Origin of the sequence: Streptomyces sp. TRM49041 (assembly GCF_008271805.1) — a bacterium.
Taxonomy (GTDB): Bacteria; Actinomycetota; Actinomycetes; order Streptomycetales; family Streptomycetaceae; genus Streptomyces.
Window position 1 is genome coordinate 1 of record NZ_VSRY01000106.1, and the last position, 54,414, is coordinate 54,414.

A 54,414-nucleotide genomic window follows, 5' to 3' on the forward strand; every position below is an offset into this window, starting at 1 on the left:
CGGGCTCACCGGCCGGGCCCCGACCGGCCGCGGCCGCGGCTCCCGGCCGGCCCGCCTGCGCCAGGCCCGGCTGGACGACCACCACCACGGTCGGCTGCGGCTCGCCCGGCAACGGCAGCGCCGCCAGCGTGAGCCGCACGGGCTCCTTCGGCCGCTGCTGGAGCCGTACGGTCAGGCTGCGGCCGCCCTCGCCGCGCGCGGTCGCCGCGGTCTGCGTACGGAACCGGGCACGGTCGGCGGGCGTCAGCAGCGCGGCCAGCGGCCGGCCCGTCGCGTACCCGGCGCGCACGCCGGTGACCACCGTCGCGGCGAGGTTCATACGCCGTACGACGGTGTCCCGGTCGATCAGCGCGACGGGCAGCGGAAGCCGCTGGAACAGCGCCTTCAGCAACTGCCGCTCCCGCCGCTCCGCGGGCGCACCGTCCGGGGCCCGCGCCGCGAGCCGCTCGTAGCGCGGCCACAGCGTCTCCGCCGCGTGCTGCAGTTCGAACAGGGCGGCGTCCAGCACACCCTGCTGCTCCTCCGGCGGCAGGGCCCGCGCGCTGCGCAGCTCGGCGACCCGGCGCACGAAGTCCGCGAGGTCCTCCCCGAACGCGTCGGTCTCACTCACCCGACGGCCCCCGCTCCCGCCCGAGCCCCGCACTCCCGCCCGAGCCCCCGCTCGCCCCGCGCGCACTCCGTCGTGCGCCCCTCGGTCATATGCCCCGTCGTCTGCATAGGAGCACCGTAACCGCCCAGTACGCCCCCCGCGCCCGGCCGTTTCACGGGACGGACAGCGGGCAGCCGCACATCGAAAGGAGATGCCCCCCTGATGCTGACCGAGCACGATCACGAGGGACCCGACTCCGCGTCGTCCGTGCGCCGACTCCAGCAACTCGCCGAGCAGTGCGTACGCTCCGTCCCTGCCTGCTGCGGTGCCGTCGCGACCCTCGGCGACGAGGACGACGACACCGACGAACGCCGCACCACCGCCACCCACCCGGACCTGGCGGCACTCGTCACCGTCCAGCTCGACTCCGGTGACGGACCCATCCGCACCGCCCTCGACAGCGGCGAACCCGTCGACGCCCAGGACCTCCTGCACGACGACCGCTGGCCCGCCTACCGCGCCGCCGCACTCGGCACCGGCGTACGGGCCAGCGTGACCCTGCCCTTCCACCGGGCCGGCATCGACATGACCCTCAACCTGTACGGATTCCGCCCCGGCTCCCTCGGCAACGCCGCGCACGGCGCGGCCGCCGTACTGGGCGAGGAGGCCACCGCCGGGCTCGTACGCGACCGCCGCTACCGCGCCGCCCTCACCGAGGTGGGCCAGCTGGAGACCGCGCTGCGCTCCCGGCCCGTCATCGACCAGGCCGGCGGCATCGTCATGCACGTCCTCGGCTGCGGAGTCGAGGAGGCGTACGCCGTGCTGCGGCGCGTCTCCCAGCTCACCAACCGCAAGCTGGCCGACGTCGCGGAAGCCGTCGTACGGACCCGGGGCCGCGGCCTGGAGAAGGAACTGGCCCGGCTGGCGCCGAGCCCCGGGACGGCCGCACGCCCGCCGAACGGCGAACCGTCCTGAATCTTCGTATAAAGGGTTCCAGGTACGTAGAGCCACGTACAGCACCCGGCAGCACGGGAGGTCGACGCGATGCGCAGCTCCGCCGCCCACGGGCACGGCCAGGTGCGCTACGCGCCGCCCGCCCCCGACACCGGCCTCCCCGTCGTCGCCGAACTCGCCGGCCTCCTCGCCGCCGCGGCCGCCCGGCCCGACGCCGAACCGCCCGGCGGCGGCCCCGTCCTCCGCGAGGCCGCCTGCGGCTACTTGTCGCGGCGCGGCCTGCGCTGCCACCCCGAGGACCTCGTCGCGGCGCCCGGCACGGGCCCGCTGCTGGCGGCGCTGCTCGCCGCGCACGGCGGCGACGTGCTGATGCCGCGACCCTGCCCGCTCGCCTGGACCCCGCAGGCCCGGCTCCTGGGGCGGCCCGCCTACCACGTGCCCACGCCCGCCGAGTGCGGCGGCGTCCCCGACCCGTACGCCCTCCTGGAGACCGTACGGCGGGTCCGCGCCGAGGGCGGCCACCCCGCCGTCCTGCTGCTCTCCGTCGCCGACGACCCGACCGGCACGGTCGCCCCGCCCGAACTCGTCCGCGAGGCGTGCGAGGCCGCCGTCGGCGAGGGCCTGCACATCGTCAGCGACGAGACATGGCGGGACACCGTGCACCGGCCGCACGACACGGTGTTCGTCAGCCCCGGCGAGATGGCCCCCGACGACGTCACCGTCCTGTGCGACCTCGCCGGATCAGTCACCCCGGCGGCCTGGCCCGCCGCCGTGGCCCGCTTCCCGGCCGCCGCGCCCGCCGCCGCGGCCCACCGCGCGCGCACCCTCGACGTACTCACCGCGCTGGGCGCCCAACTGCCCGGGCCGCTCGCCGTGGCCGTCGCCCACGCACTCGACGAGCCCGAGCCGGTCACCTCGCGGGCCGCCGCCGCGAACACCCTCCACGCGCGCGTGGCCGCCGCGGCCCACCGCGCGGTCCTCTCCGCCGGCGCCTTCGCCCTCCCGCCCGAGGCGGGCCGCCACCTGTACGCCGACCTCGACCCGCTCCGCGGCCACCTCGCCGAGCGGGGCGTCGCCGACTCCATCGAACTGGAGGAGTACCTGACCGGACGCCTCGGCACCCCGGTCCCCGGCGGCCACCGCTTCGGCGACGAACTCGGCGCCCTGCGCGTCCGCCTGGCCACCGCCCCGCTGCTGGGCGCCACACCCGCCGAGCGACTGGAGGCCCTGACGGCGGCGGACCCGCTGGACCTGCCCCATGTGAAGGAGGCGCTGGAGGCCCTGTCGACGACCTTCGGCGAACTGACGCCCGGTGAAGGAGCCCGAAGATGACGGACCGGACGCACACCGACCTCACCACGGCACCGCACCCCACCCACCCCCCGGCCCGGCCGGCGCCGCGCCCCCTCGGCGAAGTACGCACCTGGCCCCGCTCGTTCGCCGACCGGCTCACCGCACCGCTGCCCGGCGTCCGCGCCCTCGCCCGGCTGGCCCGCGAAGGCGCGGCGGCCGTACGCCCGGGAAGCGACGGCCTGCGCGACATCCCGAGCCTCCCGTTCGCCCCGGGCCCGCTGCCACCCGCGGGCCCGGGCACCGTCGCCGTCACCTGGGCGGGCCACGCAAGCTGGATCCTCCGCGTCGGCGGACTCACCGTCCTGACCGACCCGGTGTGGTCCCGCCGCATCATGGGCACCCCCGCGCGCATCACGCCCGTCGGCGTCCGCTGGGAGGACCTGCCGCCGGTCGACGCGGTCGTCATCAGCCACAACCACTACGACCACCTCGACGCGCCCACCCTCCGCAGGCTGCCGCGCACCACCCCGCTGTTCGTCCCCGCGGGCCTGGGCCGCTGGTTCCGGCGGCGCCGCTTCTCCCAGGTCACGGAGCTCGACTGGTGGGAGGCCGCCGAACTCCGAGGGGTCCGCTTCGACTTCGTACCGGCCCACCACTGGTCGAAACGCACCCTCACCGACACATGCAGGTCGCTGTGGGGCGGCTGGGTGGTGTCCGACCGCCACGGCAACCGCGTGTACTTCGCCGGCGACACCGGCTACGGCCCCTGCTTCCGCCAGATCGCCCACCACCACCCCGGCATCGACCTGGCACTCCTCCCCATCGGCGCCTACGCCCCCCGCTGGTGGCTCGGCGACGTCCACACCGACCCGGAGGAAGCGGTCCGCGCCTTCCAGGACCTGGGCGCCGGAACGATGGCCCCCATGCACTGGGCCACCTTCGTCCTCTCCTCGGAACCGGTCCTGGAACCCCTGACCCGCCTCCTGGAGGCATGGCGGACCGCCGGCCTCCCCGAGGACCGCCTGTGGAACCTGGCGGTGGGCGAATCCCGGCTGCTCGGGTCCCCGTGCTCACGCACCGGGACGGCCGACGGCGACCCGGGCTGACCCTCCCTAGCCGCCCCGGGCAGGCCGCAGCCGCCGCCACACCGACGGCGCCCCGCTGATCAGCACCGTCAGTCCGATCGCCGCCACCACGCCCTGCCAGGGCCTCGGGAAGAGCGATCCGCCCACCACGCCGATCAGCTGGTACGTCGCCGCCCACGCCAGGACCGCGGGCACATCGGCCCACAGGAAGCGCCGCAGCGGCATCCGTGCCAGCAGGCACGCCAGCATGACGGGGATACGGCCCGCGGGGATCAGCCGGGAGAGGACGAGGACCGGAACCCGGTGTTCCCGCAGCCTCGTCTGGGCACGCTCCAGGCGGTCCGGCGCCGCCCGCGCGCGCAGCGCGGCCAGCCAGCGGGAGCCGTTGCGCGACCTGACGCCGCGCCCGCCCAGCCAGTACAACGCCACATCACCCACGAGCGCGGCGGACGCCGCGACCACGAAGACGAACAGCAGCGCGAACGGCGCCGTCTGGTGGAAGGCCACCACCGCCGCCGAGCTGACGATGGCCCCGGTCGGTACGACCGGCACCAGCGCGCCCAGCGCGACCAGCAGGAACAGCGACGAGTAGCCGACCGCCCGCTGTGTCTCCTCCGGAGGCAGCTGGCCGACGAGCTCGGCGATCACCAGGACTCCCCCGGCCGCACACACTCCCCGTGGTCCAGCAGATGCACCGCCACCCCCGGCGCCGCCCGCGCCGCGAGCCGTACGAACTCTCCGCCCGGAGCGTGGAACTCGTGCGGCCGCACCGCGTCGAGGCCGATCGGCCAGTACGTCCCGTAGTGCACCGGCACCGCCGCGCGGGGACCGAGCGCGGCGAGAGCCTGGGCGGCGCGGCCCGCGTCGAGGTGGCCGTGGCCCAGGTACGGGCCCCAGCCGCCGACCGGCAGGAGCGCCACCTCGACCTGGCCGACCGCCGCCGCCATGCCGTCGAACAGCCCGGTGTCCCCGGCGAAGTACGTACGCACCGAGCCCTGGATCACATACCCGAGCGCGGGGGAGCGCCGCGGCCCGACCGGCAGCCGCCGCCCGTCGTGCGCGGCCGGCACGGCCCGTACGACCACGGGCCCGGCCTTCACCTCGTCCCCGGCCCCGACCTCCATGACGCGCAGCTCCGTCAGCCGCCGCAGGGCGGGCACGGACCGGGTCGCGCCGCGCGGCACGACCAGCCGCGTCCCGGGCGCGAGCCGGGCCAGCGAGGGCACGTGCAGGTGGTCCGAGTGGAGATGGGAGATCAGTACGAGATCGGCGAGCGCGGCCTCGGGAGGGGGCAGCGCGCCGCGCCGCCGCCGCAGATGCGCGAGCCGTCGTACGAACAGCGGGTCGGTCAGGACCCGTACGCCGGAGTCCTCGACCGTGCAGGTGGCGTGGCCCCACCAGGTGACCTCCATGCCTATGAGCGTAGAGCCGCCGCTCCTCCGCCGGGCGCCTTCCGGAGTAGGGTCTGGCCATGGACGACGTACGCGTGGCGGCGATCGCCAGCCTGACGCCGCTCGAGGAACTCGACAGCGACCCCTTCCTGGTGGACACACGCAGCCAGCACGCGATGTGCGAGCGGTGGGCGGCCGACAAGGGCTATGCCGTCATCCGGCAACTGCTCCTCTACGGGCTGAGCCCCGACCACGGGATGCTGTGGGCGGATGTGGAGGAGGGCGCCGTCGACGTGTTCGTCGCGCCGAACGACCGCGTCCTGGAGCGGGCCGTCACCTCGGCGCGGGACTTCTCGGCGGAGTGCGAGCGCCGGGGCGTACGCCTGGAGACGGCGGGCATGGACGAGCCCGCCTACGACGCGGTGATGAAGGCCCGGGTGCACCGGCGGCTGTCCATGCCCACCGCCGGGTACGACGGCTGCTGAACCGTCCTCCGCCACGGCACGTTGTGCCACGCTGGACTCCCGGATGAAACGGGCGAAAGGCGAGAGGAGCGGACGGCGTGGGCGTGGCACGTTGGCGCGCGGTGGGCGGGGCCGTACTGCGGGTCGTCGTGGTGTGGGCCGTGTCGACGCTCACGATGCTCGCCCTCGCCGGGGCGCTCCCCGACTTCCAGCTGCAGTCCGACGACGGCGACACCATCACCCGTACCGCCGTCACCGCCGCCTGGGGCGCGGGCGCGTTCGGTCTGCTGAGCGCGCTGGTGTGGCCGCTCGTCGTACGGGCCCTGCTGCTCGTGCCGGCGCTCGTGCTGGGCATGCTGGTGTTCTTCCTGAACGGTTCGCTGCTGCTGGTCGCGCTCTGGCTGATCCCCGACGGGCGCGGCGAGGCCGACCCGCAGAACGCGGTCGTCGTCGCCGCCGTCATGTCCGCCGTGGCCTCGGCGACGTCCACCGCCCTCGCCGTCCGGGACGACAACGCCTACCGGCGGCGGCTGTACCGGCTCGCCGGGCGGCGCCGCACCGGCGTCGGCCTCGGCCCCGGCAGCCCGCCCGGCACGCTGTTCCTCCAACTCGACGGCGTCGGCCACCAGGTGCTGCGGGACGCGCTCGACGCCGGGGTGATGCCGACCGTCGCCGCCTGGGCGGGCACCACACACCGGCTCACCCGGTGGCGCACCGACTGGTCCAGCCAGACCGGCGCCAGCCAGCTCGCCATCCTGCACGGCACCAACCACGACGTGCCCGCGTTCCGCTGGTACGAGAAGGAGAGCGGCCGGCTCATGGTGAGCAACCGGCCCGCGAGCGCCGTCGAGCTCCAGCGCCGCGCCGCCGTCCGCACCGGCCACCCGGGGCTCCTCGCCGCCGACGGCGCCAGCCGCGGCAACCTGTTCGGCGGCGGCGCCGACCAGCTCGCCCTGGTGCTGTCCGTCACCGCGCGCCGAGGTCCCGGCACCCGCTCGCGCGCCGGGTACTTCGCGTACTTCCGCGACCCCGCCAACGCCTCCCGCACCGCGATCTCCTTCGTCGCGGAGATGGTCCGCGAGATCGGCGAGTCGGTCCGGGCCCGGCTCCGCGGCGACAGCCCGCGCGTGCCCCGCGGCGGCATGTACCCGGTCCTGCGGGCCTTCGCGACGGTGGTGGAGCGGGACGTGGTCGTCGCCGCCGTGATGGGCGACGTGCTCGCCGGCCGGACCGCCGTGTACGCCGACCTCGTGGCGTACGACGAGGTCGCCCACCACTCGGGCCCGCAGAGCCGGGACACGGCGAAGGTCCTGGAGCGCCTCGACCGGTGCGTCGAACTGATCGCGAAGGCCGCCGAGCACGCGCCGCGCCCGTACCGGATCGTGCTCCTCTCCGACCACGGCCAGAGCTTCGGCGAGACCTTCGAGAGCGCGTACGGGCTGACACTGCGCGACCTGGTACGGGCCGGCTGCGGTCTGCCGGTCTCCCGCCGCGCCCGGCACACCGCCGGCGGCGCCGAGGCCCGCAACGTACTGCGCAGCGCCCTGCACCGGCCGGTCGAGGGGGAGCGGCGCGGCGAGCGCCCGTCGCGCGGCGCGGGCCCTGTGGTGCTGGCCTCCGGCAATCTGGGGCTGGTCTCCTTCCCCGACGTGCCGTACCGGATGTCCCGCGAGGAGATCGACCACCGGTACCCCGGACTGCTGAGCACCCTCGCCGGGCATCCCGGGGTCGGGTTCGTCCTGGTGCGCAGCGAGCGGCACGGGTCGGTGGTCCTCGGCGCCGGCGGGTTCGAGTCGCCGGTCGACGACCTCACCGACACGTCGGGGCCGCTCGCCGTCTTCGGCCCCGGCACCGCCGACGCGATCCGGCGCACCGACTCCTTCCCGCACGTCGCGGACATCATGGTCAACTCGATGTACGACCCGGAGACCGGCCGGGTGCACGCCTTCGAGGACCAGATCGGCTCCCACGGCGGACTCGGCGGCGGCCAGTCGGACGCCTTCCTGCTCTGGCCGCACGACCTCACGCCGCCGGTCGCGGACGGCGAGGCGCTGATCGGCGCGGAGGCCGTGCACCGGGTGCTGCGGCGCTGGCTGGAGGAGAGCCAGGGGCCTCAGGTGCCGATCGGACCCGTGCGGGAGTCTCCGCCGGCCGGGCGAACGGACGAGGGCTCTCCGGTGACGGACGGTCTCGCACCGGACCAGCACGGGTGATTCGGCGGGGCGGGACGGCTGCCCGCAGGGTGCGCGGCGCACGCCGGACCCGGGCCGGGGCCCCCTCCGGGCGGCGCGGTACGGTGACGGCGCCCGCCCGCGCACCGCCACGCCGCACACGTGTGACGGAACCAGAAGGAGGCCCCGTGCCCACGGCAGACGAACTGCTCGGCGCCGACACCGTCGCCGGTCTCGCCCGCTGCCTCACACGCGCGAACGGGACCCCCGCCGAGGAGACCCGTCGCCGCGCCGGCCGACTGGACGGGCTCGGCTTCAGCGAGCGGGTCACCGCGGTACGGGACGCCGTCCTGGCCGATCTCCCCACGGCGTACCCGGACTTCGCCCGGGTCCTGCGCGCCGCCCTGGACGACCCGGAGTTCACGGGCTGGATGACCTTCCCGGTCACCGAGGCGGTGGCCGTGCGCGGCCTCGACGCCTTCGAACCCGCCCTCGCCCTCCTCGCCGAGCTGACGCCCCGCCTCACCGCCGAGACCGCGATACGCCCGTTCCTCCGCGCCGACCTGGAGCGGGCCCTGCGGACCGTCACCGAGTGGACCGGCCACCCCGACCCGCACGTGCGGCGCCTCGCCTCCGAGGGGACCCGGCCCCGGCTGCCGTGGGCGTCCAGGATCCCCGCGCTGATCGCCGACCCGACGCCCGCGCTGCCGCTGCTGGACGCGCTGCACGGCGACGCATCCGAGTACGTACGCCGGTCCGTCGCCAACCACCTCAACGACATCAGCCGCGACCACCCCGCCATCGCCGTCGACGCGGCGGCGCGCTGGCTCGGCGGCGAATCCGGTACGGCCACCCGCGTCGTACGGCACGGTCTGCGCACCCTCGTCAAGGCGGGGAACGCCGACGCGCTGACCCTCCTCGGCCACTCACCGGACGTCCCCGTCGACGTGACGGGACCCCAGGTGCGCACCCCGGTCATCAAGGTCGGCGACCATCTGGTCTTCGACTACGCGGTCACCAACACCGGCGACCGCACCGTCGAGGTCGTCATCGACTACGTCATCCACCATATGAAGGCCAACGGCACCCGCACCCCCAAGGTCTTCAAGCTCACGACGCGTGCCCTGGCACCGGGCGAGCAGTGGTCGGCGACCCGCAGACACTCGTTCCGGCCCATCACCACACGCCGCTACCACCCGGGCGTCCACGCCGTGCAGCTCCAGGTCAACGGCCGCCCCCGCGGCGAGGCGTCCTTCACCCTCGGCGACGGCGACGCGGACCCCGCGTAGACGCTCAGCCTCCGGACGGGAACCCGGACGCGGGCCCGGCCGGGGAGCCCGGGCCCGACAGGCCCGTCGCCGACTCCGCCAGGGCGTTCAGCACCGGGCGGATCAGCGGGTGGTCCTCGGCGCCCCTGCGGACCGCCGCGAAGACCCGGCGGAACGCGGCCGGGCCCGCCACCGGCCGTACCACCACGTCCTTGAGTTCGATGCCGCGCAGCGCCGAGCGCGGCACCAGGGCCACCCCGGCGCCCGCGCCCGCGAGTGCGACCACCGCGCGGAAGTCGTCCGAGACGTGCACGAGCCGCGGCTCGAAGCCCGCAAGTTCGCAGGCGAGCAGCACCATGTCGTGGCACGGGTTGCCGGGCGACTGGCCGATCCAGTCACTGTCCGCGAGTGCCGCCAGCGCGACTTCGGGCTCCTGCGCCAGCGGATGCCCGGCGTGCAGCACCGCGTCGAACGGCTCGGCGTACAGCGGTACGCGCGCCAGCCGCCGGTCGCCCTCGCGCGGCGCGCCCCGGTACTCCACCGCCAGCGCCACGTCCGCCTCGCCGTCCAGGACGAGCGGCAGCGACTCGTCGCCCTCCGCGTCCCGCACGCGCAGCCGGATGCCCGGGTGCCGCTCGGCCAGCCGTCCGATCGCCGGGGCCAGGACCTCCGCGATGCCCGTCGCGTACGCGGCGACGGACACCTCGCCCGCCGTACCGCCCGCGTACGCCGCCAGCTCGGCCTCGGCACGCTCCAGCTGGGCCAGCACCTCGTTGGCGTGGTCCAGCAGGATCTCCCCGGCGGGTGTGAGCTGTACGCCCTTGCCGCTGCGGGTCAGCAGTGTGTGGCCGGTCTCCTGTTCGAGCGCGGCGAGCTGCTGGGAGACGGCGGACGGCGTGAGGTACAGCGCCGCGGCTGCGGCGGTCACCGTACGGTGGTCCGCCGCGGCCCGCAGTATGCGCAGCCGGCGAGGGTCGATCACCCTGCCATTGTCACTCAGCCGCCACGCGTCCCACGCAGCTCGGCCGTCGGCCGTCGGCTGTCAGCCGTCCGGCTCACGCCCCCATCGCGGCGCGCGCGTCCACGAACGCCGCCACCGCCCGCGACACGTCCGCCGTCGAGTGCGCCGCCGACAGCTGGACCCGGATACGGGCCTGGCCCATCGGCACGACCGGGTAGGAGAACCCGATCACGTACACACCGCGCTCCAGCAGCAGCTCCGCCATGCGCCCCGCCTTCGCCGCGTCACCGATCATCACGGGCGCGATCGCGTGGTCGCCGGGCAGGATCTCGAAGCCCTCCTCCGCCATCCGCGTACGGAACAGCTTCGTGTTCGCGTCGAGCCGCTCCCGCAGGTCGCCCGCGGACTCCAGCAGGTCGAGGACCTTCAGCGACGCGGCGGCGATCACCGGGGCCAGCGAGTTCGAGAAGAGGTACGGGCGCGACCGCTGGCGCAGCAGCTCGACGATCTCGGCGCGGGCCGCGACGTAACCGCCGGACGCGCCGCCCAGCGCCTTGCCGAGGGTGCCGGTGATGATGTCCACCCGGTCCATGACCCCGTGCAGCTCGGGCGTGCCCCGGCCGCCCGCGCCGACGAAGCCGACGGCGTGCGAGTCGTCGACCATGACCATCGCGTCGTACCGGTCGGCCAGGTCGCAGATGTCCTTCAGCGGCGCGACGTAGCCGTCCATCGAGAACACGCCGTCCGTGACGATGAGCCGGCGCCGGGCGTCCCGGGTCTCCTGGAGCTGCTTCTCCAGGTCCGCCAGGTCACGGTTGGCGTAGCGGTGGCGGCGGGCCTTGGACAGCCGGATGCCGTCGATGATCGACGCGTGGTTGAGGGCGTCGGAGATCACCGCGTCCTCGGGGCCGAGCAGGGTCTCGAAGACACCGCCGTTGGCGTCGAAGCAGGAGGAGTACAGGATCGTGTCCTCCTGGCCCAGGAACGCCGACAGCCGCCGCTCCAGCTCCTTGTGGACGTCCTGCGTGCCGCAGATGAACCGTACGGAGGCCATGCCGTAGCCCCACCGGTCCAGCGCGTCCTTGGCGGCGGCGACGACCTCGGGGTGGTCGGCCAGGCCCAGGTAGTTGTTGGCGCAGAAGTTCAGTACGTCACCGGGCGCACCGCCCGCGGTGACGGCGACGGACGCGGACTGCGGGGTGCCGATGACCCGCTCGGGCTTGTACAGCCCGGCATCGCGGATCTCGTCGATGGTGGCGCGGAGTTCGTCACGAACGGACGCGAACATGAAGGCGTGCTCCTAGAGAGGGAAGGTCAGACGGTCCAGTCGAGGATGATCTTGCCGCTGCGGGCCGTGGCCGCCTCGTCGAACGCGGCGTCGAAGTCCTTGTACGCGTACTTGCCGGTGATCACCGGGCTCAGGTCCAGGCCGCCCTCCAGCAGCACCGTCATCGCGTACCACGTCTCGAACATCTCGCGGCCGTAGATGCCCTTGATCGTGATCATCGAGGTGACGATCTTCGCCCAGTCGACCGGGAACTCGTCGGCCGGCAGGCCCAGCATCGCGATGCGGCCGCCGTGCGTCATGTTCGCGACCATGTCCCGCATCGCCTCGGGGCGGCCGGACATCTCCAGGCCGACGTCGAAGCCCTCGCGCAGCCCCAGCTGCCGCTGAGCGTCGGCGATGCCGCTCTCCGCGACGTTCACGGCGAGCGTCGCGCCCGCCTTGCGGGCCAGCTCCAGCCGCGGCTCGCTCACATCGGTGATCACCACGCTGCGCGCGCCGGCGTGCCGGGCGACGGCCGCCGCCATGATGCCGATCGGACCGGCGCCCGTGATCAGCACGTCCTCGCCGACGAGCGGGAACGACAGCGCCGTGTGCACGGCGTTCCCGAACGGGTCGAAGATCGCGGCGACATCGAGGTCGACCTTCGCGCGGTGCACCCACACATTGGACGCGGGCAGCGCCACATACTCGGCGAACGCCCCGTTCCGCCCGACACCAAGGCCGATCGTGGCCCGGCAGAGATGGCGACGGCCCGCCAGGCAGTTGCGGCACTTGCCGCACACCAGGTGTCCCTCGCCGCTCACCAGGTCGCCGACCGTGATGTCCTCCACGTCGGAGCCGACGGCCGCGACCTCGCCGACGAACTCGTGGCCGAGGATCAGCGGCGTCGAGACCGCCTGCCGGGCCCAGCCGTCCCAGGACCGGATGTGCAGATCGGTGCCGCAGATACCGGTTCGCAGCACCCTGATCAGCACATCGCCGGGACCGGTCTCGGGCTCGGGGACGTCCATCAGCCACAGACCGGGCTCGGCCTTCTGCTTGACAAGGGCCTTCATCGCGGCGACTCCAGGCGGGAAGAGTGGTGAATGCCACCAATGTGCCGAGCGCGGCACGGCCGCGTCCATCGAGGTTTTCTTAAGCGGTCCAACAGCCCAGCTTCACGCGCCCCGCCGACCGGGTGAACCTCCGCCGCACCGGCCATTACCCCGGCGGTAATCGACCGCCCCCGACCCTCCCGGGCAAGGTGTCCGCACCGGGGCCCGGGCGGCTCGCACTCCGCCCGGTTCCCGCCCCCGGTCCATGTTCCGTACGACCTCGACGGAGGCTGATCCGCCATGTCCCACACCCTGCTCGCCGGCCTGTCCCGCACCACCGAGCCGCGGACCATGCTGCGCCGCTTCCTCGTGCTCGACGCGGCCGTCACCGGAGCCGGCGGCCTGGCGTACGCGTCCGCCCCCGGTCCGCTCGGGCGACTGCTCGGTGTGGACGCCACGCTCCTGCGGGGACTGGGCGTCTTCCTCCTCGCGTACGCGGCGGTGGTGGGCTACCTCGGCTCGCGGCCCCGGCCGCCCGCCGACCCCGTGAAGCTGGTGGTCGACGCCAACGTGCTGTGGGCCCTCCTCAGCCTCGTCGCACTGGTCGCGTGGCTGGAGCCGAGCAAGGCCGGCAGGCTCTGGATCCCCGCGCAGGCCGCCACCGTCGCGTGCCTCGCCGCCCTTCAGTGGTCCGCCCTGCGCGCCACCGCCGGCCAGGCGGCCTGAAAGCCGTGGCGGCCGCGCCCCCGTCCGTCACCACGCCTGGCCGAGCGACCGCAGACAGGCGGCGGTCTCCGGGTCCGCCGGCAGCAGCGTCTCCACGGCCAGCTCCGCGACCGTCACGTCCAGCGGGGTGTTGAACGTCGAGATCGACGACACGAAGGACAGCACCCGACCGTCGTGCTCGATACGCAGAGGCAGCGCGAAGTACGGGTACGGGGCGCCCGCCGCGTCCGGGCCGTCCGGGCCGTCCGGGCTCTCCCCGCCCTCCCGGCCACCGAGCTCCCGCTCCGGGCCGGGCGCGAGCGGGTACGCGGCGACCTCCTCGTACACCGCCCGCAGCGGCTCGGACCGCGACAGCGCCATCTGCCGCTCCATCTGGGCCAGCAGGTGCCCGCGCCACTCCCGCAGGTTGCGGATTCTCGGCGCGAGCCCTTCCGGGTGGAGGGTGATCCGCATCGCGTTCAGCGGTGGGGCCAGCAACCGCTCCGGCAGGCCCGCCAGCAGCATCGCGACCCCGCGGTTCGCGGCCAGCACCGTGTAGGAGCCGTCCACGACGAACGCCGGATACGGCTCGTAGCCGGCGAGCAGCCGATCCACGCCCTCGCGCAGCGGCCCGAGTTCCGGGCCGTCCAGCGACGACTCGGCGTACCGGGGCGCGTAACCGGCCGCCAGCAGCAGCGCGTTGCGCTCCCGCACGGGCACGTCCAGGTGCTCGGCGAGGCGCAGGATCATCTCCTCGCTCGGACGGGACCTGCCCGTCTCGATGAACGAGACGTGCCGGGCCGACGAGCCCGCCCGCAGCGCCAGCTCCAGCTGGCTCAGCCGCCGGCGCTGCCGCCAGCCCCGCAGCAGCGCTCCCACGCCCGTGCCCGTCGCGACAGTCGTCATACCGCAGACGGTAGCCGAGACGGCCGTGTTGACCACCGGCGTACGGTCCCGGGACCGTAAGGTCGGGATCGTCGCCACCGCACGCCGGAACGCCGGCCCACCGGCACCGAACGGGAAGGGAGCACGGGACATGCCCACCGAACCGCTGTCGCAGAAGGAGATCGAGGACCGGCTGCGCGAACTGCCCGGCTGGTCGCTCGCGGGCGACCGGATCGCCCGTACGTACCGCCTGTCCACGCACTTCGCGGCCACCGCGATGGTCGTGCACATCGCCCGGATCCAGGACGAACTGAACCACCACTCCGATCTCACCCTCGGCTACAACACGGTCGCCCTGTCGGTGAACACCCACGACGCGGGCGGCGCGGTCACGGACCGGGACTTCGAACTCGCGTCACGGGTGGACGCCGTCGCCGCGATCCACGGGGCCGTCTGACCCTCGTCCGGTCGGTCACGCCCCGGGCGTGAACGCGGCCTTCACGACCTCGGCGAAGTCCCGCGGCTCACGCCCCAGCACCCGCCGTACCCCGTCCGTCACGGACGCGTTGTGGCCGTCCAGCAGTGTCGCGAACAGCCCCGCCACCCAGGCGGCGTCCGCCTCCGGCAGCCCGTATGCGCCCAGCGCCGCGGCGTACTCCGCCTCGGACACCGGCACGTACCGCACCTCGCGGCCCGCCGCCGCGCCGGTCTCCGCCGCGACATCGGCGAACGTCAGCAGCCGAGGCCCCGTCAGCTCGTGGACGAGTCCGGCGTGTCCGTCCTCCGCGAGAGCGGCCACCACGACGTCGGCGACATCGTCGGTGTCGATGAACGGCTCGCCGGTGGAGCCGGCCGGGAAGGCGATCTCGCCCGCCGTGACGCCGTCGGCCAGCAGGCCCTCGGTGAAGTTCTGCGCGAAGAACGAGGCCCGTACGACGGTCACTTCCACGCCACTTCCACCTCCGCTCCCGTTCCCAGCCGCCTCGCGCAACGCCTGCTCGGCGCGCACCGCCTCGGGTTCACCGCGCCCGGACAGCAGCACCAGCCGCCGCACCCCCGCCTCCGCCGCGAGCCGCCCGAACTCGCCGAGCGCGTCCACCGCGCCGGGCGCCGCCAGGTCCGGGTAGTACGCCACATATGCCGCGTCCGCGCCGCGAAGGGCCGGGGCCCAGGTCGCGGACCGCTCCCAGTCGAAGGGCGTGCCGCCCGTGCGGGACCCCGCCCGTACGCCGAGGCCGCGCTCGGTCAGCCGCTCCGCCACGCGGCGCCCGGTCTTGCCCGTCGCCGCCGTCACCAGCACCGTCATCCGCTCATCCGTGTTCTCGTTCATGACGACCAGCTTCGGGGCCGGAGCCTGGACGATCCATGCTCCAGAGGCTCGATGCCCTACGTGTGCGTCTACGCTCACCGCATGGACGCACTCGCCGGACTGCTCGACGGACCCAGGGCCCGGGGGGCCTTCCTGCTGCGCATGGTGATGGCGCCCCCGTGGTCGGTGAGGGTCGAGGACCGGGCGCCGCTGTGCGTGATGTGCGTCAGCCGCGGCGAGGCGTGGATCATCCCGGACGGCGACGGCTCCCGCAGCGGCGACGGCAACGGCAACGGCAGTGGCAGTGGCAGTGGCAGTGACGGAGGCGCCGAGGCCCCCGTGCGGCTGCTGCCCGGCGACCTCGCCATCGCGCGCGGCCCCGCCCCGTACACCGTCGCCGGCGCCGCCGACACCCCGCCGCAGGCGCTCATCGGCCCCGGCGGCGCCTGCCACACGCTGTACGGCGAACCGCTGGAGGAGACGATGCGGCTCGGCGTACGGACCTGGGGCAACGCCCCGGACGGCCGGGACACTCTGCTCGTCGGCACGTACCGCGTGGAGAGCGAGGTGAGCCGCAGGCTGCTCGACGCGCTGCCGCCCCTGCTGCACCTGCCCGCCGACGCCTGGGCCTGCCCTCTTGCCCCGGTCCTGGAGGAGGAGATCAGCCGCGACGAGCCCGGCCAGAGCGTCGTCCTCGACCGGGTCCTGGACCTGCTGCTGATCGCGGCGGTACGGGCCTGGTTCGCCCGCCCGGAGGCCGCCGCGCCCGCCTGGTACCGGGCCATGGGCGACCCGGTGGTCGGCACGGCCCTGCGGCTGCTCCAGAACGAGCCCGCACATCCCTGGACGGTCGCCTCGCTCGCGGCACGCGCCGGGGTGTCGCGGGCCGCGCTGGCGCGGCGGTTCACGGACCTGGTGGGGGAGCCCCCGATGGCGTATCTGACGGGCTGGCGGCTCACGCTCGCCGCGGACCTGCTGCGCGAGACGGACACGACGGTGGAGAGCGTCGCGCGGCGGGTCGGCTACGGCGGGGCCTTCGCGTTCAGTGCCGCCTTCAAGCGCGTACGGGGTGTCAGCCCCCAGGAGTACCGGGCGGGCAGAACGGCGAGCTTGCCGGAGCGGCAAGTTTCCTTGCGGTAGATGCGGGTGCGTCGCACGCTGTCCCCATGACCCACCATCACGACACCACCCATATGGACTGGAACGAGATGCTCCCGCTGCTGGAGGCCGGCGCGGAGCTGCGGACTCCGCTGTACCGGCAGGCCACGGCCTGGCTCACCGATCTGCTGCCGCTGGGCGGCGTGCGCCGCGTCCTCGACGTCGGCAGCGGCCCCGGCGTGCTGTCCTGTCTGCTCGCGGAGGCGTTCCCGTACGCCGAGGTGGTCGCCGTCGACGCGACCCCCGAGCTGCTGGCACGCGCTCGCGCCCGGGCCGCCGAGCGGGGCGCCCGCGTCACCACGCACCTGGCCGAACTGCCCCGGGACACGGGAGACCTGGGCGAAGCGGACCTGATCTGGGCGGGCGAGTCGGTCCACCACCTGGGTGACCAGCGAGGAGCCCTCGCCGGGCTCGCCCGGCGGCTGCGCCCGGGCGGCCTGCTCGCCGTCGTGGAGGGCGGCCTGCCCGGCCGGAGCCTGCCCCGGGACATCGGCTTCGGCCGCCCCGGCCTGGAGACGCGGCTCGACGCGGCGTCCGCCGACTGGTTCACCGAGATGCGGGCCGCCCCCCCCGGCGCCCGCGAGGAGACCGAGGACTGGCGTTCCCTCCTCGGCGCGGCCGGCCTCGCCCCGAGCGGCACGCGCACCTTCCTGCTGGACATCCCGGCACCCGTCCCCGACGCCGTGCGCGAGCATGTGACCGCCACCTTCAGCCGCCACCGCACGGCGCTCGCCGACGGCCTCTCCGAGGACGACCGCACGAGCCTCGACCGCCTCCTGGACCCGGACGATCCGGCGAGCCTGCACCGCCGCCCGGACGTGTATCTGCTCGCCGCCCGCACCGTGCACACCGCCCGCAGGGTCGCCCCCTGACGCCGGACCGCTCCGGCCGTCACCACCGGGACCGCGCGTCGACGTCCTCGCCCCGCCGGACGTCGGCGCCGCTCTCGGCCGGCGCGGCCGGCGGATGTGTACCGACGGCGAGTTGGGGAGGACACACCCCGGTCAATATGATCCGGCGATGATCACACGAAAGCGACTGGCGGCCGCGTTGTGCGGCCTGCTGGTCACATTGACGGGCGGGCTGTCCCCGGTCGCCGCCTGGGCCGACGACGGGGAACCGGCCACGGCCGAGAGGGAAGCGCCCAAGGTCGAACTCGTCCTGGACGTCAGCGGATCGATGCGCGCCCGTGACATCGACGGGAAGTCCCGGATGGCCGCGGCGAAGCAGGCGTTCAACGAGGTCCTCGACGCCGTCCCGGACGAGGTGCGGCTCGGTATCCGCACTCTCGGCGCCGACTACCCCGGCAAGGACCGCAAGGAGGGCTGCAAGGACACCCGGCAGCTGTACCCGGTCGGCCCGCTCGACCGCACCGAGGCCAAGGCCGCCGTGGCGACCCTGACGCCGACCGGCTGGACACCCATCGGACCCGCGCTGCTCGGCGCCGCCGAGGACCTGGAGGGCGGCGAGGCCACCCGCAGGATCGTCCTCATCACCGACGGCGAGGACACCTGCGCGCCCCTCGACCCCTGCGAGGTCGCCCGGGAGATCGCCGCCAAGGGCATCCATCTCACCATCGACACGCTCGGCCTCGTACCGGACGCCAAGACCCGCGCGCAGCTCATCTGTATCGCCGAGGCCACCGGCGGCACTTACACCTCCATCCAGCACACCGACGAACTCTCCGGACGCGTGAGTCAGTTGGTGGACCGCGCCGCCAAGCCGGTCCTCACGCCGGTCGCCACCGAGGGTGCCGCCCAGTGCGCCAAGGCCCCCAGCCTCCAGCCCGGCCTCTACACCGACCGCGAGACGTTCGGCCAGCACCGCTGGTACCGCGTCGACGTCCTCCCGGGCCAGGAGCTGCGCGCCTCGGTGAGCATCGCCGCCGACCGTGCCGTCGACCGAGACTACGGCGTCCTGCTGCGGGCCTCCACGCTGTCCGGCCGGGAGATCGTGCGGGGCGAGTCGGCCGGTGACGGCCGTACCGATGTCATCTCGACCGGCCTGCGCTACCCGAAGCCCGACATCGAGGACGCCGACTCGGACAAGCCCGCCGCGGAGACCGTCTGTCTGCGCGTCAGCAACTCCTTCTCCGCGCCCGCCTCCGTCAAGACCACGCCCGGCCTGCCCGTCGAGCTGAGCATCGCCGTCGTGGACGGCCCCGACGAGGCGGCCGATGCCGCGTTCCTCGGTCTCGGCCGCGGCTGGTGGCTGCTCGGCGTGCTCGCGCTGGCCGGCTTCGTCGCCGGGCTCCTGTGGGGCTGGCTCTCGCGCTGGCGCGTCGCCGTCTGGAGGACCAACTGATGCGTACTGCAAGGACGACCGTACGGACCGCGCGGAGCGTACGAGGCGTACGAGGCGTACGAGGCGTACGAGGCGTACGAGGGGCGCGAGGGGCACGAGGGGCACGAGGGGTGCGGACCCTGACGACCGCCGTCCTGCTCGCCGGGGCCGCGTTCCTCGGTCTGGCCCTGCCGGGCGCGGCGGCCGCCGCGAGCCCGACGCCCACCCCGTCCGCCGCCTCGGACGGGGAGCCGCCCGCGCCGACGGAGGCGGGCACGTCGTTCCGGGCCGCCACCGCCGTGCGCCCCGGCCAGCGCGCCACCGCCCAGGCGTCGACCGGTGACTACCTGTACTGGCAGTTCCCCGGCGACGCCGGTGACCGCGCGACCGTCCGGGCCACCGTCACGCTCCCCGAGGCGTCCGCCCGCCAGGCCGGCACCTCCTGGCGGATCGACGTCTACGACGGGCTGCGCCGCCGCCAGGCGTGCCGCTACGGCAGCGACTCCAGAACCCTCGCCGCCGAAGCCCGCTCGGTCGAGCTGACCTGTCACCTGCGCACCGTCCGCGCCTGGGCGGAGCCGTGGTCGAACGACCCGCTGCCCGGCGCGTACTACGTCCGCCTGACGGCCGTCCGTCTGGCGGCCACAGACATCGGCCTGCCCTTCGACGCGGCGCTGGACGTCACCGTCGAGGGCGCGGGCGGCGCCGCGGCGGTGGACGGCACCCTGGCGACCCCGCTCGTACAGGGCTCGTCGGCCACGGTGGAGCCGGAGGACGGCTGGTCGTCCGGCTGGTGGTCGACCCGCTGGCTGTGGACCGCGGGCGGCGCCGCGCTGGCCGCGCTCGCGGGTATCTGGGGCTACACCCTGACCCGCGGCAACGGGCGCCCGGCGGGGGTGCCGGGCAGGACCTAGCGGACCCGCGGCGGCCGGGCTCCCCGGGGCCCGTGCCGCCGCGCCCGGGCGTCGCACGGGAAGGCTCGGAAACGCTCCGCGACGCGCGTTGCCCTGACGGTGCGTCGGCAGGTCGCCCGCCGCCGTACGACCGCCGCCGTACGACCGCTGCCGGAGGCCCCGACGGACGAGTCCCGCAAGGACTGAACGGCGCCCGGACGTACGGCCCGATGGGGTCCGCCCGGTCCCCCGATCCGGGCGGACCCCCCCTCCGACACCGCTCCGCCCCCGCCCGGCGGGCCGCGAACGGCTGCTGCCCAACCCTGACCGACACCCCGGCCGACGGCCAAGAGATCGGCGAACCCCGGGGACATCCCGGGACGGGACACGGCTGACCTGCACGATCCCAGGCGTCTCCAAGCCGCTTGGGACACGAGCACCGCGATGAACGACCTGCTACGCCGTCGGCGCCGACGCGCCGACGCGCCGCCGGAGTCGCCACGCCCCCGGGTCCGGCGTGCCGCCGGGGCTGCCGCGCCGCCACCACCGGGGCGCCGCCGCGGCCTCCAGGCTCACCGGTACAGCGCGTCGACCTCCGCCGCGTACACCGTCTCGATGGCGCGTCGCTTCAGCTTCAGGGACGGTGTCAGGAGGCCGTGCTCCTCACTGAACGGGTGGGCGAGGATGCGGAAGGTGCGGATCGACTCGGCCTGGGAGACCAGGGTGTTGGCGGCGATGACGGCGCGCCGGATCTCCTTCTCCAGGGCCGGGTCCCGGACCAGGTCGGCCGGTGGCAGGAGAGCCCGGCCCTGCATGGCGAGCCAGTGCTCCACCGCCTCCTGGTCGAGGGTGATGAGCGCCGCGATGTACGGCCGGTCGTTGCCGACCACCACGCACTGCGCGACCAGCGGGTGGGACCGTACCCGGTCCTCCAGGGCGAGCGGCGCGACGCTCTTGCCGCTCGTCGTCACGAGGATCTCCTTCTTCCGCCCCGTGATGGTCAGATAGCCGTCCTCGTCCAGCGCCCCGAGGTCCCCCGTGGCCAGCCACCCGTCGTGCAGGACGGCGTCGCCGGCGGCCGGGTCGTTGAGGTAGCCGGAGAACACGTTGCGGCCGTTCAGCCACACCTCGCCGTCCTCCGCGATCCGTACGGACGTGCCGGGCACCGGCAGCCCGACGGTGCCGTACTTGGTCCGCCCGGGCGGGTTGGCGGTCGCCGCCGACGACGTCTCCGTCAGCCCGTACCCCTCGTAGACCGTCACGCCCGCGCCCGCGAGGAACAGCCCCATCCGGCGGGCCATGGCCGAGCCGCCCGACATCGCGTGCCGCACGCGCCCGCCGAGCGCCTCGCGCACCTTTCCGTACACGACCTTCTCGAAGAACTGGTGCTGCACCCGCAGCCCCGCCGACGGCCCGGGGCCGGCCCCGAACTCTCTTTGCTCCAGGGCTTCGGCGTACCGCACCGCCACCTCGACCGCCCGATCGAAGACCGCCGCCTTCCCCTCGGTCTCGGCCCTGCGCCGCGCCGCGTGGAAGATCTTCTCGAAGACGTACGGGACGGCCAGCACGAACGTCGGCCGGAACGCCGCCAGATCGGGCAGCAGCGCGCTCGCCGTGAGCGTCGGCTGATGGCCCAGCTTCACCCGCCCCCGCACCGCCGCGATCTCCACCATGCGGCCGAAGACATGGGCGAGCGGCAGGAACAGCAGCGTCGACGCCTCGTCGCCGGGCTTGGGGCGGAAGACGGGCTCCCAGCGCTCGGTGAGGGTGTCCGCCTCGAACATGAAATTGGCGTGGGTGAGCACGCACCCCTTGGGGCGCCCGGTCGTCCCGGACGTGTAGATCACCGTGGCGACCGACTCCGGGGTCACCGCCCGCCGGTGCCGCTGCACCACCTCGTCGTCGATCTGCGCCCCCGCAGCCACCAGCTCGTCGACCGCCCCGGTGTCCAGCTGCCACAGCCGCTTCAGATGCGGGAGCCGGTCCACCACCGAGCCGACGGTCATGGCGTGGTCCTCGTGCTCCACGACGCACGCGGTGACGGCCGCGTCGTGCAGCATCCAGTGGACCTGGTCGGCGGAGGACGTCGGATAGACGGGCACCGGCTGGGCGCCCACGGTCCAGAGCGCGAAGTCGAACAGCGTCCACTCGTAGCGTGTACGGGACATCACAGCGACCCGGTCCCCGAACCGTACGCCGTGCGCCAGCAGCCCCTTGGCGAGGGCCAGCACCTCGTCCCGGAACTCCTGGGACGTGACCTCGCCCCACCGCCCGGACGCGTCCTTGCGGCCCAGCGCGACCCGGTCCGGATCGCTGGCGGCGTGGTCGAAGACCGCGTCGGCCAGTCCACCGACCAGCGGAGCCGTCGCCAGGGGTGGGACTGTCAACTCGCGCAATGGCCTGCTCCTTGTGGCGCTCAGCACAGCGGAGGGTGACGGTACCCCACGGAGAGTTGATGCGGGAGGGGCTTCATCAAGTCTGGACAAATGACGTTGCTACTGGTCAGACCGGTAAGCACATGGTCACGGCGGCTATGGGTGAGCTCTTACTGACTCACGAGTAAGGAGCGGGTGGCCGAATCTCCACCAGATCTGTACGCGCCGATCACACTGAGGCGTGACCGAAGATGGGAGAGGCGACATCAGCACCACTGCCCCAACGAAGCCCCCTCATCCGCCTCCGACCCCGCCCCACGACGAGAGCCCCCGAACCATGACCCGCAGCCCCCAGAGCCCGCGCAGGGCGTTCCGCCCCCGCATCCCGGCCCGGCTGCCGGTCGACCCGTTCATCGTCGCCCTTGTCGCGACGGTCGGCCTCGCCGCCCTGCTTCCCGCCTCCGGCCAGGCCGCCGAGGTGGCGGACGGCGCCGCCACGGCCGCGATCGCGCTCCTCTTCTTCCTCTACGGTGCTCGCCTCTCCACCCGGGAGGCGGTGGACGGACTGCGCCACTGGCGCCTCCACGTCACCATCCTGGCCTGCACATTCGTGCTCTTCCCGCTGCTCGGGCTGGCCGCCGCGAAGGGCCTCGGCCCGCTCGTCCTCACCCCGCAGCTCGCGTCGGGCCTGCTGTTCCTGTGCCTGGTCCCGTCGACGGTCCAGTCGTCGATCGCGTTCACGTCCATCGCCCGCGGCAACGTCCCCGCCGCGATCTGCGCGGGCTCGTTCTCGAGCCTGGCGGGCATCGTGCTCACCCCGCTGCTGGCCGCGCTGCTGCTCGGCGGCACGGTGGGCGGCTTCTCCGCCGACGCGCTGCTGCGGATCGTGGGGCAGCTGCTCGTACCGTTCCTGGCGGGGCAGGTCGCGCGGCGCTGGATCGCCGGGTTCGTCGGCAGGCACCGCAAGGTCCTGTCGTACGTGGACCGGGGCTCGATCCTCCTCGTCGTGTACACCGCGTTCAGCGAGGGCATGGTGCGGGGCGTCTGGCACCAGGTCACCCCGGCGCGCCTCGCCGCGCTGCTCGGCCTCGAGGCGGTGCTGCTCGCGGCGATGCTGGCACTCACCTGGTACGGGTCACGGCGGCTGGGCTTCTTCGGGCGTGAGGACCGCATCGCGATCCAGTTCGCCGGGTCGAAGAAGAGCCTCGCGGCGGGGCTGCCGATGGCGAGCGTGCTGTTCGGCGCGCAGGCGTCGCTGGCCGTGCTGCCACTGATGCTCTTCCACCAGATGCAGCTGATGGTCTGCGCCGTGATCGCCCGCCGCCGTGCGGGGGACCCGCGGCCCGGAGAGCCCGGAAACCCTGGGGACCCCGGAAGCCCCGGAAACCCTGGGGACCCCGGAAGCCCCGGGGACCCCGGAAACCCAGGAGACCCCGCCCCGGCCGACCGCCCGGTGGCGTGAACACGCCCTGCCCTCCCGCCGCCATGATCACGACAGCTACCGTGATGGCATGCCCGCACCAGAGCACCGCCCCGCGCCGCCCGCCGCCCCGCACCCTTCGGGCGGCGCCCGGTGACCCGTAGCTGGATACGCCCCGGAGCCACCCGCCCCTGCTCCCTCGTCGTCTGCCGCGGCTGCTGCTGCGGCGACGCCCGCAAGAACCCCGGCACCGACCACGCGGGCCAGCTGGAGCGGCTGCGGCAGGCGGCCGCGGCGTCCGGCGGCAGGCTCGCCGTCCGTACGAGCGACTGCCTCGGCCCCTGCGGCCAGGCCAATGTCGTCGTCGTCCAGCCCTCCACCGATGCCCGCCGCCGGGGCGCCCGCGCCGCCTGGATCGGCTGGGCCCTCGACGACGACTGCCTCGACGACATCCTCGCCTGGGTCGAGGCGGGCGGCCCGGGCGTCGCGGAGCCCCCGTCGACCCTCATGCTCCAGCTGATCGACCCGCCGATGGACGCGAGGCGCCGCGCCCGCTGAGACGGGACCGGACTCAGCCGCGCACCGCGGTGTCGTCCCCCACCACGAGCCGGTGCTCGCCCGCGTACACGTTCATGGACCCGCCCCGCAGGAACCCGACCAGCGTGAGCCCCGTCTCGGCGGCCAGGTCCACGGCCAGCGACGACGGGGCCGAGACCGCCGCGAGCACCGGCACACCCGCCATCACGGCCTTCTGCGCCAGCTCGAACGACGCCCTCCCGGACACCAGCAGCACCGTCCGGCCGAGCGGCAGCCGGTCCTCGCGCAGGGCGCGGCCCACCACCTTGTCCACGGCGTTGTGCCGACCCACGTCCTCCCGTACGTCGAGCAGCTCACCCGACTCGGAGAAAAGCGCGGCGGCGTGCAGCCCGCCGGTCCGCTCGAACACCCGCTGCGCGGCCCGCAGCCGGTCAGGAAGCTCGGAGAGCAGCTCGACGGGTATCCGCGGCGCCGAGCGCTCGTCCGGCGCGAACCGGGTACTGGTCCGCACGGCATCGAGGCTGGCCTTGCCGCAGAGCCCGCACGACGAGGTGGTGTAGACGTTCCGCTCGAGCGTGATGTCGGGTACGGGCACGCCGGGCGCGAGCTGGACGTCGACGACGTTGTACGTGTTGCCGCCGCCGTCGTCCCGGGCGCCGGCGCAGTACACGATGTTCCGCACGTCGGAGGCGGCACCGAGCACGCCCTCGCTCACGAGGAACCCGGCGGCGAGCGCGAAGTCGTCGCCGGGCGTGCGCATGGTGACGGCGAGGGGCCTGCCGTTGAGCCGGATCTCCAGCGGCTCCTCGGCCACGAGTGTGTCGGGTCGGGCGGACACGGCGCCGTCCCGGATGCGGATGACGCGGCGGCGCTCGGTGACCCGTCCCATGTTCCCCAGTCCTGCCCGTGGTCGTGTGTTCAGGAGACATTCTCCCGCACACTCGATGTGAGTGGACTCTCCAAGTACCGGGCGCGAATCCTGTCGGATCACGCGACGGGTTACCGGTGAGTCGCTGAGCAGACTTGAGGGCTCCTGACCATGGACGAACCAACAGCTGAGGGGGTACCCGGGCATGACGGGCACTCGTATCGCCGCGCTCGGGCACTACCAGCCCGCCAAGGTGCTGACCAACGACGACCTGGCGGCCATGGTCGACACCAGCGACGAGTGGATCCGCAGCCGGGTCGGTATCCGTACCCGCCATGTCGCGGGCCCGGACGAGCCGGTCGACGAGATGGCCGCGCAGGCGGGCGCGAAGGCGTTGGCGTCGGCCGGGCTGTCACCTGCGGCCATCGACCTGGTCCTGGTCGCCACGTCCACCGCGATCGACCGGTCCCCGAACACGGCCGCCCGCGTCGCCGCCCGCCTGGGCATGACCGGTCCGGCCACGATGGACCTCAACGTCGTCTGCGCCGGCTTCACCCACGCGCTGGCCACCGCCGACCACGCCGTACGGGCCGGGTCGGCGCGCCGCGCCCTGGTCATCGGCGCCGACAAGATGACCGAGATCACCGACTGGACGGACCGTACGACGTGCGTCCTGGTCGGCGACGGCGCGGGCGCCGCGATCGTGGAGGCCGCCGACTCCGAGGGCATCGGCCCGGTCCTCTGGGGCTCCGTACCCGAGATGGGCCACGCGGTCCGGATCGAGGGCACCCCGCCCCGCTTCGCCCAGGAGGGCCAGGCCGTCTACCGCTGGGCCACCACCCAGCTCCCGCCCATCGCCCGCCAGGTCTGCGCCCGCGCCGGCCTCACCCCCGAGGACCTGGCCGCGGTCGTCCTCCACCAGGCCAACCTCCGCATCATCGAACCCGTCGCCCAGCGCATCGGCGCCGTCAACGCGGTCGTCGCACGCGACGTCACGGAGTCGGGCAACACCTCCGCGGCGTCGATCCCGATGGCCCTCTCCAAGCTCGTCGAACGCGGTGACGTCGCCTCGGGCGCCCCGGCCCTCCTCTTCGGCTTCGGCGGCAACCTCTCGTACGCGGGCCAAGTGATCCGCTGCCCCTGAGCCCCCCGCCAACCCTCCGTAGCCCGCCGCGAGCACTGCGTACACCCCCGCCCCGGGCCTCACCGGCACCGCCCTGACCACGGGATATGTGGGTGAAGGCGACCTCGAACCCCTGGTAGAGTTATCCATGTCGCCGCGGGGAGCACCCCGAAGCGGCAAGACACCTGGTCCGGGTGGCGGAATGGCAGACGCGCTAGCTTGAGGTGCTAGTGCCCTTTATCGGGCGTGGGGGTTCAAGTCCCCCCTCGGACACTCACTTACGTACACGGATGACGCGGGTTGCGACGTAACGGTCACAACCTGCGTTTTCGTGTTGTAGACGAGTCCGAGCCCGAAGGCCTGGTAGACCGGAGCCTTGCGCTCGGGTGGGGCGGCCAGGAGCCGGTCGGTGAGATCACCGAGATCCTCGATCATGCCGAGGATCTGCTCCTCGGTGAGGACGCTCCGCTGAGCGGTGCGGGCCGTGATCAACTGTTGCTGGGCCACGGCCTTGTCGGCTTCGGCCTGGCGGATCCACTGCGCCACAGTGACCGGGCTGGCTCCCGCGTCGAGCGCGGCCTGGTACTGGGCGAGGCGTCGATCACAGTCCGCGACGATACGGCGCGCCGCTTCGGTGCCGGACTGGGTGGCTGCGTCCGCCTGCTGAGACTGCTGCATGGCCTGCAGAGTGTTCTTGAGACGCCTGGGCGCGAAGACCTTCGCGATCCACTCGTCGAGCTCCGGCAGGATGTGGTCCTCCCGGACGTAGACGGTGAGGTGGTGGTCGATGGCGCTGCTCTGGGCGTACTCGGAGGGGTATCGGCAGCGGTAGTGGGGGTGGCCGTGGTTGAAGATGCCTTGCATCTTCCGGTTGCACAATGAGCAGCGCATCAGTCCGCGCAGTGCATAGGGACGGGTGGTGGCGCGGGGACTGCGCTCGGCTGTCTGCCGCCGGCGGCGGCTGTACAGTTTGGCCTGAGCCTGGTTGAACGTGGTTTTGCTGACGAGAGGTTCGTGCACGAGCTCGGTGGACTAGATCCAGTCGTCGGGGGAGTTCCAGACGTACTTGGTTCGGTGCCCGAGCGTGACGGACCGAACTCCCGCTGGACGCACTGGAGATGGCGCTGTGGCGGCGACGGGTCAAGAAGGACTCCGGGCTCATTCATCACAGTGACCGCCGATCAGTACGTATCCATTCGGTACACCGACCGGCTCGCCGAGATCGGCGCCTCGGCATCGGTCGGGTCCGTCGCGGACAGCTACGAAATTGCGATGGCCGAGGCACTGAACGGCACTTTCAAGGCCGAGCTGATCGAGATGCAGGGCCCCTGGAAGGACTTCGACCAGGTCGAGCGGGCGATCTTCCAGTGGGTCACGTGGTGCAACGAGGAACGGCTCCACTCCGCCCTCGACTATGTACCGCGCGCCGAGTACGAACGCGACTGGTGGCGACAGCAGGAAGCCACCCTGCAGTCCGCCTGAAACAAGATCACCGGACTCTACGAAACTCGGGGCAGCTCAAGTGGCCGATCTTGTCGAACGCAGCTGACAGATCGGCATCCAGAATCCATACCCGTCGGGCGCGTGGCCCACTGAGCGTGGAAGACAAGGAGCCGATCGCATCGGCGCAGCTTTGCCCGGGGTGGAACCCATAGGAACGGAGCTCGAACCGGGCTTCCCACTCGGGCTCCAGTGCACTGCGGGCCCGTGCCTGATGGCACCGGTCCAAGATCACGGGAATGCCGAGCGGCCGCTGCTTTCCATTGGCCTTCGGAATTTACACACGTCGGACCGGCATGGGGTCCCAGGGCGGTGCGGTGCACCCGCATCGCCACCGTCGCCCTGTCTCGGGCGACAGGGCAGTTTCCCCGTCAATCCCGGCCGTCCGACGCCCAGTATTTCGTTGAGTGACCTGTCGAACGCTGACCAGCGTGTTCGACCAGGACCTCAGCATCAGTTTCTGCAGGGACCGGACCACGGCCCAGTCCTCATCTCGTGTCGCCTTGAAGATCCTCCGCCGCAGTCTCACTACGTTCTTTTCGTGAGTCCGCCAGACAATGGCGTCCCAGTCGAGAACGTCCTCGGGTCCGTTCACCGCAATGGTGTCCAACATGTCCCTCGGTTCGAGAGGCTCTCGGCCTCGGCGTTCAAAGGCTCACCAGCCCACGTCAGCGCCCTTTCAGGCCCGGTCGCCTGGAGCGGTATCCGGCGGGTTCCCCGTGACAGCCGCCTGGAGTGGTAGCCGTGATGTCACGAGTCCCGTTGCCTTTCGGCAGCCAGCATCCGCTTCTTGGACTTCCTGTCCCGCCGAGGGCTTACGCCCCTCTCACGATCGGCCTACCCGGCCTCAAGGCCGGGACCCCGACGGGGTTTCCACGTTCCGCCCATACGAGACGCGACCGGGGAGGACGCCCCCTAAATACTCCAGCAGGATTTCGCTGTCTGACCTGGGCTTTCGTCGGGTGGCGGGAGGGTAGCGGGACTTCGATCGTGCGGGATGGTCTCATGGGGACCGCCCCTCGATCGTGCGACAACGCCGTAGGTAGTGACAGCGGCGGGCGACTGCTTGGCGTCGGCGGCGCCAGTTCGACCAGCTCAGCGCGTGGTGTCGTCCGCGGTGTCCGCTCAGGTGCGGGGGGCGGGCACGACAAGCTGCCAGGAGTCGCCGAACCTCCGCCACTGTGGAACCGTTCGATCATCGCGGCGGCCAGTTCCGGCTTGGTCGCGAAGACGGTGTCCTCACCAAGCCCCGCGGCCCGGCAGCGATCCGGGTCGCACGTCGCTGCAGCCGAAGCCGTCGCGGAAGCCAATGCCATCGGCTTCCATCAGTCCGAGCTCGCCCGCTGGCAGGAACTGACCAGTGCCGAGCGGCCCACCCGGCTGACGGGAGTCGCCGGACCCGGGTCTGATGGGCCGATCAGGCCCCAGTGAGAGCGGCGGTGACGATCCGGCCCAGTTGTTCGGCCAGGCCGTCCGGGGAGCGGTTTTGGAGGTAGACCGTGGCGAAGACCGGGCCGGCCACCAGGGCATGGACGAGGTCGATGTCCGGGGATGACGGGAGCTCGCCGCGGGCGACCGCTCGGCCGAGCAGTTCGGCGAGGCCGGCCTGCTGGACGGTGACGAAGGCGTCGTGGAAGCGAGCGGCGAGCTCCGGCGAACTGCGTACGTCGGCGAGCAGCCCGGGGATCGCGGCGGCGGCCGCCGGGTTGGTGACGTGGTCCACGATCTCCTGGACGAGCACCGTCAGGTCCCCGAGCAGGCTTCCTGTATCGGGGGGCGGGGGCAGGTCCGCGCTGTGCACGGCTGCTGCGAACACCATCTCCTGCTTCGTCGCATAGCGCCGGTAGATCGCCGCCTTGCCGATCCGCGCGCGCTCGGCCACGGCGTCCACCGTGAGCCCGGCGTATCCGCTCTCCGCCAGGAGACTGCGGGTGGCGGTGAGGATCGCTTCGTCGACCCGGCTGTCTCGAGGTCGTCCCATGCGGCCATGTTACGGTACTTACGGTTCCGAAACTCATGGTTTCGAAAAGAGGGAGCGGTGATGGGACGCTGGGCAGGACGGATCCTGATGATCCTGGGAGCGGTGCACCTCATCGTGCTGGGAGTGCAGAACGTCCAGTACGCCGACGAGTGGTTCACCGGAGCACTGTGGGGGCTGCCGCGTGACGAGTTCATCCACCCCCGTGGCGCGAACGGTGCGTTCTGGATCTCGATCGGCAGCTTCGCCGTGCCGATGATGCTGCTGGGTGCGCTCGTATCCGACCTGGCCCGGCGGAGCATCGCGTTGCCGGCGTCTATCGGCTGGGGGCTGGCGGTGTGGTGCGTGGTGGCGGCGGCGGTTCTGGAGCCGACGCCGATGCTGCTGGGGCTGATCCCGGCGGCGCTGCTGATCCGAGGCGCGCGAGCTGTTCGTTCGGCGTGAGGTGCCTTCAGTCGCGGCCCCGGCAAGCTGGAGGCCGCGACTGAAAAGGCGCTGCGCGCCTTGATCTTGCTGGTCGCCTCGGTGTCACCATGCCGACCGAGTAGGACAGCCACCGTCCCCGCTGAGCGAGCCAGGCGACGAAGTCGTCAGTGCCGCCCGCGGAGTCGGTGCGGATCAGGGTCCGGTGCCCGCGTCGGTACTTCTTCGGCAGCTGGGCCAAGGCCAGTTGGGCGGCGGTGATGTGGTCGGTTGGCCGTGTTCGATCCCGCGTTGCCTGGTCTGAGCAGGGCCGCGACCGGTTCACCCGTGCCGCCCGGTCCGTGGTCGACGAACCCCGTCAGCGGGTGGTGGCCGTAGGTTCGCTTCCACGTGGGTGCGGCGTCTTCCTTGTCCGAGTGCGCGATCACCAGCACCCCGTCGAGGTCCACGGTCACCGCCCCGCCCGCATCAGGCGCTTCCCGGCTGGCCAACCGCCAGACACGTCGGCGGATTTCAGCCCGCGCGGCAGGGGAAGAGGGCTTCGGGCTGTCCGTTAGCAGTCCCGACAGGCACCCGAAGCAGGCCTCCGGTACTGGCACCTCGCAGTATCAGTGATCGGTACTCTCACGGGCATGGGGCTGGACATCACTGTGATAATCGCCGGCTGGTCATTGCTGGGCGACGTTCCGCCCAGAGAGAGGCTGTCGCGGTTGAGGGATGCCTGGTACGCCGACGAGACAGGGCTGTGGGATCACGACGCGCCGGTGGTCGAAGGCGACTGGGCGTGGCCACGAGGGCCCCACAGTGCCTCCTTCGCCGTCTACGAGTTCCGGGGCACCCTCGGCTCGTTTAAGCCGCACTTCTGGGCCGGGGAGCGGTGGAATTCCGTGCGCGACCATGCCGACCCGCTGGTGCGGACCGAGCTGGACACCTTGCTGCTCGGGCTGATCTGGGGAGGGCTGGACCATGCGGACGAGCATGTGGAACCGGGCTTCTTCTGCGATGACCCCGCCGTCACCTATGGCGTGCTGCTCGCGCGGTCGCCGGACAGCGTGCGGGAACTGGCCGCGACGTGGGAGCAGGTCCGGCCCCGGCTCGGCGGGCTGCGTGGTGCCTTCAACGAGCACGCCGCCGTTCCCGAAGGGTGGATCGGCGACTTCGACAAGTTCAGCGACCTGCTGGACGACTGGGGCCGCGTCCTTTCCGAAGCCGCCCGGCGGGGCTGGGGAGTCGTGGGACTGAGCGAGTAGGGCGCAACGGGCCACCTCGCGTGATGTGGTCACGCCGGATCGCTGCGTACGGTTTAACCTCCACATCTGCGGAATGAGCCACTCCTCGGCCCCCTGCTCCGCTCGCTGGGCTCCGAAGAGCTGTTCACCAAGGCCCTGACCGACGAAGGATGAGCCTCCCTCCACGAGAGGCCCCGGCCCCGGGGGTGCCTCCATGGGTTTCGTCGACCCTGCCGCGGATCTTCGACGCGTCGACCGCCAGGTCCGTGACAATGATGCCCAGATGCGTGACGCCCTGGCGGCCGCCCGCACCGCGCTGACCGCACTGCCCGGACTGGGCACCGTGATCGCCGCCAAGCTGCTCGGGCACGTGGGCGACGCCGCGCGCTTCCCTACCGAGCACCACTTCGCCAGCTATACCGTTACGGCCCCACTGGACGCCTCCAGCGGGAAGAACACCCGCCACCGCCTCAACACCGGAGGAAACCGAGCCCTCAACTCGGTCCTGCACATTGTCGCTGTCTGCCAGATCCGCGACGGCGGCCGTGGACAGGAGTACTACCTGCGCAAGATCACCGAGGGCAAGACACCGGCCGAGGCGCGGAGGGCCCTCAAACGACGCCTCTCGAACGTGGTCTACCGCACCCTCAAACGCGACCGCCACAAGGCTCTCACTACGGCCGCTTGACACACAGAGGCACTCATCAGCGTCTCCGACGGCACCTCCCGGGCCCGGTGACACCCCCCCAGGTCATCCGTTCGACAGGGGGACACAGTCATGCCGGGCCCGGAGGCCAGCGGCCCTCTTGCAGGACCGCGGAAAGCATAACGGGGGACATCGGCGGCCTCCCCGCGCTGCGTGGCGGCCACGCGTGACACGCCGGTAGTGGCCCTGACCGGGGCGGGCGAGCGCTCGCGCTTCGTAGAGGGCGTACGGCTGGACGCCTCCAGCCGCATCACTGCCGTCCAGGCCCCCGACTGGACCGAGCAGTACGCCTACAACCTGGCCGGCGACCAGACCCACACCACGCTGCCCTCCGAGGCACCCGGCCGACACACTCCGGCGAACGCACCTACCACGGCACCCGCATCACCCGCGCTGGACGCACCACCTACCGCCACGACGCCCAGGGCCGCATCACACAGCGCCGCACAACCACCCTCTCCGGCAAAACCCTGACCTGGAACTTCCAGTGGAACGCCGAGGACCGCCTCACCCACGTGGAAGCCCCCGGCAACGTCCACTGGCACTACCTCTACGACGCACTCGGCCGCCGGATCGCCAAACAGCGCCTCAATTCCGACGGCCGCTGCGAAGAGACGACCTCCTACTGCTGGGACGGCGCACAGGTTGCTGAGCAGTACACCGACCACACCATCCTGGTCTGGGACTACGCCGGCATGTACCCACTGGCCCAGCGTGAGTCCAAGACCGATGATGCCCAGCGTGAAATCGACCGCCGGTTCTTCGCGATCGTGGCCGACCTCTCCGGCAGCCCGAGCGAGCTCATCGCCCCCGACGGTCAGATCGCCTGGCGGTCCCGCACGACAGCGTGGGGCGACACCCAGTGGAACCGCGACAGCACCGCCTACACCCCGCTGCGCTACCCCGGCCAGACCTTCGACCCCGAAACCGGCCTCCACTACAACGTCAATCGCTACTACGACCCCGGCCTGGGTCGGTACCTCACCCCCGACCCACTCGGCCTGGCCCCCTCCATCAACCACTACGCCTACGTTCCCAACCCCTTCACCCAGGCCGACCCACTCGGCCTGGCCGGCTGCGACCCGGACCCGACATGGGGCGGCCGCGTCAAGTTCACCCGGGACGCACACGGACGCCCCTACGAGATGAACGCGATCATCACCCGCGACATGCTCGACGAAGGCACAGAAGCCAACAAGTCACTCAGACCACCCGGCTTCCTCGGAGGCGACTACAACCAGGCCCGGGGACACATGCTCGCCCGCATGCTCGGCGGATCCGGCGACACGCTGGACAACCTGTTCACCATCATCCAGAACCCAACGAACAGTCCGGAAATGCGCGACTTCGAGCAGGCTATCTACAACGCCGTCCAGAAGGACGGAAAGATCGTCACCTACAACGTTTACCTCGAATACACCGACGACAAGAGGGACTCCGTGCCGGTCTCCGTCCAGCTCGAAGCCGCTGACCAGCACGGAAAATCGATCGTGGATACGATCCTGGACAATCCCGCACACGGGCAGCAACAACGACACCGCCGAGGACTCCTGTGACCAGCCTCAACGACCTCACACAACTGTGCCCACCCCCACATACGGCACCGGCAGTCGACTGGCAGGCTGTCGAGGACACCCTGGGCATGACGCTGCCCGACGACTACAAGCAGATGGCCTCCACCTACGGCCCTGGCGCATTCTGCGACTTCATCCGCATCTACCACCCCCGCAGCGCCACGCCCTGGGTCGACCTCACCGGCCGCATGCCCACCGCCATCCGCGAACAGCTCCGTCAGGCCCACGACCAGGGCACCTACCCCGTGCCCCACGACCCACGGCATCTCTTCGCCATCGGGGTCACCGACAACGGCGAGTACCTCTTCTGGATCACCGACCCCCAGGACCAGCCCGACACCTGGCGCATCGCCGTCAACGAAGCACGCGGGCCCCGCTGGTACACCTACGACGGCACGCTCACCAACTTTCTCACCGAGGTCCTCACCGGCCGCATCACCGTTCCCCTGTTCCCTGCCGGTCTGCTCGACCACGGTGTCGTCTTCTCTTCCTCACCGTCGGCTCCCGACAGCAATTCACCGCAGCCGGCGCCGACCGCCGGAGGAGCCGTCGACACCCAGACCGTGCGCGAATGGGCTCGAGCTCAGGGCTACGACGTACCGGACCGCGGACGCGTGCCCGCAGAGATCGTCACCAGATGGAGAGAAGCCCACAACGCGTGAACGCGCTGAGGTGCACTGGCGTGGTGCCAGACCCCGACAGAGGAATGCATCCCGCCGTCGAACGCCTCATCAACGCCGAACGGCCTTGGAGGCTCTTGCGTGATCCGCACCATGCCCCCGCGCCCCGTCGATATCGAATCGGTCTTCCCCGCGCTGACCGCGTACGGACTGGACTTCACCGAGGAGGAGCGACGCCTCCTCGACGGCATGACCGCTGGTAACCACGCCCCGGAGCTGCGGGACGAGGACCCGCTGCCGATGCTGGCCGTCGCCCAGCTCCACACCCGGGACATCCCGGACCTCGCAGGCCCCGAAGGCTGCGACCTGCTCCAGGTGTTCTGGTGCCCGTTCGAGGCCCACGGTCCGGACCGCACGATCGACGTGCTCCTGAAGTGGCGCCGGGCGGACAGCGTCGGCGCCCTACTGACGCCGCAGCCTGAACCACGGGTGGCGGGCAGCGCGGAGTGCGTACCCAACACATGCGTCGTACACCCGGACCAGGTCGTGGAGCACCAATACCTCGGGCTGGTGAGCGAAGAACTCCCGGAGGAGATCGCCGAGTGGGAAGAGGGCCTCCTCGACGAGGACGACGAAGGCGCGTACGACTCCTCCGAGCCCGTCAGCTACGCGACGTACGAGGAGTACGAGGCAGCCATGGCCGCCGCCCGCGCCGAGGAACCAGTCGAGATCGACTACATGAGTCATCTGTCCATCGCCCCGGGCTGGAAGATCGGCGGCTTCGCCTCCTGGCACCTGACCGACCCCGCCCCCATCGACTGCCTCGTGTGCCGGACGCCGATGCCCCGTTGCTCACCGTCGCCACCTGGGAGTGCGACGGCGCCTCGCGTAGCTGGCTCCCCCTCGAAAACCACGCCGCGTCTGACGACCCCCGCGTGATCGACCCGGTCGGCGTCTACCTCGGCCGCGGCCAGATGCGCATTCCTACCTGCCCGACCGACCCGACTCACCCTCACCGGCTCAGCTTCCAATGATCCCTTCAGATCATGATGTGTCCCGCCGTGGAACGCCTCGTCGAGATCAGGTCCGCCTGAAGGCGCGCACTGGTCCCGTGACCGGACAGCCGCCGCATGGATCCGGCGACGATCCGGCGAACCTGCGACTCGGGCGCGCCCTCGGCTACGACAGACTCGGCCGGCACCCCCGATGACCGGATTCCCGGCCACCGGATCATCGACATATGGAGCGGGGACGGGGGTTGCGCATTGGATCAGACTCGTCGACCGCGGCTGGCTGCGGAAGCCACCCGATGGCCGGTTCACCATCCGCCTGTGACCGGCTGTCGCCGGTCACGTAGTTTCCCAGCACAAGCTCCGACCCGTCGACGCGTCAGGCAATGGACCGGCTGTTCTGCTGCCCCGTCCGACGGATCGCTGCCAGCGGATGGGGAGTTGTCCGGCTCTCCTGCTGGAATTCGCGATAGAAGTCGCCCATCGCTGCGGCGACCGGTGCATAGCGGATAAGGGCTGCCGCGACCGACGCTGGAACCGCCTCGGGGGGCACCCCTTGGGCGCAGGCGTGCACGAACGCTTTGCGTTCTTCGGGTTCGTATCCGTACAGAGCGACGGCCAGCCAGTTCACCAGGTGCGTGATGGTGTAGCACTGGTCGTAGGTGCGGTGCTGGTCGAAGAAGTCGGCCTCGTCCCGTGTGAGCTCGAAGCGTGAGGAGATCGCGAGGCCGTAGTCGGCGAAGAACAGCCGACGACCGTCGGTCAGGATGTTCTCGAAGTGGGCGTCGAAGTGCAGCAGCCCGCGGGCGTTCATGAACGAGATGCCGGCTTTCAACTCGTTGTCCACCATGGCGCAGGCCCGCTCGGCCGCTTCGTCACCGGACCCGATCTGGATGCCCAGCCAGTCATGCAGGTTCTGCGGGATGTACTCCAGGAACAGCACGAGGCTCGCCGTGGACTGCTGGAGAGCCTCGACCCGGCGGCGTACCTCCCATCCGCCTCCCCAGTAGGCTACGGCCCGATCCACATCGGCCAGTTCCTCGGGAAGTGGCCGGCCAGAGTCCGGTAGCACCCGCCAGTGGTACATCAAGGGGAAGCCCTCGTAGTCTCCCGCGACCACCCAGTTCGTCGTCATGGTGTGCACGGCCAGCTCACGCCAGGCTCCGAACCCCGGGCCGCCGATGGCGCCGATGCCGTAGTGGCAGAAGGCCGGGAGCCCGAACAGATTCGCGGTGGAGTGAACATGCTCCGGCCGTCGCTCCAGATCGGTCAGCCGTACCTGCTTGACGAAGACCGGGGTTCCCTCGACCTCCAGTAGGAGCGTCCTCCCGCCGATGCCCGACCCGAGCGGTGTGCCGGCGTCCACAGACTCGCGCAGTGTGCGATCGCTGCGCAGCGCCAGCGATGTGGAAACGGCGCCGTGGGCGGCAAGGCGAGCACCGCGGGACATGTCAGGGCTCTTCACCTATACCTCCAGCCGTGCCCCGCCTCTTGCGCAACGGCTTCAGCAGACACCGGGACGGGAGCCCAGAAACCACCCACCCACGTCGTGGCCGATGCGGCGTGACGTAACCGAGGTGTCTCCAGCGGCTGTTGAAGAAGTGTGACGACAGCCAAAGAGTACGCCGAGGACTCCTGCGCGCTTGCCCTCGCCGGTCTGCTACGTCGCCATCTGAAGGCGGTACGGTCCGGTGGCGGATCCTGCCGCCCGGACGGATCGCGGTGATCGTCCTGGCTGTACTGCGCCACGACCAACGCTCCGCCGACAAGGCCGACGGCAACAACGTGTCCGAGTCCACCGTCCGCCGCTGGCGCGACGAGCTGATCGCCCCTGCTCGCCGTGCCGGCCTCGCGCCTGGACCGCGCTCTGAGGAAGGTCGCCAAGCGAGGCGGGGAGGTGGTCCTGATCGACGCACTCTCGTCCCACCCGGCGCCGCACCGGGAGGCCGACCGGCGGAACTGTTCCCGCGAACACCGCAGTCACGGCCTGCACTTCCTCGCCCTGACAGACGAGAAGGGCCGCCTGATGTGGATATCCGCAGCCCGGCCCCTGCCGCACCCACGACATCACCGCCGCCCTCGCCGACCTCGGCTTCCGCGAGGTCCTCGACTCCATGCCGAGGTCCGCGCAGTCCGCAGCGAAGAAGGCCCCGGCTGCGGAGCAAGGTCACCCGCGGCGCCGGCTCCCGCACCGCCGCCCTGGCCATGGTCTTCAAACTGATCGAGTCCGCCAGGCAGCGGTGGCGGGCCATGAACGCACCCCACCTCGTCGCCCTCGTGAGGGCCGGGGCCCGTTTCGAACGCGGCCACCTCTTCGAACGCCCCGAGCCCGTCACGGCATGAACAACTTCAGTTGGCTGTGTCTGATCCCTGCCGGCCTCCATGAGCGTGCGCTCCTTGCTCGTCAAGCTCAGGACACACAGGCTCTACTGCACCGGGGCCGATGCGGCTGGACGGATCGGTGATCTTGGTGGCCGCGGCCCGCAGGTGCCCGAGGACCGCGCCCAGGACCGGGTCGTTGCCGGATCCGGCGCGTACGGCCGCGAAAACATGTCGCGTGGGCGGCGGTCCCGTCGGCGTACGCAGGACCAGGCCGGGGCGGTGGAGTGGCTGGACCAGGCGCGGGACGAGCGCCACGCCCATGCCCGTTTCGACGAGGGCAGCGAGGGACTGCCAGTCGTTGACGGTGTGGCGGATGTCGGGGGTGAAGCCGTTCGCGGCGCACACAGAGCGGGTGATCGCCCCGCAGCAGCTGCGGGGCTCACCGACGATCCAGGCGTCGGCCGCCAGGTCCCGTAGCGGTACGTGCTCTTGCCGCGCACAGGGGTGGGCCTCGGGAAGGGCCAGATCGAGGACGTCGGCCAGCAGGTCGATGCGGCTGTAGCGGCGGTCGGTGTGGGGCGGAGCGGCGGCGAAGTCCACGGCCACGGCGATGTCGACCTCCCCGCCGTCGAGGCGGGTGAACACATCCGGCGGCTCGGCCTCGACGACCGCGATGCGGACGTCCGGGTGGTGTCCGGTCAGGCGCCGCAGGGCACGCGGCAGCAGCCCGGTGATGGCGCTGGAGAAGGCGCCGATGGTGACCGCACCGCGGCGGCCCTTCTGCCAGGCGGCGAGATCGGCGCGGGTCTGCTCCCACTGCGCGGCGATCACGTCGGCGTGTTCCAGGAGGACGCGTGCCTGTCCGGTCAGCCGGACTCCGCGTCCCTGCCGCTCGATCAGCGGAACACCCACCTCCCGGGACAGCGCCGCCAGCTGCTGCGACACGGCGGACGGCGTCAGATGCAGGGCCTCGGCGGTGCGGGCCAGGCTGCCGCGGCGGTCCAGCTCCCGCAGCACACCCAACCGGCGCAGATCGACAGTGAAGGAATTCCTTACCGGTTCCATCCAGAGAGATTAACTGGACCTGCATAATCGGCCATGCCCACAATCGCTTCGAGCTTCCCGGCCCTGAGGCCGCTCCTTCCCTCCGAATGCGAGAGACCATGACCGAGACCCCGACCGAGCACGGCTTCCTGGTGCTCCACGGATGGCAGAACCACCGCCCCGCCGGACACTGGCAGCACTGGCTGGCGGACCGGCTCACAGGCCTGGGGCACGCGGTCGACTATCCCCAGCTGCCCGACCCGGACCACCCCGACCTGGAGGCGTGGCTGGCCGTGCTCCGCACGCGGCTCGACGTGTTGCGCGGACAGCAACGCACCGTCGTCTGCCACAGCCTGGCCTGCCTGCTGTGGCTGCACGCCGTGGCCAGAGGCGCCGTGCCGGTCCCCGTCGACCGGATCCTCCTCGTCGCCCCGCCCTCCCCGGGCGTGCTGGAACAGCACGCAGAAGTCGCGGAGTTCACTCCGCCGCCGGTGGCGGCCGAGCAACTCGCCGCCGCGGCCAAGTACACCAGGCTCGTCGCCGGCGACAACGACCCCTACTGCCCGGAAGGTGCCGTTGCCGCGTACGGCGAACCTCTTGGCCTCCCTGCCGACGTCCTGCCCGGCGCGGCCCACCTGGACCTGGAAGCGCGCTACGGATCCTGGCCCTCACTCCTCGACTGGTGCCTCGCCCCGTCCGACGACACTCCGATCCAGCACCGCACCGACGCCGCTCCGGCATGAACCGCAGAAGCAGAACGTGTGACCGGCCTCGCGAGGACCCCAGCTCCATCGAAGGGCTCACGCCCCTGCCCCGAGTCATGATGAACCACAACTCCTGACAATTACCCCTCCACCACCGACGCCTGCGTCTCCCTCGCCTGCAGCCTCATCTGCTGGAGACGTCTCAAGAAGGGTGGTCGGGTTCTTCGGGTGGGACTGCAAATCGTTTGACGGACCCGCACGTCGCCGCCCGCCTCACCCGCGGCGGCCGACGTCTCCACCTTGGGATATCCGCCACCTGGCCATGGAGACACGAACTCGCCGCCGCGTTCCACCGACTCGCTGCCCTGCCCCGCCCCGCCGGCTGACCAGCAGCCGTCAGCTGTTGGCCATTGTGCGGTCGAGGAGGGGGAGCAGGCGGTCCCAGTGGCGCTTCAGCCCGGCGGGGTCGAAGGCGTCGGTGTCGGACATGGTGAACCCGTGGACGGTGCCGGGGTAGATCTCGGAGGTGTAGCCGACACCCGCGGCATCCAGGGCCTGGTTGAGCTCGCCCAGGGCCTCGGGCGTCAGGTCGCTCTCGGCGTGGCCGAAGTGGACCTGGGCGGTGATCTCGGCGAGGGAGTCGGGCCCGTCCGCGCCTACGGGACCGTGGAATGCGGCGACGGCGGCCACCTGGCCGGGGTGGGCCGCGGCGGTGCGCGTCGCCAGCAGGCCGCCTATGCAGTAGCCGGTCACCGCGACCGGTCCAGCGGCGACCTCGGGCTGGGTGGTGAGAAACCTGAGGTAGGCGTCAGCATCGCTCAGGACACGTTCGGCGGTGTGCGCCTCGATCAAGGGCATCAGCTGGGCGAAGACCGCGGACCGGACCTCCTCCCCGATGTACTCGGGGAGCTCGATCACCGGTGCCGGGCCGTGCCGGTAGAAGAGGTTGGGGACGAGCACGTAGTACCCGTGCCCCGCCAGTTCGCGGGCCATCTCCCGCAGCACGGGCCGGATACCGAAGCCGTCCGCGTACATCAGCACCCCTGGGTGCCGCTCACCACCGTCGGGGAAGGCGGCGAAGGCGTCGGCCTGGCCGTCCTCGGTGGGAATGTGCAGCGTCTTGGTGGGCATGAGTTCTCCTGTCGTGGCTGACGTGTCGAGCTGTGATCAACACGACAGGAGGCGGAGCCCGCGCAGCAGCGCCGGATCCTCGATCCAACAGCGGGCCGGCACCGGCCCGTACGGCGCTCAGAGCAGCGCCGGGTCACCAATCCGTGTGTGGCGCAATGCCGTCCCGGTAGTCATCGCCGCCCAACGTAGCCCACTGGACAGGATCGACTCCAGTGCTCCCCCCGGTCCACGGTGCTGTTCGCGAGAATGAGCTTGGTCGGCGCGTCGGACCTCGAACCCGGTCGACGCACTGTCTCGTGGCCGTCACCACGGCCGTCTTGTGCGGCTACGCCGAACCGCGCCGCCGCCTGGTGAAGGTGACGGTCGCGTGCAGGGAGGGCCGGCATCGTTCGATGGCGATTGCCGAACAGGTCGCCGAGTACCTGCGCGCCGAGGAAGACATCTGCGTGGTAGTCGAGCACCCTCACATCGGCCTGCCGGTCATCGAGCATCAGCCGTAGGCCGCCTGCCTCGGCCCGGTTCTGCTCCGAGGTTCCTCAACCCTCCTGTCAGATCCGGCGCCTAGGCTGTCCACAAGATTTGATCAAGGAGTAGCACAGTGCGGATAGAGCGTCACCAGGTGGGCGGGACCGCCGTGTCGGCGGCACGCGAGGACTTCACGAACCGGATCGGGGGCCAGGTTCGGTCCATGTCGCGGGCCGGCCGGATGGCAACCTATGAATGGCAGTCGATAGCCGAGGAGTTCCTCGACTACCTGGGCGCCCTCTCCGTCGTGACACCCGACCTCGACACCCCGGAGGCCAAGGCCGCCCTCAAGGACGCCTCCGAGGCCGCGGCCGGCGCCGTCGCCTACGCGGCGTACCACCCGCACTGCAGCTTCCAGGTCTTCCTGGAGTACGTGAACTTCGGCATGAGCTACGACCCGGGCGAGGATGCCCCTGAGGAGAGTGTCACGCCCGGGGAGTGGATCGACGCGCTCTGCTTGTCGGTCCTCAGGGACAGGGCCAAGTGGCATGGCGAGGCGTTCCATTTCGCCCGGCAGAAGTTCGCCGGGCAGGCGAAGGGAACGCCCGTCGGCGAGCTCACCACCGGATTGATGGCCGTAGTCCTGGACGACACCGGCGACGACGAGGAGTATCCGCCGAGCGCGCAGGCCAAGCTCGCCGCCGTCGACGCGGCCCTGGACAGGATCCGTATCCGCGCCGGGGAGACCGGCGAGCCGCTGCTGGACCGGCCGGACAGCGCGGCGCTGCGCACGCTGCGCGCCCTGGCCGCCGAGGACCGGGAGAGCTTCGATGCCGCGCTGGCCGACCTCCTGACCGGGCACACCACCCTGCACAGCCTCTCGGCCTCCCCGAGCTCTCTACTGCCGCTTGTCCCCATAGCCCTTGCCGCGCTCGCGTACCGGACCCTGGGCTGGGCGCCCGCCGTCCACACCGACTACCTCCCGCACGCCCTGGTCACCGGCTTCGAGTCGCGAGGCCCGCGGGTCGCGGGGTTCGGCCGGGACCGGCGGCCGGACGCGGTCGCCGCGCTCGCCGCCGGCCCGCTGGTGGTGGAGCGGCCGCCCTGCGCGCGGACCGTGCATCCGCAGACCGAGGCCATGTACGAGGAGGACGTCCGGGAGGCGTTCACCGCCGCCGAAGGCGAGCCCCTCGCCGTTCGGCGGCTCGTCGGCGTCATGGGCGATCAGGAACGCCTCTTCAAGTGGCGCGCGGGTGACCCCGACGGCGTCACGGACGCCCAGCTCGCGAGCCTTCGCCTGGCCTCCCGGATGGGGGCGGCCCTGTTCCGTATCGCCCTGGCCGAGCCGGGCACCGAGGCCGAGGTGACCATCGACGGCCGCACGCTGCGCTACCCGGCCGAGCGGGACGAGAAAGCCGGCGCCGGCAACTGGCAGACGGCCACCGCCCTCGCCCTGATCACCGGCGCACGCGAGGACCTCGCCCCGCTGGTCCTCACCGGCCCTGACTTCGCCCGCCCGGACGGCTCCGCCTTCGCCGCGTACCGCGCGGCCCTCCACGCCTACCTGAAGGGCACGGATCCCGAGTCGGCCGCGCAGCGGGCGCTGGAGCAGGCCGAGAAGGCCAAGGACTGGGGCTTCGCCATGCCGCCGGCCGTGCTGCTGTCGCAGCTCGTGGAGGGCGACGAAGAGAGCTTCAACCTGGCCCTGGCCGACGCACTGGAAGCCCACCGCGACTACTACCAGGTCGCCGACCGCGCCGACGATCCGGACGCCTCCGTCAACCTCGACATCCTCGCCCTGGCCTGCCACGCCCGCCGCCGCGGCTGGGCCATCCGCGTCGAGTCCCCCTACCTTCCACAGAGCCTCCTGCGGGCCGCTGAACCCTTCTAGCGGCTCGGCCTCGGTGCTGGTGTGATCGCCTGATCAGCTGTCGCCTGTTCTGCGAGGAACCCAGCCGGCTGGTGACCGACTGTGGTCGCCGGCGGCGTATCGGCTCCAGATCCCACCGGCCTCGTTGCGGAGGCGGGTGGTGGTCTTGTCGTGATAGCCGAGAGCGTCGGCACGACGGGAGCGGGCATCTCAAGGAGTTGTTGTCGGATGGCGGCGCCGCGGGCGGCGGCCACTGGGATCCTCAGGGAACCGGCGACAGGTGCCGCAGGCCGTCCGGGGTGGCGTGCCCGGCATGCTCGGCGATGGTCCAGCAGTTTTCTTCCGCGGCAGGCCGGACAGCAGTCCCACAACGAGCGACCGTGCCCGGCGTCGGGGTTCGGTCCGCGTGAAACGCCCGCGATCCGGGCCATCAGGGCATCGAACATGTCCCGCCAGCGAGCGGGGTCTGCGCCATGGCCTGAGAACAGTGCTTGATCTTCGTCTGTCCACACAGCACGCGATGATCACCGGTGGCCGCACCCGTCCTCACATCGCCCCTGGCCGACGAGATCGCGAACTACGGCTGGGATACTTAGAATAGGTGCGGTGGTCAATCTCGGCACCTTCGGTAGGAGGAGGTTCGTGATGACACACGATGGCGGGCTGAGGCTGCAGCTGCAGCGTGTCCTCCGCGCACCGCGCTCGGTCGTATTCCGAGCGTTGACCGAACCGCAGGTACTGGCCAAGTGGTGGGGCCCTGACGGGTTCGCCATCCCAAGTGTGGAAAGCGACCTTCGGCCAGGCGGTAGCTATCGGATCGCGATGCAACCTCCGGAAGGCGATCTGTTCTACCTGGTGGGGGAATTCGTCGAGGTCGACCCCCCGGAACGCCTATCCTACACCTTCCGGTGGGAGGATCCCGACCCCGAGGATCGGGAGACGGTTGTGACGCTGTCGCTTCGCGATATCGGCGGTACAGGGGCCGAGTTGGTTGTCAGCCAGGGTGACTTCGCCACTGAGGGGCGCCAAGCTCTTCACGAGGAGGGCTGGACTCAGAGCCTCAACAAGCTGGAGGAGCTGATGTCGTCAGCTGCGTCGGCCTGAGATCTTTGCCGCGGGGGAGAGGCCCAGACGGTGGCCGTACCTGTCTTCACAACGGCCCCTGAACAGCAATATCGCGCAAGATCCGTAAGGCTCAGGGGGCTGGGTCGAGGACGTTGGTGATTCGGTCGAAGCCCCGGTAGAGACGGCGGCTGGCCGCTGCCTTCCCGTGCGGTGGCGCGGCCCGCCTCCGGCGGGACGGCGGCACCGGGGACTCTTGAGGGATGCCCGGCCATGTCCGGGCCCGTCGGTGGAGGCGGAAGTGCAGGATGCCCCGTGCCTCGACCCCATGGCCCGGATCGCTCCCGAGCAGTGGTTCACGGAGACCTTCGCCGCCATCTGTTCGTCAGTGACGGCGGCGGTGATCAACGCCACCTGGCCGCCGGCCGCTCCGGCCTTGGTAGCGGCTCCCCAGGCTCCACCTCGCTCGTCAGGGGCTGCCGACAGCTGGCGCAGCGAAAGACGGTCATCCTGTTGTTCCTCCCCACCCGCGTGTGAAAGTCCCACCTGACGCCGTCGGCTGAGGGACACCAACGCGGTCGTGGCGGATGGCGACGGTCGGGTAGAACGGACGATATGGCGGTCTTCTACTGTGCGAGGTGCGGTACTCAGCTGACCCGCGACCTTCACGCGCTTCCAGGGGTCCCCGATGCTTGCGTAGAAGACGGAGACCGCGACCCCACAACCCGGCTGGCACCGTCGATTGTGCCCATGGGCCGCTACGCCATCGATCCGAAGCCATGGGGCGCCCCCTTCGTGCCGTCGTCGCGACACAAAGTCGATGAGTCCGAGAGCCGCGCTCTGCTCATGCCGCCCGACCTGACGGGAACGGTCTCCGCCGGCCCCAGGAACTCGGTGATCGTTCATCCCGACGATGTGCCGAGCCTCCGGCTGGCTGGTCCCTTGGGTATACACCACGGGTGCTGTGGGCCGCTGGGAACAGGGGGCCGCAACATGGAATGCGTCTGTGGAGCACTTGTAGCCACCCTTGCCGCGGACTGTCTCGGGCCCCATGAACTCCACCTCGATCCAGTCCGTGTGTACGCCTACACCACCGACCCCACGACGTGACCACAGTGGCCCAGGAGTGCCGCCGCGTCCTTGAAGCACACCGAGCCGGTACACCGGGTGGACCCGGCCGGCGGTGGAGCGGCAGAACCGGGCGATGCGTGAGCTGTCCCGCTGCGCGTTTCCCGAGCCCGGCGTCGTCGCGGACGATGCGTCGGCGATCGAGCAGCCCGCGCCCAGCGGCTCTGCCAGGCCGCGGCGCCATGGGTGTGCGGGTTGGCGACGAGGGCGGCCAGGGACTGGACCCGGCGGTGCTCCGAGTGGCGTTCCAGGAGCCGGGCTGGACGGTCGGGGTCGGGGCTGTCGTCGACGATGCGGATCAGGGTCCGGCTCGGCGCGGGGGAGACGACAGCCGGCTGATCCCGCCGGCGGGGGCCAGGTGGTCTTCGGGCGCGGTCGGTGCTCCACGATCCCGGCGCGTTCGAGCTGGGCGTAGGCGCGTGCTGAGTAGCGAGGAGGACATCAGCGGGACTCCGCGCTGGATGTCGTTGGCGGCTACATCAACTTCATGGCCGACGACGACCAGGACCGGATCGGGGTCAGCCACAAGGGCAACCACGGCCGGCTCGCGGATACCAGGCGTCGCACCACGACCCGGACAATCTGTTCAAGCACAACCAGAACGTCATGCCCGCACAACCAGTGATCCCGGCGTACGGTCACAATGATCCGCGTGCTGGACGCGAGTCGGATGGGAGCCATCGATGCAGACCGGCCTGACCGAGTTTCCCCTCTTCGACGCCATCGTTGGACGCCGCGCCCGACGTTTCGGGCTGGGCATGGAGATCCCGTCGGGGCCCCTCGCCTACAGATCCGGAGCCGAGCCGGTGCCGCTGTCGGAGCTTGAACGCTCGATCCTCGTCGCTGCCGGAACCGGGGTCACAGGTTGGAGCTTCGGGGTGCCCTTCGGCCCCGACCGTCCCGAGGAGCATGCCCACTACACGCAGCGGTTCACGGGCCGTACGGCGCCCACCGCCGCTGGGATCGGTACGCCGATGCTGTTCACGACCGACGACTCGGGGACGTATCTCACGAACACGCGCGATCTCCTGCCCGCCCGACCCCGTCAAGCCACCGGGAACCGCGACGACGCCCTCGAGGTCATGGTCGAGACGGTGCGCACGCACACGGAGCAGCTGTCCGAACGCCGGCTCGACCTCCCCGCGGCCCCGCCGCACATGCTCGAACCGAACCTCTGGATGGCGAACGCACCGGGCTCCACGCTGTTCATGCCCGTGGGTGATGCCAGCGAGCAGGTGCTCGGCCTCATGGCCATGGCCCTGGCGAACGGGAATGTGCTCGTCGACGACATCGCCGGTCGCCCCGCCGGCGACCTGGCGCCCTTCGTCCGTAGCGGCCTCCTGCAGGAGGGCAAGCGCATCCCGTTGACGGTGCTGCAGCAGATGGCCTATGAGGCCAACGTCACCGAGCTCGCCTTCATGGGCCACAACATCATGCTCACCATGCAGGCGATGGGGCTGGGCGGCCTGTATTTCAACGGGCTCAACCGGTGGAGCGTCCTTGGCGCGTTCAACCAGAGCGGGATCGAGGGGCTCGGGCTCCGTTTCGTTCACGACGCCCGTTGGACGCTGCCGAACCCCGTCGGGCTCGACGGCCACTTCGAGGGGCTCTGCCCGCCGTACGTATCGGACATGCGCGAGGCCGTGAACATCTTCGTGGAGCGCAAGTTCGGTCCCGAGGGCGCCTACGACCCCAGCACCCCTGGTGCCTGGCGGGATACCAAGGCGATCAAGCAGGGGGTCACGCCCTACTCCGAGGAGTTCATCGACTGCCTGAGCGAGGTCGCACAGTACATCTACGACACCTACGGCAAGTTCCCGAACACCTTCACGACGATGGTGCTCTCGGGCTACGTCCAGGCCGTGCACCTCGACACCGACTTCTATGACACCCACTACCAGCCCGGCGCCTACCTCCCGACGCACCAAGACCATATGGAGCGTTGGCACGCAGACGGTTCCCAAGCGTGACGCCGACTCGAAGTGAACCGTTCCGGGTTCGGTAGGGACTCGACCGTTTGAGAGGGTCGAGTCATGGCACGTCCCTAAGTGCCCGCTTGAGCTGCGCCGTCGTGAGGTGCGGATGGGTGCCGAGGCGCGGCCCGACTACGACACCGAGTGGGCCGCGATGAAAGCGGTCGTCGCGAAGCTCGGGATCGGCGCGACCGAGACGCTGCGCAAGTGGTCCGGCAGGACGAGATCGACGCCGGGACCCGGCCGGGGACGACAACGGAGAAGTCCGCGCGTGTGATGGGCGCGGCAGGAGGTGCTGCCGTCGAGTAGGCGTGCCGACGTACGCTGGAGGTGTGGACAGTTCGTCCATCCTGGACGTAAGGTCCGGGCATGGGAACTGTGGATGAGGGCACCGACCCTCGGGTGCGGATGTGGGCACCGGCGTGCCAGGCCGTAGCGCTGCTGCTCGGTCCGTACGCCGAGGTGGTGCTGCATGATCCGGATACCGACCGGATCCTGGAGATCTGGAATCCGATGAGCTCTCGGGGCCCGGGGGATCCGTCGCTGCTGGGCGAGTTGGACGCCCTTGATCCATCAGCTCGGGACGTGTTCGGGCCGTACGAGAAGCTGCTCGCGGACGGCCGGCGTCTGTCATCGGTGAGCGCGATCCTGCGTGAGGCGGACGGGAGGGCTTCGGCGGTGCTGTGCGTCAATCTCGACCGCACTCCGCTGGAGCAGGCCACGGCTTTGCTGTCCGCGTTCGGCGCACCGACCGTGTCCCGCCCGGAGCCGCTGTTCGAGCAGGACTGGAGCGATCGTGTCCAGCACGTAGTGGGCGCCTACGTGCGTGAGTGCGGTCGCCCGGTGGAGCGGCTGACCCGCGCCGACCGCTTGGCCGTCCTCGCCCGGTTGGACGAGGCCAAGGTCTTCGCCGTGCGCCGGGCCACCCCAGTCGTCGCCCGCGCCCTGCGGGTCTCCCGGTCCACCCTCTACAACCTGCTCGCCGAGCTCAGAGCACCAGACGCGAAGGACCTGACGCGATGACCCGACTGCCCGACTTCCGGCTGGAGACATACTTCTCCCAGTGGGAGTTCACCGCACGCCACCACCTGACCGCCTCCGACGTTCAGACCATGACGCTCGGCGAACTGCTCGCCCTGGCGGACGACCACGACCGGACCGCGTTCGAGAACCTGTCGCTGGGCTACACCGAGACCTACGGTGATCCGGCCCTGCGCCAGGCGATCAGCCAGATGTACGAACGGGCGGACGCCGAGGACATCATCTGCTGCGCGGGCGCCGAGGAGGCCCTGTATCTGGCGATGAACGTCCTGCTCGACACCGGTGACCACGCAGTCGTGGTGACCCCGAACTACCAGGCGGCCGAGACCGTGCCGCTGGCACTGTGCGAGGTCACCGGCGTCGCCCTCGACCCGGACCGCGACTGGGCCTTGGATCTCGACCAGATCAAAGCGGCGATCCGGCCGAACACCCGGGTGGTCTCGGTGAACTTCCCCAACAACCCCACCGGCAAGGTCATCAGCGCCGCCGACTTCACCGAGCTGGCGCGGCTGTGCGACGAGCGTGGCATCCATCTGTTCAGCGACGAGGTCTACCGCGGCCTGGAACGCGATCCGGCCCGGACCCTGCCGCAGGCCGCGGACCTGTCCGAGCGCGCCCTGTCGCTGAACGTGACCTCCAAGTCCCTGGGCCTGCCAGGTCTGAGGATCGGGTGGATCGCCTGCCGCGACCGCTCCCTGCTCACCCGGCTGGAGCGGGCCAAGCACTACACCACCATCTGCAACTCCGCCCCCAGCGAGGTCCTGGCCCGCATCGCACTCAAGGCCCGCACGCGGATCCTGGACCGCAACCGCGCTCTGATCGCACGGAACCTACCGGTCTTCGACGCCTTCTTCGCCGAGTTCCCGGACGTCTTCGAATGGCGGGCACCCGATGGCGGTTGTGTCGCCTACCCCCGCTACCTCGGCCCCGAAGGAGTGGAGGACTTCTGCACCCGCCTGGTGGAGGAAGCCGGCGTCCTGCTGCTGCCCGCCGGCATCTACCGCTCCGAACTCACCCCCACCCCTACCGACCGGTTCCGCATCGGCGTCGGCCGCGCCCACCCCGAAGAGGGCCTGGCCGCCTTCACCCAGTGGATGCGAGCACGCCGATGACCCGCCCGGTCTTCGACGCGGCCGCCATCGAGCAGGTCGCCACTCCGCATCTGGTCCTCGACACCGTCCGCGACGCGCTGATCGCCCACGCCCACGGCCGCACCACCGTGCCGCCACCGATGCACCTGGAATTCCCCCGCGCCGACGGCGACTGCCATGTCAAAGCGGGCTGGGTCACAGGTGCCCCCGACTTCATCGTCAAAATCGCGACCGGCTTCTATCGCAACCCCGCGGCGGGCCTGCCCTCCAACCATGGCCTGGTCTGCGTCCTCAGCGCACTGACCGGCCAGGTCCGCGCGATCTTCGACGACCGCGGTCTCCTCACCGCCTGGCGAACCGCCGCCGCGGGCGCGCTGATCACCCACGCCATGGCCCGCCCCGATGCGACGACCCTGGCCGTCTTCGGCACCGGAGAGCAGGCCCGGCTCCAGGTCGAATGGCTCACTGAGCTCCGTCGGATCAGCACGGTGCTCGTTCACGGTCGCAGCCGGGACAGAGCCCGGGCGCTGTGCGAGGAGTTCAGCGCGAGCGGCCGGCAGGCTCGGCCCGCCTCAGCCGAAGAGGCCGCGGGAGCCGACATGATCCTCACCACGACCCCCGCTTCGGCCCCGGTGCTGGAGGCCGCCCTCGTCCGGGACGGCGCGCATGTGACCGGGATCGGCACCGACATGCCCCACAAGAACGAGCTTCCCCCGGCGCTCTTCGGCCGCGCGGCACTGATCGCGACCGACGACCACGACCAGTGCCTGCACCACGGCGACTTCGGCCACGCTGTCCGCGCCGGAACCGTCACCGCCACCGACGACACCCCCGTCGGCTTCCTCATCGAAGAGCCCGTCGAGCGGCCGGACGACGCGATCACCGTCGCAGACCTCACCGGTGTCGGCGCACTCGACGCGGCCCTCGCCTCAGCAGTCCTGCACGAACTGACGCGGTAGACATACGCGTGTCGTCCGCGGGCTCCGGGGCATCTCGACGGGCTGTGCGGATCCCCGATGTCCTGGAGTCGATCCCGAGACACTCAGGAGCTGCCCTGGGGCAAAGCTCCTGGACTTAAGAAGAAAGACAAGGCCGATCATGATTCCCGACCTCTCCGCTTTCCCTCGTGTGCCGCTGGGCACGTGGCCGACTCCGTTGCAGGAGGCGCCGCGGCTGAGCGAGGCCATGGGAGGCCGGATCCTCCTCAAGCGTGATGACGTCAACGGGCTTGGCGCCGGCGGCAACAAGCTACGCAAACTGGAGTACCTGCTCGGTGGCGCGCTCGCGGACGGTGCCGACACCGTGATCACCTTCGGTTCTCTGCAGACCAATTACGGTCGGCAGACAGCGGCTGCGGCAGCTCACCTCGGGCTGCGCTGCGAACTCGTGCTCACCACGTCGGTCCCCCGCTCGGGCGAGGCATATGAACAGTCCGGGAACCTGGTCCTGGGCCGGCTCTTCGGAGCGGGGATGCATATCTGCCGAAACGGGGCCGAGGCCCAGGAACGCGCGCAAGCCCTGGTCGAAGCCGAGCGGGTCCAGGGCCGACGGGCGGTGGTGCTCCCCATGGGCGGCTCGAACGCCCTCGGCACACTGGGCTACGTCTCCGCGGCCCAAGAGCTGGCCGACCAGCTGCGCCAACACGGCATCGAGCAGGCCCGGATCGTTGCCCCGCTCGGCAGCTCCGGCACCGCCGCAGGTCTGATCCTCGGCGCGGCCGGGCTGCCGTGGGACCTGAGCTTCGCGTGCGTGCTGCAGCCCGCGGGCCCGGCCGAGACGGAACTGTGGAAACTGGTCGAGGAGACGGCGACTCTGCTCGGCGTCAAGCCCCCGCCCTCAGACCGCGTACACATCAACGACCGGGCGCTCGGGCCAGGCTACGGGCAGCCGACCCGCGAAGTCTGGCACGCCGTGCGTACCTTCGCACGCACGGAGGGCGTCCTGCTCGACCCCGTCTACACCGGCAAGAGCGCCGCGCACCTCCTCGCCGGCACCGGAGTGGACACAGACGTACCAACCGTCTTCCTGCACACCGGCGGTCTGCCCGCCCTGTTCGCCTACCTCCCTGAGATGGCCGAGGCCCTCGAGTGACATGATCCCACCGCTCATCACCGTCTCCAGCGGGCAACGGCGCGTCGCGGGTGCCCGCGCGGGCGTGACAGGGGCACGGCCGCCGAGCGGGTGATGCGCGGTGTCCGTGCGCTCGGGTGACACGCGCCGGTGCGTCGCAGGAGCGCGCGCACGGGCGTGACAGGGTGCCGTCATGGACGGCTACGGGATCGAACTGCTGCTCGTCGCCGCGCTGGTCGTGCTCAACGCCCTGTTCGCGGGCAGTGAGATCGCGCTGATCTCCCTGCGGGAGAGCCAGCTCCGGCGGTTGCGCCGCCGTGGTGGAGCGGCATCGGCGCGGCTTGTGCGGCTGGCCGAGGACCCGAACCGTTATCTCGCGACGATCCAGGTGGGGATCACGCTGGCGGGGTTCCTCGCGTCGGCCACAGCGGCCGTGTCACTGGCCGAACCCGTGGTGCCTTGGCTGTCGTTCCTGGGTGCGGCGGCCGAACCGATGGCAGTCGCCCTGGTGACGCTGGTTCTGACGTTTGTGACCCTGGTGGTGGGGGAGCTGGCGCCGAAGCGTCTGGCCATGCAGTTCGCCGAGGGGTGGGCCCTGCTGGCGGCCACGCCCCTGGCCGTGCTCTCGACGGCGTCGCGGCCCGTGATCTGGGTCCTCGGCCGGACCACCAACGCCGTCGTCCGGCTGCTGGGCGGTGACCCCCGTGCCGGGCAGGTGCCGCCCACGCCCGAGGAACTCAAGGACATGGTGGTCAGTCACCGCGGGCTGACGGCCCAGCAGCGCGCGATCGTCGCCAGTGCGCTGGAGATCCACGAGCGCACGCTGAGGGAGGCGCTGGTGCCCCGCCGGTCGGTGTTCACCCTGCCCGCGTCGGCGTCGGCGGCGGAGGCGCGGGCCGAGCTGGCGGCCGCCGGCCACTCCAGGGCACCGGTCGTCCGGTCGGGGCACTTCGAGGATGTGGTCGGCGTGGTGCGCCTGAGGGACCTGACGGTGAGTGACGACGCGGTGCCGGTCGCCGCGGTGGCCCGGCCGGCTGTGGTGTTCTCCGACTTCATGAAGGTGGCGGACGCGCTGCGGCGCTTCCGTGCCGAGCGGCAGCAGTTCGCCCTGGTCGTCGACGAGTACGGCTCGGTCGAGGGCATCGTGACCATCGAGGACCTGCTGGAGGAGATCGTCGGCGAGATCTACGACGAGACGGACCTTGACGTGCTGTCCGTACGGCGGCAGCCCGACGGGTCCCTGCTCCTGCCGGGCGTCTTCCCCGTCCACGACCTGCCCGACATCGGCGTCGATGTGGCAGACCTCGCCGAGAGCGGGCGGTTCACCACGATCGCCGGTCTGGTGCTGGACAGGCTCGGCAATATTCCTCGTGGACCCGGGGAGCAGGTGTCGGTCGGGGACTGGGACGTGGAGGTCGCCGAGGTGGCCCACAACGCCATCACCGAAGTCCGCCTCAGGCCCCGTGCCGCCCACGGGCAGGGCGACCGGGAGGGCACGGGGGCGTGAGGTGTGTCAGCGGCCGGCCCGGAACCGTTCGAGGGCGGTGACCCCGGCGGCTGCGAGGCCGATCTGGATGGCCCATTCGATCCAGTCGACGCCCTTGGTGTCGGCGACGCCGAGCGCGGCGGCGACGGCCGTGCCGACCAGGGCCGCGGCGACGCCGACGGCGATGGTCCACAGCCAGCCGATGTTCTGCCGTCCCGGCAGGACCAGCCGGGCCAGTGCGCCGATGATCGCTCCGAAGATGATCGCGGTGATGATGCCGGAGATCTCCATGTGTCCGCCCTCTCTCGGTTTCGCTGTCGGGGTTTGCAGGTCGCACGTGTGCGCGGCAGGCCGAGGGTGGGGGCAGGCTTCCCGTACAACGGCCTGTCCGGTCATGTCTCAGCCGTCATGCGGCGTGCCGGGGGCGGTCGCGACCGCGACCGCCCCCGGCCCCTAAGGCTTCTGCAGATACACAGAAGCCGTGGGGGTCAGCCTTCGTCGCCTTCGTCGTCGCCCTCGAAGAAGTCGCCGACCTCGTCGACGATCTCCGCCGCGACCAGGCCGCCCGCCACGCCGACCGCCACGCCCGCGGCGCCGGCCGCGATGGCCGTGCCCATGCCGGGGCCGGAGCGATGCCCGTCGCCGTGCCCGTGGTGGCCGTGGTGGCCGTGGTGGTCGCCCTTGTGCGCATAGGGGTCGCTGTGGCCGTACGCGCCGTGGGCTCCGTGGCCGCCGTGCGCGGAGTGGCGCTCCACGAGCTGGTGCACCCACGACTCGACCAGGGCGTTCCAGTCGGTGTGGCCGACATCCTGGTGGCTGACGGTGAAGCGGTTCAGCGCGTCGTGGCCGCCGGAGAAGAGGCCGCCGCGCTTGTCGGCCTCCAGGACGACCTCCATGCCGCCCGGGTTGGCGAGGAAGGTGACCTCGATCTCGTTGACCTGGTGCGCGTACTGCGGCGCCGGGGTCATCTCGATCTCCTGGTAGAACGGCAGCTGCTGGCCGGTGCCGCCGATGCGGCCGTACTCCAGGTCGGCCGACTTGAAGCCGAAGCCGAGCTGCCCGAACGCCTCCAGGACCGCCTCCTGCGCGGGCAGCGGCCCGACGGCGAGCGGGTCCATGTCGCCCTTGTCCTTCGCGCCGGCCACGCCCAGCTCGGTGCGCACACCGAGAACGATGCCGAGGGCCTGCCCGTAGAGCTCGTTGACCGGCGTCTCCCACGGCAGGTGCACGCTGAACGGCACGCTGCGCTGCTCGCCCTCGGTCAGGCGGAAGCCACCGGCCACGGTGAACCGTTCGAAGGCGACCACGCCCTCGGACTCCCCGTCGTCGTGCTCGGCCTCGACGCGGGCGACGAGTTCGAGCGTGATGTGCTCGATGTCGAAGTCGGCCTTGCCGCCCTTGAGGCGTACCTCGCCTGTGAGGGCGCCCCCCGGCTGGACCGCTCCGGGTGTGAGGACCGTGTCCACCGAGGGGCCGCCGATGCCGACCGAGCCGAGCAGTCGCTTGAACACCATCGTGGCGTTCACTCCTTCATGATGCGCGTTGCTGTACGGAGAGAGAGGGGCCGTCGCCACCGGCCTGGCCGGCGGTGGTGGTGGCGGCGGCCCCGGAGAGAGCTACTTCGACGCCGCGTCGAGGGCGGCCAGCGCCTGGGCCCAGCGGACGTACTTCAGATCGGCGAGGTCGGCCACCGTCTTCACACCGAACGCCTCCTTCAGGAGCTCGCCGTCCCGCTCGGACACGCCCTTCAGCGCGCCCACGGGTGCGGCGAGGATCTCCGGCAGGCTCTTGTCCGCCCACGCCTTGTCCAGCACCTTGTCCAGATCTATCGAAGCCACGAAGGCCCTCCCGCGAGTGATGGAGCGGTCCGGTGTGGCGTCAACCGCCATGAAGGCATGCCCTTCTGACGCTCCGTACCGCTTTTGGTCTACAT

At 71.5% G+C, this 54,414-nt stretch carries 53 protein-coding genes, 1 tRNA gene and 2 pseudogenes; 35 read left to right on the forward strand and 21 right to left on the reverse strand.

Annotated features, from left to right (window positions below; translation table 11 throughout):
- Positions 1-610: PAS domain-containing protein (locus tag FVS66_RS12485; RefSeq protein ID WP_149181253.1), on the reverse strand; the 610-nt coding region annotated here is incomplete at its 3' end.
- Positions 611-811: 201 nt separating this feature from the next.
- Between FVS66_RS12485 and FVS66_RS12490 the strand changes: the two genes are divergently transcribed.
- From FVS66_RS12490 to FVS66_RS12500, 3 genes are all read left to right on the forward strand, one after another.
- Complete coding sequence (locus FVS66_RS12490) at positions 812-1,564, forward strand: ANTAR domain-containing protein (RefSeq protein ID WP_149181255.1); 753 nt, start codon at positions 812-814, stop codon at positions 1,562-1,564.
- A gap of 69 nt (positions 1,565-1,633) precedes the next feature.
- The gene (locus tag FVS66_RS12495) at positions 1,634-2,875 is read left to right on the forward strand and encodes an aminotransferase class I/II-fold pyridoxal phosphate-dependent enzyme (protein ID WP_149181257.1); all 1,242 of its coding nucleotides are present in this window, start codon (positions 1,634-1,636) and stop codon (positions 2,873-2,875) included.
- On the forward strand, positions 2,872-3,942 hold the full coding sequence (locus FVS66_RS12500) for an MBL fold metallo-hydrolase (RefSeq protein WP_149181259.1): 1,071 nt from the start codon (positions 2,872-2,874) through the stop codon (positions 3,940-3,942). The genes FVS66_RS12495 and FVS66_RS12500 overlap by 4 nt, the downstream gene beginning before the upstream one ends.
- A 6-nt stretch (positions 3,943-3,948) precedes the next feature.
- Here the strand turns inward: FVS66_RS12500 and FVS66_RS12505 are convergent, their stop codons facing one another.
- Both FVS66_RS12505 and FVS66_RS12510 read right to left on the reverse strand, forming a co-directional pair.
- The gene (locus FVS66_RS12505; RefSeq protein ID WP_149181261.1) at positions 3,949-4,569 is read right to left on the reverse strand and encodes a VTT domain-containing protein; all 621 of its coding nucleotides are present in this window, start codon (positions 4,567-4,569) and stop codon (positions 3,949-3,951) included.
- Positions 4,566-5,339 (reverse strand): MBL fold metallo-hydrolase, encoded by a 774-nt coding sequence (locus FVS66_RS12510; RefSeq protein WP_149181303.1) that lies wholly within the window; start codon positions 5,337-5,339, stop codon positions 4,566-4,568. The genes FVS66_RS12505 and FVS66_RS12510 overlap by 4 nt, the downstream gene beginning before the upstream one ends.
- Positions 5,340-5,392: 53 nt before the next feature.
- Between FVS66_RS12510 and FVS66_RS12515 the strand changes: the two genes are divergently transcribed.
- The 3 genes from FVS66_RS12515 (at position 5,393) to FVS66_RS12525 (ending at position 9,236) form a co-directional block, all read left to right on the forward strand.
- A complete protein-coding gene (locus FVS66_RS12515; RefSeq protein ID WP_149181263.1) occupies positions 5,393-5,797 on the forward strand; it encodes a hypothetical protein in 405 nt (134 codons plus the stop codon).
- 77 nt (positions 5,798-5,874) lie between these two features.
- Positions 5,875-7,989, forward strand: coding sequence for a phage holin family protein (locus FVS66_RS12520; RefSeq protein ID WP_149181264.1), 2,115 nt, complete (start codon positions 5,875-5,877; stop codon positions 7,987-7,989).
- A gap of 146 nt (positions 7,990-8,135) precedes the next feature.
- Positions 8,136-9,236: a DNA alkylation repair protein gene (locus tag FVS66_RS12525; RefSeq protein WP_149181266.1), complete on the forward strand. Its 1,101-nt coding sequence runs from the start codon at positions 8,136-8,138 to the stop codon at positions 9,234-9,236.
- A gap of 4 nt (positions 9,237-9,240) precedes the next feature.
- On the opposite strand, the gene FVS66_RS12530 is transcribed toward FVS66_RS12525, so the two are convergent.
- The 3 genes from FVS66_RS12530 to tdh all read right to left on the reverse strand — a co-directional run bounded on the left by FVS66_RS12530 (position 9,241) and on the right by tdh (position 12,519).
- Entirely contained in the window at positions 9,241-10,197 is a 957-nt protein-coding gene (locus FVS66_RS12530) for a LysR family transcriptional regulator (protein ID WP_149181268.1), read from the reverse strand.
- 73 nt (positions 10,198-10,270) lie between these two features.
- Positions 10,271-11,464, reverse strand: a complete 1,194-nt coding sequence (locus FVS66_RS12535) for a glycine C-acetyltransferase (protein WP_149181270.1) — start codon at positions 11,462-11,464, stop codon at positions 10,271-10,273.
- A gap of 26 nt (positions 11,465-11,490) precedes the next feature.
- Complete coding sequence (tdh, locus tag FVS66_RS12540) at positions 11,491-12,519, reverse strand: L-threonine 3-dehydrogenase (protein WP_149181272.1); 1,029 nt, start codon at positions 12,517-12,519, stop codon at positions 11,491-11,493.
- A 279-nt stretch (positions 12,520-12,798) separates the two neighbouring features.
- On the opposite strand from tdh, the gene FVS66_RS12545 reads away from it, so the two are divergent.
- On the forward strand, positions 12,799-13,224 hold the full coding sequence (locus FVS66_RS12545; RefSeq protein WP_149181273.1) for a hypothetical protein: 426 nt from the start codon (positions 12,799-12,801) through the stop codon (positions 13,222-13,224).
- A 27-nt stretch (positions 13,225-13,251) separates the two neighbouring features.
- On the opposite strand, the gene FVS66_RS12550 is transcribed toward FVS66_RS12545, so the two are convergent.
- Positions 13,252-14,109 (reverse strand): helix-turn-helix transcriptional regulator, encoded by an 858-nt coding sequence (locus FVS66_RS12550; RefSeq protein ID WP_149181274.1) that lies wholly within the window; start codon positions 14,107-14,109, stop codon positions 13,252-13,254.
- 130 nt (positions 14,110-14,239) lie between these two features.
- Between FVS66_RS12550 and FVS66_RS12555 the strand changes: the two genes are divergently transcribed.
- Positions 14,240-14,545, forward strand: coding sequence for a 4a-hydroxytetrahydrobiopterin dehydratase (locus FVS66_RS12555; RefSeq protein ID WP_149181275.1), 306 nt, complete (start codon positions 14,240-14,242; stop codon positions 14,543-14,545).
- 15 nt (positions 14,546-14,560) lie between these two features.
- On the opposite strand, the gene FVS66_RS12560 is transcribed toward FVS66_RS12555, so the two are convergent.
- Complete coding sequence (locus tag FVS66_RS12560) at positions 14,561-15,418, reverse strand: NmrA family NAD(P)-binding protein (RefSeq protein WP_149181276.1); 858 nt, start codon at positions 15,416-15,418, stop codon at positions 14,561-14,563.
- Positions 15,419-15,499: 81 nt separating this feature from the next.
- Between FVS66_RS12560 and FVS66_RS12565 the strand changes: the two genes are divergently transcribed.
- The 4 genes from FVS66_RS12565 (at position 15,500) to FVS66_RS12580 (ending at position 19,752) form a co-directional block, all read left to right on the forward strand.
- Positions 15,500-16,537: an AraC family transcriptional regulator gene (locus FVS66_RS12565; protein ID WP_149181277.1), complete on the forward strand. Its 1,038-nt coding sequence runs from the start codon at positions 15,500-15,502 to the stop codon at positions 16,535-16,537.
- Positions 16,538-16,563: 26 nt separating this feature from the next.
- On the forward strand, positions 16,564-17,427 hold the full coding sequence (locus tag FVS66_RS12570) for a class I SAM-dependent methyltransferase (protein WP_149181278.1): 864 nt from the start codon (positions 16,564-16,566) through the stop codon (positions 17,425-17,427).
- A gap of 148 nt (positions 17,428-17,575) precedes the next feature.
- Positions 17,576-18,859, forward strand: coding sequence for a VWA domain-containing protein (locus tag FVS66_RS12575; protein WP_149181279.1), 1,284 nt, complete (start codon positions 17,576-17,578; stop codon positions 18,857-18,859).
- Between the two features lie 119 nt (positions 18,860-18,978).
- Positions 18,979-19,752 (forward strand): hypothetical protein, encoded by a 774-nt coding sequence (locus FVS66_RS12580; protein WP_187645499.1) that lies wholly within the window; start codon positions 18,979-18,981, stop codon positions 19,750-19,752.
- A 551-nt stretch (positions 19,753-20,303) separates the two neighbouring features.
- Here the strand turns inward: FVS66_RS12580 and FVS66_RS12585 are convergent.
- The gene (locus FVS66_RS12585; RefSeq protein ID WP_262386957.1) at positions 20,304-22,127 is read right to left on the reverse strand and encodes a long-chain fatty acid--CoA ligase; all 1,824 of its coding nucleotides are present in this window, start codon (positions 22,125-22,127) and stop codon (positions 20,304-20,306) included.
- Between the two features lie 316 nt (positions 22,128-22,443).
- Between FVS66_RS12585 and FVS66_RS12590 the strand changes: the two genes are divergently transcribed.
- On the forward strand, positions 22,444-23,568 hold the full coding sequence (locus tag FVS66_RS12590; protein ID WP_149181281.1) for a bile acid:sodium symporter: 1,125 nt from the start codon (positions 22,444-22,446) through the stop codon (positions 23,566-23,568).
- A gap of 111 nt (positions 23,569-23,679) precedes the next feature.
- Positions 23,680-24,084 carry a (2Fe-2S) ferredoxin domain-containing protein gene (locus FVS66_RS12595; RefSeq protein ID WP_149181282.1) on the forward strand — a complete coding sequence of 135 codons (405 nt, stop codon included), beginning with the start codon at positions 23,680-23,682 and terminating at the stop codon, positions 24,082-24,084.
- Positions 24,085-24,097: 13 nt separating this feature from the next.
- On the opposite strand, the gene fdhD is transcribed toward FVS66_RS12595, so the two are convergent.
- Positions 24,098-24,952: a formate dehydrogenase accessory sulfurtransferase FdhD gene (gene fdhD, locus FVS66_RS12600; protein WP_149181283.1), complete on the reverse strand. Its 855-nt coding sequence runs from the start codon at positions 24,950-24,952 to the stop codon at positions 24,098-24,100.
- 184 nt (positions 24,953-25,136) lie between these two features.
- Between fdhD and FVS66_RS12605 the strand changes: the two genes are divergently transcribed.
- Both FVS66_RS12605 and FVS66_RS12610 read left to right on the forward strand, forming a co-directional pair.
- Positions 25,137-26,075 (forward strand): beta-ketoacyl-ACP synthase III, encoded by a 939-nt coding sequence (locus FVS66_RS12605; RefSeq protein ID WP_149181284.1) that lies wholly within the window; start codon positions 25,137-25,139, stop codon positions 26,073-26,075.
- Between the two features lie 167 nt (positions 26,076-26,242).
- Positions 26,243-26,327: transfer RNA gene (locus FVS66_RS12610), tRNA-Leu, on the forward strand.
- Here the strand turns inward: FVS66_RS12610 and FVS66_RS12615 are convergent.
- Positions 26,292-27,074 (reverse strand): zinc ribbon domain-containing protein, encoded by a 783-nt coding sequence (locus FVS66_RS12615; RefSeq protein WP_149181285.1) that lies wholly within the window; start codon positions 27,072-27,074, stop codon positions 26,292-26,294. The two genes, FVS66_RS12610 and FVS66_RS12615, sit on opposite strands and share 36 nt — an antisense overlap.
- Positions 27,075-27,224: 150 nt before the next feature.
- On the opposite strand from FVS66_RS12615, the gene FVS66_RS12620 reads away from it, so the two are divergent.
- Positions 27,225-27,536 carry an integrase core domain-containing protein gene (locus FVS66_RS12620; protein ID WP_149181286.1) on the forward strand — a complete coding sequence of 104 codons (312 nt, stop codon included), beginning with the start codon at positions 27,225-27,227 and terminating at the stop codon, positions 27,534-27,536.
- A 7-nt stretch (positions 27,537-27,543) separates the two neighbouring features.
- Here the strand turns inward: FVS66_RS12620 and FVS66_RS36795 are convergent, their stop codons facing one another.
- From FVS66_RS36795 to FVS66_RS12635, 3 genes are all read right to left on the reverse strand, one after another.
- Positions 27,544-27,789 carry a hypothetical protein gene (locus FVS66_RS36795; protein WP_399225421.1) on the reverse strand — a complete coding sequence of 82 codons (246 nt, stop codon included), beginning with the start codon at positions 27,787-27,789 and terminating at the stop codon, positions 27,544-27,546.
- Positions 27,790-27,831: 42 nt separating this feature from the next.
- Positions 27,832-28,167, reverse strand: coding sequence for a reverse transcriptase N-terminal domain-containing protein (locus tag FVS66_RS36800; RefSeq protein ID WP_399225423.1), 336 nt, complete (start codon positions 28,165-28,167; stop codon positions 27,832-27,834).
- An 804-nt stretch (positions 28,168-28,971) separates the two neighbouring features.
- Positions 28,972-29,535 carry a TetR/AcrR family transcriptional regulator gene (locus FVS66_RS12635; protein WP_149181287.1) on the reverse strand — a complete coding sequence of 188 codons (564 nt, stop codon included), beginning with the start codon at positions 29,533-29,535 and terminating at the stop codon, positions 28,972-28,974.
- A 60-nt stretch (positions 29,536-29,595) separates the two neighbouring features.
- Between FVS66_RS12635 and FVS66_RS12640 the strand changes: the two genes are divergently transcribed.
- Positions 29,596-29,976: a DUF6463 family protein gene (locus FVS66_RS12640; protein WP_222946926.1), complete on the forward strand. Its 381-nt coding sequence runs from the start codon at positions 29,596-29,598 to the stop codon at positions 29,974-29,976.
- Between the two features lie 88 nt (positions 29,977-30,064).
- Here the strand turns inward: FVS66_RS12640 and FVS66_RS12645 are convergent.
- Positions 30,065-30,482, reverse strand: a pseudogene (locus FVS66_RS12645) (transposase); the annotation flags it as partial.
- Between the two features lie 105 nt (positions 30,483-30,587).
- On the opposite strand from FVS66_RS12645, the gene FVS66_RS12650 reads away from it, so the two are divergent.
- From FVS66_RS12650 to FVS66_RS12670, 6 genes are all read left to right on the forward strand, one after another.
- Complete coding sequence (locus FVS66_RS12650; RefSeq protein WP_149181289.1) at positions 30,588-31,205, forward strand: hypothetical protein; 618 nt, start codon at positions 30,588-30,590, stop codon at positions 31,203-31,205.
- Positions 31,206-31,467: 262 nt separating this feature from the next.
- Entirely contained in the window at positions 31,468-31,872 is a 405-nt protein-coding gene (locus tag FVS66_RS12655; RefSeq protein WP_262386958.1) for an IS110 family transposase, read from the forward strand.
- Between the two features lie 171 nt (positions 31,873-32,043).
- On the forward strand, positions 32,044-32,364 hold the full coding sequence (locus FVS66_RS35875) for a hypothetical protein (RefSeq protein ID WP_262386959.1): 321 nt from the start codon (positions 32,044-32,046) through the stop codon (positions 32,362-32,364).
- A gap of 41 nt (positions 32,365-32,405) precedes the next feature.
- Positions 32,406-33,446: an RHS repeat-associated core domain-containing protein gene (locus FVS66_RS12660; RefSeq protein ID WP_262386960.1), complete on the forward strand. Its 1,041-nt coding sequence runs from the start codon at positions 32,406-32,408 to the stop codon at positions 33,444-33,446.
- Positions 33,443-34,126 carry a histone-like nucleoid-structuring protein Lsr2 gene (locus FVS66_RS12665; protein WP_187645497.1) on the forward strand — a complete coding sequence of 228 codons (684 nt, stop codon included), beginning with the start codon at positions 33,443-33,445 and terminating at the stop codon, positions 34,124-34,126. Before FVS66_RS12660 ends, FVS66_RS12665 begins: the two co-directional genes overlap by 4 nt.
- 99 nt (positions 34,127-34,225) lie before the next feature.
- Positions 34,226-35,023 (forward strand): hypothetical protein, encoded by a 798-nt coding sequence (locus tag FVS66_RS12670; protein WP_262386961.1) that lies wholly within the window; start codon positions 34,226-34,228, stop codon positions 35,021-35,023.
- Between the two features lie 450 nt (positions 35,024-35,473).
- On the opposite strand, the gene FVS66_RS12675 is transcribed toward FVS66_RS12670, so the two are convergent.
- Positions 35,474-36,544 carry a protein kinase family protein gene (locus FVS66_RS12675; RefSeq protein WP_149181306.1) on the reverse strand — a complete coding sequence of 357 codons (1,071 nt, stop codon included), beginning with the start codon at positions 36,542-36,544 and terminating at the stop codon, positions 35,474-35,476.
- Positions 36,545-37,245: 701 nt separating this feature from the next.
- Between FVS66_RS12675 and FVS66_RS35880 the strand changes: the two are divergent.
- Positions 37,246-37,437 (forward strand): annotated as a pseudogene (locus FVS66_RS35880) (IS256 family transposase); the annotation flags it as partial.
- 6 nt (positions 37,438-37,443) lie between these two features.
- Here the strand turns inward: FVS66_RS35880 and FVS66_RS12695 are convergent.
- A complete protein-coding gene (locus tag FVS66_RS12695; RefSeq protein WP_149181290.1) occupies positions 37,444-38,481 on the reverse strand; it encodes a LysR family transcriptional regulator in 1,038 nt (345 codons plus the stop codon).
- A gap of 98 nt (positions 38,482-38,579) precedes the next feature.
- Between FVS66_RS12695 and FVS66_RS12700 the strand changes: the two genes are divergently transcribed.
- Positions 38,580-39,203, forward strand: coding sequence for an alpha/beta hydrolase (locus FVS66_RS12700; protein ID WP_149181291.1), 624 nt, complete (start codon positions 38,580-38,582; stop codon positions 39,201-39,203).
- 357 nt (positions 39,204-39,560) lie between these two features.
- On the opposite strand, the gene FVS66_RS12705 is transcribed toward FVS66_RS12700, so the two are convergent.
- Positions 39,561-40,295 (reverse strand): dienelactone hydrolase family protein, encoded by a 735-nt coding sequence (locus tag FVS66_RS12705; RefSeq protein WP_149181292.1) that lies wholly within the window; start codon positions 40,293-40,295, stop codon positions 39,561-39,563.
- Positions 40,296-40,591: 296 nt separating this feature from the next.
- Here FVS66_RS12705 and FVS66_RS12710 point away from each other — a divergent pair, with 296 nt between their 5' ends.
- The 9 genes from FVS66_RS12710 (at position 40,592) to FVS66_RS12760 (ending at position 52,502) form a co-directional block, all read left to right on the forward strand.
- Positions 40,592-40,795: an RNase adapter RapZ gene (locus FVS66_RS12710; RefSeq protein WP_187645498.1), complete on the forward strand. Its 204-nt coding sequence runs from the start codon at positions 40,592-40,594 to the stop codon at positions 40,793-40,795.
- A 119-nt stretch (positions 40,796-40,914) separates the two neighbouring features.
- Complete coding sequence (locus FVS66_RS12715) at positions 40,915-42,651, forward strand: immunity 49 family protein (RefSeq protein WP_149181307.1); 1,737 nt, start codon at positions 40,915-40,917, stop codon at positions 42,649-42,651.
- A 585-nt stretch (positions 42,652-43,236) separates the two neighbouring features.
- A complete protein-coding gene (locus FVS66_RS12725) occupies positions 43,237-43,734 on the forward strand; it encodes an SRPBCC domain-containing protein (protein WP_262386962.1) in 498 nt (165 codons plus the stop codon).
- Positions 43,735-45,503: 1,769 nt separating this feature from the next.
- Positions 45,504-46,790, forward strand: a complete 1,287-nt coding sequence (locus FVS66_RS12735) for a hypothetical protein (RefSeq protein WP_149181295.1) — start codon at positions 45,504-45,506, stop codon at positions 46,788-46,790.
- A gap of 372 nt (positions 46,791-47,162) precedes the next feature.
- Positions 47,163-47,816 (forward strand): transcriptional regulator, encoded by a 654-nt coding sequence (locus FVS66_RS12740; protein WP_149181296.1) that lies wholly within the window; start codon positions 47,163-47,165, stop codon positions 47,814-47,816.
- The gene (locus FVS66_RS12745; RefSeq protein WP_149181297.1) at positions 47,813-48,946 is read left to right on the forward strand and encodes an aminotransferase class I/II-fold pyridoxal phosphate-dependent enzyme; all 1,134 of its coding nucleotides are present in this window, start codon (positions 47,813-47,815) and stop codon (positions 48,944-48,946) included. The genes FVS66_RS12740 and FVS66_RS12745 overlap by 4 nt, the downstream gene beginning before the upstream one ends.
- Positions 48,943-49,884, forward strand: coding sequence for an ornithine cyclodeaminase family protein (locus tag FVS66_RS12750; protein ID WP_149181298.1), 942 nt, complete (start codon positions 48,943-48,945; stop codon positions 49,882-49,884). The genes FVS66_RS12745 and FVS66_RS12750 overlap by 4 nt, the downstream gene beginning before the upstream one ends.
- Positions 49,885-50,023: 139 nt before the next feature.
- Positions 50,024-51,016, forward strand: coding sequence for a D-cysteine desulfhydrase family protein (locus FVS66_RS12755; RefSeq protein ID WP_149181299.1), 993 nt, complete (start codon positions 50,024-50,026; stop codon positions 51,014-51,016).
- Positions 51,017-51,188: 172 nt separating this feature from the next.
- Positions 51,189-52,502: a hemolysin family protein gene (locus tag FVS66_RS12760; RefSeq protein ID WP_149181300.1), complete on the forward strand. Its 1,314-nt coding sequence runs from the start codon at positions 51,189-51,191 to the stop codon at positions 52,500-52,502.
- Between the two features lie 6 nt (positions 52,503-52,508).
- Here the strand turns inward: FVS66_RS12760 and FVS66_RS12765 are convergent, their stop codons facing one another.
- The 3 genes from FVS66_RS12765 to FVS66_RS12775 form a co-directional block, all read right to left on the reverse strand.
- A complete protein-coding gene (locus tag FVS66_RS12765) occupies positions 52,509-52,772 on the reverse strand; it encodes a GlsB/YeaQ/YmgE family stress response membrane protein (RefSeq protein ID WP_149181301.1) in 264 nt (87 codons plus the stop codon).
- A gap of 197 nt (positions 52,773-52,969) precedes the next feature.
- A complete protein-coding gene (locus tag FVS66_RS12770) occupies positions 52,970-53,995 on the reverse strand; it encodes a sporulation protein (protein WP_149181309.1) in 1,026 nt (341 codons plus the stop codon).
- Between the two features lie 102 nt (positions 53,996-54,097).
- Positions 54,098-54,319, reverse strand: coding sequence for a hypothetical protein (locus FVS66_RS12775; protein WP_149181302.1), 222 nt, complete (start codon positions 54,317-54,319; stop codon positions 54,098-54,100).
- Positions 54,320-54,414: the final 95 nt, after the last annotated feature.

Bases quoted from the DNA above. Each gene is read 5' to 3' on its own strand.
- FVS66_RS12675 (WP_149181306.1), bottom strand. From the start codon at position 36,544: ATGTCCCGCGGTGCTCGCCTTGCCGCCCACGGCGCCGTTTCCACATCG.
- FVS66_RS12770 (WP_149181309.1), bottom strand. From the start codon at position 53,995: ATGGTGTTCAAGCGACTGCTCGGCTCGGTCGGCATCGGCGGCCCCTCG.
- FVS66_RS12565 (WP_149181277.1), top strand. From the start codon at position 15,500: ATGGACGCACTCGCCGGACTGCTCGACGGACCCAGGGCCCGGGGGGCC.
- FVS66_RS12700 (WP_149181291.1), top strand. From the start codon at position 38,580: ATGACCGAGACCCCGACCGAGCACGGCTTCCTGGTGCTCCACGGATGG.
- FVS66_RS12570 (WP_149181278.1), top strand. From the start codon at position 16,564: ATGACCCACCATCACGACACCACCCATATGGACTGGAACGAGATGCTC.
- FVS66_RS12760 (WP_149181300.1), top strand. From the start codon at position 51,189: ATGGACGGCTACGGGATCGAACTGCTGCTCGTCGCCGCGCTGGTCGTG.
- FVS66_RS12550 (WP_149181274.1), bottom strand. From the start codon at position 14,109: ATGACGACTGTCGCGACGGGCACGGGCGTGGGAGCGCTGCTGCGGGGC.
- FVS66_RS12575 (WP_149181279.1), top strand. From the start codon at position 17,576: ATGATCACACGAAAGCGACTGGCGGCCGCGTTGTGCGGCCTGCTGGTC.
- FVS66_RS12545 (WP_149181273.1), top strand. From the start codon at position 12,799: ATGTCCCACACCCTGCTCGCCGGCCTGTCCCGCACCACCGAGCCGCGG.
- FVS66_RS12535 (WP_149181270.1), bottom strand. From the start codon at position 11,464: ATGTTCGCGTCCGTTCGTGACGAACTCCGCGCCACCATCGACGAGATC.
- FVS66_RS12560 (WP_149181276.1), bottom strand. From the start codon at position 15,418: ATGAACGAGAACACGGATGAGCGGATGACGGTGCTGGTGACGGCGGCG.
- FVS66_RS12705 (WP_149181292.1), bottom strand. From the start codon at position 40,295: ATGCCCACCAAGACGCTGCACATTCCCACCGAGGACGGCCAGGCCGAC.
- FVS66_RS12755 (WP_149181299.1), top strand. From the start codon at position 50,024: ATGATTCCCGACCTCTCCGCTTTCCCTCGTGTGCCGCTGGGCACGTGG.
- FVS66_RS12515 (WP_149181263.1), top strand. From the start codon at position 5,393: ATGGACGACGTACGCGTGGCGGCGATCGCCAGCCTGACGCCGCTCGAG.
- FVS66_RS12650 (WP_149181289.1), top strand. From the start codon at position 30,588: ATGGGGCTGGACATCACTGTGATAATCGCCGGCTGGTCATTGCTGGGC.
- tdh (WP_149181272.1), bottom strand. From the start codon at position 12,519: ATGAAGGCCCTTGTCAAGCAGAAGGCCGAGCCCGGTCTGTGGCTGATG.
- FVS66_RS12640 (WP_222946926.1), top strand. From the start codon at position 29,596: ATGGGACGCTGGGCAGGACGGATCCTGATGATCCTGGGAGCGGTGCAC.
- FVS66_RS12605 (WP_149181284.1), top strand. From the start codon at position 25,137: ATGACGGGCACTCGTATCGCCGCGCTCGGGCACTACCAGCCCGCCAAG.
- FVS66_RS12635 (WP_149181287.1), bottom strand. From the start codon at position 29,535: ATGGGACGACCTCGAGACAGCCGGGTCGACGAAGCGATCCTCACCGCC.
- FVS66_RS12555 (WP_149181275.1), top strand. From the start codon at position 14,240: ATGCCCACCGAACCGCTGTCGCAGAAGGAGATCGAGGACCGGCTGCGC.
- FVS66_RS12495 (WP_149181257.1), top strand. From the start codon at position 1,634: ATGCGCAGCTCCGCCGCCCACGGGCACGGCCAGGTGCGCTACGCGCCG.
- FVS66_RS12655 (WP_262386958.1), top strand. From the start codon at position 31,468: ATGCGTGACGCCCTGGCGGCCGCCCGCACCGCGCTGACCGCACTGCCC.
- FVS66_RS12490 (WP_149181255.1), top strand. From the start codon at position 812: ATGCTGACCGAGCACGATCACGAGGGACCCGACTCCGCGTCGTCCGTG.
- FVS66_RS12735 (WP_149181295.1), top strand. From the start codon at position 45,504: ATGCAGACCGGCCTGACCGAGTTTCCCCTCTTCGACGCCATCGTTGGA.
- FVS66_RS12750 (WP_149181298.1), top strand. From the start codon at position 48,943: ATGACCCGCCCGGTCTTCGACGCGGCCGCCATCGAGCAGGTCGCCACT.
- FVS66_RS12590 (WP_149181281.1), top strand. From the start codon at position 22,444: ATGACCCGCAGCCCCCAGAGCCCGCGCAGGGCGTTCCGCCCCCGCATC.
- FVS66_RS12765 (WP_149181301.1), bottom strand. From the start codon at position 52,772: ATGGAGATCTCCGGCATCATCACCGCGATCATCTTCGGAGCGATCATC.
- FVS66_RS12695 (WP_149181290.1), bottom strand. From the start codon at position 38,481: ATGGAACCGGTAAGGAATTCCTTCACTGTCGATCTGCGCCGGTTGGGT.
- fdhD (WP_149181283.1), bottom strand. From the start codon at position 24,952: ATGGGACGGGTCACCGAGCGCCGCCGCGTCATCCGCATCCGGGACGGC.
- FVS66_RS12500 (WP_149181259.1), top strand. From the start codon at position 2,872: ATGACGGACCGGACGCACACCGACCTCACCACGGCACCGCACCCCACC.
- FVS66_RS12740 (WP_149181296.1), top strand. From the start codon at position 47,163: ATGGGAACTGTGGATGAGGGCACCGACCCTCGGGTGCGGATGTGGGCA.
- FVS66_RS12745 (WP_149181297.1), top strand. From the start codon at position 47,813: ATGACCCGACTGCCCGACTTCCGGCTGGAGACATACTTCTCCCAGTGG.
- FVS66_RS36800 (WP_399225423.1), bottom strand. From the start codon at position 28,167: ATGTTGGACACCATTGCGGTGAACGGACCCGAGGACGTTCTCGACTGG.